Source organism: Pseudomonas sp. YuFO8 (genome assembly GCF_035065025.1).
GTDB classification, from domain to species: Bacteria; Pseudomonadota; Gammaproteobacteria; order Pseudomonadales; family Pseudomonadaceae; genus Aquipseudomonas; species Aquipseudomonas putida_AE.
In genome coordinates this window covers 1-54,497 of sequence record NZ_JAXDEQ010000043.1, presented here as the reverse complement: position 1 = coordinate 54,497, position 54,497 = coordinate 1, and the positions used below count along the sequence as shown (strand labels likewise).

Annotated in this window: 46 protein-coding genes and 1 pseudogene; 17 read left to right on the top strand and 30 right to left on the bottom strand. The window is 62.9% G+C overall.

Features of this window, described 5'->3' with window-relative positions; genetic code table 11:
* Positions 1–121: 121 nt before the first annotated feature.
* Complete coding sequence (locus tag SOP95_RS26695; protein WP_323608870.1) at positions 122–1,954, top strand: sigma-54-dependent Fis family transcriptional regulator; 1,833 nt, start codon at positions 122–124, stop codon at positions 1,952–1,954.
* A 199-nt stretch (positions 1,955–2,153) separates the two neighbouring features.
* Here the strand turns inward: SOP95_RS26695 and cysS are convergent, their stop codons facing one another.
* The gene (cysS, locus tag SOP95_RS26690) at positions 2,154–3,536 is read right to left on the bottom strand and encodes a cysteine--tRNA ligase (RefSeq protein ID WP_077185927.1); all 1,383 of its coding nucleotides are present in this window, start codon (positions 3,534–3,536) and stop codon (positions 2,154–2,156) included.
* A 14-nt stretch (positions 3,537–3,550) separates the two neighbouring features.
* Positions 3,551–5,248 (bottom strand): glutamine--tRNA ligase/YqeY domain fusion protein, encoded by a 1,698-nt coding sequence (locus tag SOP95_RS26685; RefSeq protein ID WP_323608868.1) that lies wholly within the window; start codon positions 5,246–5,248, stop codon positions 3,551–3,553.
* A gap of 252 nt (positions 5,249–5,500) precedes the next feature.
* Between SOP95_RS26685 and SOP95_RS26680 the strand changes: the two genes are divergently transcribed.
* The gene (locus tag SOP95_RS26680) at positions 5,501–6,004 is read left to right on the top strand and encodes a peptidylprolyl isomerase (protein ID WP_323608867.1); all 504 of its coding nucleotides are present in this window, start codon (positions 5,501–5,503) and stop codon (positions 6,002–6,004) included.
* Entirely contained in the window at positions 6,001–6,729 is a 729-nt protein-coding gene (gene lpxH / locus SOP95_RS26675; protein WP_323608866.1) for a UDP-2,3-diacylglucosamine diphosphatase, read from the top strand. Before SOP95_RS26680 ends, lpxH begins: the two co-directional genes overlap by 4 nt.
* An 86-nt stretch (positions 6,730–6,815) precedes the next feature.
* On the opposite strand, the gene SOP95_RS26670 is transcribed toward lpxH, so the two are convergent.
* The 4 genes from SOP95_RS26670 to SOP95_RS26655 form a co-directional block, all read right to left on the bottom strand.
* Positions 6,816–8,345 carry a DHA2 family efflux MFS transporter permease subunit gene (locus SOP95_RS26670; RefSeq protein ID WP_274074742.1) on the bottom strand — a complete coding sequence of 510 codons (1,530 nt, stop codon included), beginning with the start codon at positions 8,343–8,345 and terminating at the stop codon, positions 6,816–6,818.
* Positions 8,346–8,506: 161 nt separating this feature from the next.
* Positions 8,507–9,709: an HlyD family secretion protein gene (locus SOP95_RS26665; RefSeq protein ID WP_274074741.1), complete on the bottom strand. Its 1,203-nt coding sequence runs from the start codon at positions 9,707–9,709 to the stop codon at positions 8,507–8,509.
* A gap of 15 nt (positions 9,710–9,724) precedes the next feature.
* On the bottom strand, positions 9,725–11,194 hold the full coding sequence (locus tag SOP95_RS26660) for an efflux transporter outer membrane subunit (protein WP_323608865.1): 1,470 nt from the start codon (positions 11,192–11,194) through the stop codon (positions 9,725–9,727).
* Complete coding sequence (locus SOP95_RS26655) at positions 11,191–11,664, bottom strand: MarR family winged helix-turn-helix transcriptional regulator (RefSeq protein ID WP_323608863.1); 474 nt, start codon at positions 11,662–11,664, stop codon at positions 11,191–11,193. Before SOP95_RS26655 ends, SOP95_RS26660 begins: the two co-directional genes overlap by 4 nt.
* Positions 11,665–11,900: 236 nt before the next feature.
* Between SOP95_RS26655 and zapE the strand changes: the two genes are divergently transcribed.
* Positions 11,901–13,031, top strand: a complete 1,131-nt coding sequence (gene zapE, locus SOP95_RS26650) for a cell division protein ZapE (RefSeq protein ID WP_323608862.1) — start codon at positions 11,901–11,903, stop codon at positions 13,029–13,031.
* Between the two features lie 116 nt (positions 13,032–13,147).
* On the opposite strand, the gene SOP95_RS26645 is transcribed toward zapE, so the two are convergent.
* On the bottom strand, positions 13,148–13,852 hold the full coding sequence (locus SOP95_RS26645; RefSeq protein ID WP_008063883.1) for a YebC/PmpR family DNA-binding transcriptional regulator: 705 nt from the start codon (positions 13,850–13,852) through the stop codon (positions 13,148–13,150).
* Between the two features lie 219 nt (positions 13,853–14,071).
* Here SOP95_RS26645 and SOP95_RS26640 point away from each other — a divergent pair, with 219 nt between their 5' ends.
* Positions 14,072–15,469, top strand: a complete 1,398-nt coding sequence (locus tag SOP95_RS26640; protein ID WP_323608861.1) for a type VI secretion system Vgr family protein — start codon at positions 14,072–14,074, stop codon at positions 15,467–15,469.
* Between the two features lie 3 nt (positions 15,470–15,472).
* Here SOP95_RS26640 and SOP95_RS26635 read toward each other — a convergent pair whose 3' ends face one another.
* Positions 15,473–16,864 (bottom strand): FAD-dependent oxidoreductase, encoded by a 1,392-nt coding sequence (locus tag SOP95_RS26635; protein WP_274074737.1) that lies wholly within the window; start codon positions 16,862–16,864, stop codon positions 15,473–15,475.
* Between the two features lie 69 nt (positions 16,865–16,933).
* The gene (locus SOP95_RS26630; protein WP_323608860.1) at positions 16,934–18,259 is read right to left on the bottom strand and encodes an MFS transporter; all 1,326 of its coding nucleotides are present in this window, start codon (positions 18,257–18,259) and stop codon (positions 16,934–16,936) included.
* A 267-nt stretch (positions 18,260–18,526) separates the two neighbouring features.
* Here SOP95_RS26630 and SOP95_RS26625 point away from each other — a divergent pair, with 267 nt between their 5' ends.
* Positions 18,527–19,399: a LysR family transcriptional regulator gene (locus SOP95_RS26625; protein ID WP_274074735.1), complete on the top strand. Its 873-nt coding sequence runs from the start codon at positions 18,527–18,529 to the stop codon at positions 19,397–19,399.
* Between the two features lie 119 nt (positions 19,400–19,518).
* Here SOP95_RS26625 and SOP95_RS26620 read toward each other — a convergent pair whose 3' ends face one another.
* Positions 19,519–20,382: a LysR substrate-binding domain-containing protein gene (locus SOP95_RS26620; RefSeq protein WP_274074734.1), complete on the bottom strand. Its 864-nt coding sequence runs from the start codon at positions 20,380–20,382 to the stop codon at positions 19,519–19,521.
* A 109-nt stretch (positions 20,383–20,491) separates the two neighbouring features.
* On the opposite strand from SOP95_RS26620, the gene SOP95_RS26615 reads away from it, so the two are divergent.
* From SOP95_RS26615 to SOP95_RS26605, 3 genes are all read left to right on the top strand, one after another.
* A complete protein-coding gene (locus SOP95_RS26615) occupies positions 20,492–21,601 on the top strand; it encodes a 2-aminoethylphosphonate--pyruvate transaminase (RefSeq protein WP_323608859.1) in 1,110 nt (369 codons plus the stop codon).
* A 152-nt stretch (positions 21,602–21,753) separates the two neighbouring features.
* Entirely contained in the window at positions 21,754–22,581 is an 828-nt protein-coding gene (phnX, locus tag SOP95_RS26610) for a phosphonoacetaldehyde hydrolase (RefSeq protein WP_274074732.1), read from the top strand.
* A 210-nt stretch (positions 22,582–22,791) separates the two neighbouring features.
* Positions 22,792–23,358 (top strand): cytochrome b, encoded by a 567-nt coding sequence (locus tag SOP95_RS26605; protein WP_323608857.1) that lies wholly within the window; start codon positions 22,792–22,794, stop codon positions 23,356–23,358.
* 118 nt (positions 23,359–23,476) lie between these two features.
* On the opposite strand, the gene SOP95_RS26600 is transcribed toward SOP95_RS26605, so the two are convergent.
* From SOP95_RS26600 to pedF, 15 genes and pseudogenes are all read right to left on the bottom strand, one after another.
* Positions 23,477–24,400: a 1-aminocyclopropane-1-carboxylate deaminase/D-cysteine desulfhydrase gene (locus tag SOP95_RS26600; RefSeq protein ID WP_442967773.1), complete on the bottom strand. Its 924-nt coding sequence runs from the start codon at positions 24,398–24,400 to the stop codon at positions 23,477–23,479.
* 132 nt (positions 24,401–24,532) lie between these two features.
* Positions 24,533–26,572: an NADPH-dependent 2,4-dienoyl-CoA reductase gene (locus SOP95_RS26595; protein ID WP_274074730.1), complete on the bottom strand. Its 2,040-nt coding sequence runs from the start codon at positions 26,570–26,572 to the stop codon at positions 24,533–24,535.
* 140 nt (positions 26,573–26,712) lie between these two features.
* Entirely contained in the window at positions 26,713–28,449 is a 1,737-nt protein-coding gene (locus SOP95_RS26590) for a PAS domain-containing hybrid sensor histidine kinase/response regulator (RefSeq protein WP_274074729.1), read from the bottom strand.
* Positions 28,433–29,596, bottom strand: coding sequence for an alcohol dehydrogenase-like regulatory protein ErcA (gene ercA, locus SOP95_RS26585; protein WP_274074728.1), 1,164 nt, complete (start codon positions 29,594–29,596; stop codon positions 28,433–28,435). Before ercA ends, SOP95_RS26590 begins: the two co-directional genes overlap by 17 nt.
* Before the next feature lie 218 nt (positions 29,597–29,814).
* On the bottom strand, positions 29,815–30,957 hold the full coding sequence (gene pqqE / locus SOP95_RS26575; protein ID WP_274074727.1) for a pyrroloquinoline quinone biosynthesis protein PqqE: 1,143 nt from the start codon (positions 30,955–30,957) through the stop codon (positions 29,815–29,817).
* Positions 30,935–31,207 (bottom strand): pyrroloquinoline quinone biosynthesis peptide chaperone PqqD, encoded by a 273-nt coding sequence (gene pqqD, locus SOP95_RS26570; protein ID WP_274074726.1) that lies wholly within the window; start codon positions 31,205–31,207, stop codon positions 30,935–30,937. Before pqqD ends, pqqE begins: the two co-directional genes overlap by 23 nt.
* Positions 31,204–31,956: a pyrroloquinoline-quinone synthase PqqC gene (gene pqqC, locus SOP95_RS26565; protein ID WP_323608855.1), complete on the bottom strand. Its 753-nt coding sequence runs from the start codon at positions 31,954–31,956 to the stop codon at positions 31,204–31,206. The genes pqqD and pqqC overlap by 4 nt, the downstream gene beginning before the upstream one ends.
* Positions 31,957–32,070: 114 nt before the next feature.
* Positions 32,071–32,985 carry a pyrroloquinoline quinone biosynthesis protein PqqB gene (gene pqqB / locus SOP95_RS26560; protein ID WP_323608853.1) on the bottom strand — a complete coding sequence of 305 codons (915 nt, stop codon included), beginning with the start codon at positions 32,983–32,985 and terminating at the stop codon, positions 32,071–32,073.
* A 55-nt stretch (positions 32,986–33,040) separates the two neighbouring features.
* Positions 33,041–33,112 (bottom strand): pyrroloquinoline quinone precursor peptide PqqA, encoded by a 72-nt coding sequence (gene pqqA, locus SOP95_RS26555; RefSeq protein WP_003253598.1) that lies wholly within the window; start codon positions 33,110–33,112, stop codon positions 33,041–33,043.
* Between the two features lie 262 nt (positions 33,113–33,374).
* Entirely contained in the window at positions 33,375–34,895 is a 1,521-nt protein-coding gene (gene exaC, locus SOP95_RS26550; RefSeq protein ID WP_274074723.1) for an acetaldehyde dehydrogenase ExaC, read from the bottom strand.
* Positions 34,896–35,062: 167 nt separating this feature from the next.
* Positions 35,063–36,838, bottom strand: a complete 1,776-nt coding sequence (locus SOP95_RS26545; protein ID WP_274074722.1) for a PQQ-dependent methanol/ethanol family dehydrogenase — start codon at positions 36,836–36,838, stop codon at positions 35,063–35,065.
* 253 nt (positions 36,839–37,091) lie between these two features.
* Positions 37,092–38,030, bottom strand: coding sequence for a quinoprotein relay system zinc metallohydrolase 1 (locus SOP95_RS26540; protein ID WP_323608852.1), 939 nt, complete (start codon positions 38,028–38,030; stop codon positions 37,092–37,094).
* Positions 38,031–38,046: 16 nt separating this feature from the next.
* A complete protein-coding gene (locus SOP95_RS26535) occupies positions 38,047–38,814 on the bottom strand; it encodes a quinoprotein dehydrogenase-associated SoxYZ-like carrier (protein ID WP_274074720.1) in 768 nt (255 codons plus the stop codon).
* Positions 38,815–38,823: 9 nt separating this feature from the next.
* Positions 38,824–39,699 (bottom strand): annotated as a pseudogene (locus SOP95_RS26530) (substrate-binding periplasmic protein).
* A 3-nt stretch (positions 39,700–39,702) separates the two neighbouring features.
* Positions 39,703–40,164, bottom strand: coding sequence for a cytochrome c-550 PedF (gene pedF, locus SOP95_RS26525; protein WP_274074718.1), 462 nt, complete (start codon positions 40,162–40,164; stop codon positions 39,703–39,705).
* 253 nt (positions 40,165–40,417) lie between these two features.
* On the opposite strand from pedF, the gene exaA reads away from it, so the two are divergent.
* Together exaA and SOP95_RS26515 are read left to right on the top strand one after the other, a co-directional pair.
* Positions 40,418–42,310 (top strand): quinoprotein ethanol dehydrogenase, encoded by a 1,893-nt coding sequence (exaA, locus tag SOP95_RS26520; protein ID WP_274074717.1) that lies wholly within the window; start codon positions 40,418–40,420, stop codon positions 42,308–42,310.
* Positions 42,311–42,401: 91 nt separating this feature from the next.
* Positions 42,402–43,049 carry a pentapeptide repeat-containing protein gene (locus SOP95_RS26515; RefSeq protein WP_274074716.1) on the top strand — a complete coding sequence of 216 codons (648 nt, stop codon included), beginning with the start codon at positions 42,402–42,404 and terminating at the stop codon, positions 43,047–43,049.
* 139 nt (positions 43,050–43,188) lie between these two features.
* Here SOP95_RS26515 and SOP95_RS26510 read toward each other — a convergent pair whose 3' ends face one another.
* The 3 genes from SOP95_RS26510 to SOP95_RS26500 are packed head-to-tail and all read right to left on the bottom strand — an operon-like array spanning position 43,189 to position 45,211.
* Positions 43,189–43,827, bottom strand: a complete 639-nt coding sequence (locus tag SOP95_RS26510) for a response regulator (RefSeq protein ID WP_274074715.1) — start codon at positions 43,825–43,827, stop codon at positions 43,189–43,191.
* Positions 43,824–45,086 (bottom strand): HAMP domain-containing sensor histidine kinase, encoded by a 1,263-nt coding sequence (locus SOP95_RS26505; RefSeq protein WP_323608851.1) that lies wholly within the window; start codon positions 45,084–45,086, stop codon positions 43,824–43,826. The genes SOP95_RS26510 and SOP95_RS26505 overlap by 4 nt, the downstream gene beginning before the upstream one ends.
* Before the next feature lie 2 nt (positions 45,087–45,088).
* The gene (locus SOP95_RS26500) at positions 45,089–45,211 is read right to left on the bottom strand and encodes a hypothetical protein (RefSeq protein ID WP_274074713.1); all 123 of its coding nucleotides are present in this window, start codon (positions 45,209–45,211) and stop codon (positions 45,089–45,091) included.
* Positions 45,212–45,368: 157 nt separating this feature from the next.
* Here SOP95_RS26500 and SOP95_RS26495 point away from each other — a divergent pair, with 157 nt between their 5' ends.
* The 6 genes from SOP95_RS26495 to SOP95_RS26470 all read left to right on the top strand — a co-directional run bounded on the left by SOP95_RS26495 (position 45,369) and on the right by SOP95_RS26470 (position 50,455).
* Positions 45,369–46,553 (top strand): ABC transporter substrate-binding protein, encoded by a 1,185-nt coding sequence (locus tag SOP95_RS26495; RefSeq protein WP_323608850.1) that lies wholly within the window; start codon positions 45,369–45,371, stop codon positions 46,551–46,553.
* Positions 46,554–46,581: 28 nt separating this feature from the next.
* Positions 46,582–47,541 carry a YVTN family beta-propeller repeat protein gene (locus SOP95_RS26490; protein WP_274074711.1) on the top strand — a complete coding sequence of 320 codons (960 nt, stop codon included), beginning with the start codon at positions 46,582–46,584 and terminating at the stop codon, positions 47,539–47,541.
* A complete protein-coding gene (locus SOP95_RS26485) occupies positions 47,538–48,269 on the top strand; it encodes an ABC transporter ATP-binding protein (RefSeq protein WP_323608848.1) in 732 nt (243 codons plus the stop codon). The genes SOP95_RS26490 and SOP95_RS26485 overlap by 4 nt, the downstream gene beginning before the upstream one ends.
* Positions 48,266–49,057, top strand: coding sequence for an ABC transporter permease (locus SOP95_RS26480; protein WP_274074709.1), 792 nt, complete (start codon positions 48,266–48,268; stop codon positions 49,055–49,057). The genes SOP95_RS26485 and SOP95_RS26480 overlap by 4 nt, the downstream gene beginning before the upstream one ends.
* 118 nt (positions 49,058–49,175) lie before the next feature.
* Positions 49,176–49,733, top strand: a complete 558-nt coding sequence (locus tag SOP95_RS26475; protein WP_323608847.1) for a PQQ-dependent catabolism-associated CXXCW motif protein — start codon at positions 49,176–49,178, stop codon at positions 49,731–49,733.
* Positions 49,734–49,789: 56 nt separating this feature from the next.
* Positions 49,790–50,455, top strand: coding sequence for a response regulator transcription factor (locus SOP95_RS26470; RefSeq protein WP_046817100.1), 666 nt, complete (start codon positions 49,790–49,792; stop codon positions 50,453–50,455).
* Between the two features lie 121 nt (positions 50,456–50,576).
* Here SOP95_RS26470 and nahK read toward each other — a convergent pair whose 3' ends face one another.
* Entirely contained in the window at positions 50,577–53,171 is a 2,595-nt protein-coding gene (nahK, locus tag SOP95_RS26465; RefSeq protein WP_274074800.1) for a hybrid sensor histidine kinase/response regulator NahK/ErcS', read from the bottom strand.
* On the bottom strand, positions 53,140–54,303 hold the full coding sequence (nosP, locus tag SOP95_RS26460) for a nitric oxide-sensing protein NosP (protein ID WP_323608846.1): 1,164 nt from the start codon (positions 54,301–54,303) through the stop codon (positions 53,140–53,142). Before nosP ends, nahK begins: the two co-directional genes overlap by 32 nt.
* Positions 54,304–54,497 lie beyond the last annotated feature (194 nt).

Sequence of the window (54,497 nt, the reverse complement as noted above, 5' to 3'; positions counted from 1 at the left end):
GCAGGCTGCGATCTTTTGATTTTGTTTTTCAAGATCAAAAGATCGCAGCCTGCGGCAGCTCCTACAGGGGATCGCATGCACCATAAAAACAATAAAAATGCTGATTCAGAGGCTGACTGTCATGGCCGTACCTGCCACCGCGCTATCCCACGACGCCATCATCCAGGACTCCTGGTCCCGCTGCCGCGCGTTCGGCCTCGATCACCAGAGCACCCCGGCGTTCGACCAGCTGCCGGCTGAAGGCATCGCGCAGTTGCTGGAGAGCCAGCATTCGTTGGTGCAGACCACCCATCAGGAAGTGCTGCCGTATTACGAAAACATCCTCAGCAACTCCAACTGCCTGATCATGCTCGCCGACAATCAGGGCCAGGTGCTGACGTCCTGGGGCACCCAACGGTTTATCCAGCCGAGCCTGACCCGTGGCTTCAGCGCGGGCGCCAGCTGGATGGAGCGCTGCAGCGGGACCAACGCGATCGGTACCGCCCTGGCCTGCGAGCAGGCGGTGCACATCGAGCACGATGAGCACTTCCTCAAGGCCAACCGCTTCATGACCGGTTCCGCCGCGCCGATTTTCGATGCCGAGCGCAAGGTCATCGCCGTGCTGGATGTATCCAGCGACAGCTACCTGCCGCCCTCCCATACCCTGGGCATGGTCAAGATGATGAGCCAGACCGTGGAAAACCGGCTGATCCTCAACCTGTTCCACGGCCAGCATTTTCAACTGACTTTCAACACCGGCCTGAACAACCTCGACAGCCAGTGGGCCGGCTTGCTGATTTTCGATGAGAGCGGCCAGGTGCTGTCCGCCAACCGCCGCGCCGACAACCTGCTTGGCGTGCGCCTGTCGCGGGTCAGTGTCGAGAGCCTGTTCAAGGTCTCGCTGCTGGAGCTGCTGAACCAACCCGAAGGCCTGCCCTTCTCGCTCCAGGCCTCCGGACGCAATCGTTTCCAATGCTTGCTCAAACGTCCGACACAGGTGCCGATCCAGGCCAGAGTGTTCGTTGAACCTGCCGTACAAGCACCGGCAGCAATCAGCCTCAATACTTTGCATTTTGGCGACAGCCGTGTAGAAAAAGCCGTACGCCAGGCCGAGCGCTTGCTGGAAAAAGACATTCCGTTGTTGATTCATGGCGAAACCGGGGTCGGCAAGGAAGTGTTCGTCAAAGCCCTGCACCAGGCCAGCTCGCGCAGCAAACAGGCGTTCATCGCCGTGAACTGCGCCGCGATCCCCGCAGAACTGGTGGAGTCAGAACTGTTCGGCTATGAAAAAGGCGCGTTCACCGGGGCCAACCAGAAAGGCAGTATCGGCCTGATTCGCAAGGCCGACAAAGGCACGCTGTTCCTCGATGAAATCGGCGACATGCCGCTGCCGACCCAGGCCCGTTTGCTTCGTGTGTTGCAGGAGCGATGCGTGCAGCCGGTGGGCAGCAGTGAGTTATTCCCGGTGGACATCCGCATCATTTCCGCGACCAACCGTTCTTTGCGTGAGCAGGTGCAACTGGGGCGTTTTCGCGAGGATTTGTACTACCGAATCGGCGGCCTGACCCTGGAACTGCCGCCGTTGAGAGAGCGCAGTGACAAGGAGGCGCTGTTCAAACGCTTGTGGGAACAGCACCGCGAGCCTTCGCAATGGGCGGGATTGAGCCGCGAAGTGCTGGAATTGTTCAGCCGTCATCCGTGGCCGGGGAATCTAAGGCAGGTCAGCAGCGTAATGCAGGTGGCGCTGGCCATGGCCGAGGAACAACAGGTGCGGCCGGAGCATTTGCCGGATGATTTTTTTGTCGATCTGGAGATGGAGCCGGTGGAGACGGCGGAGCCATTGGCGGTGGATCTTGATGATGCCGAGGCGTTGAATCGGCAGTTGCAGGCGGTGGGGGGGAATATTTCGCATTTGGCCCGGCGGTTGGGGGTTAGTCGCAATACCCTTTACAAGCGGTTGCGCCAGGCTGAGTGATGAGTTGGTCGGACGGGCCTCTTCGCTGGCAAGCCAGCTCCTACAGTGTCCGTGGTGTACGAAATGTTGGCGAACGACGCGACCCTGTAGGAGCTGGCTTGCCAGCGAAGGCGCCAGATCAAACACCACTGGAACCCGCCAATCTGCCCAAAAACAAAAACCCGCACAAGGCGGGTTTTGTCTGTAACGCAAGCAGCAATCAGTCAGCCAAACGCCAGGTCGTCCCGCCCTTGCCGTCTTCCAGCACCACGCCCATGGCGGTGAGCTGGTCGCGGATGCGGTCGGATTCGGCCCAGTCCTTGCCGGCACGTGCCGCCAGGCGCGCAGCGATCAGCGCTTCGACTTCAGCCGCATCCACACGCCCTTCGGCGCCGGCTTGCAGGAAGTCATCGGCTTCGAGCTGCAATACGCCCAACACGCTGGCCAGTTCTTTCAATCGGGCAGCCAGGCCGGCCGCTGCGTTGAGATCGCTCTCGCGCAGGCGGTTGATCTCGCGGACCATCTCGAACAGCACCGCGCAGGCTTCCGGCGTGCCGAAGTCGTCGTTCATCACCTGGGTGAATCGCTCGACGAAGGCTTCTCCACCAGCAGGAGCAACAGTCGGCAGGCCTTTCAACGCGTGGTAGAAACGCTCCAGGGCGCCCTTGGCGTCCTTGAGGTTGTCTTCCGAATAGTTGATGGCGCTGCGGTAGTGGCTCGACACCAGCAGGTAACGCACGACTTCCGGGTGGTACTTGTCGAGCACATCGCGAATGGTGAAGAAGTTGTTCAAGGACTTGGACATCTTCTCGCCATTGATGCGAATCATGCCGCAATGCATCCACGCGTTGGCGTAGGTCTTGCCAGTGGCCGCTTCGCTCTGGGCGATTTCGTTTTCGTGGTGCGGGAACTCCAGGTCGCTGCCGCCGCCATGGATGTCGAAGGTCTCGCCCAGGCAGCAGGTGGACATCACCGAGCACTCGATGTGCCAGCCCGGACGCCCGGCGCCCCATGGCGATTCCCAGCTTGGCTCGCCCGGCTTGGCGGCTTTCCACAGCACGAAGTCCAGCGGGTCCTGCTTGGACTCGTCGACTTCGATGCGCGCGCCGATGCGCAGGTCTTCGATTTTCTTGCGCGACAGCTTGCCGTAGCCCATGAACTTGCCGACGCGGTAGTACACGTCGCCATTGCCCGGGGCGTAGGCGTAGCCCTTGTCGATCAGGGTCTGGATCATCGCGTGCATGCCAGGGATGTGGTCCGTGGCGCGCGGCTCCATGTCCGGCTTCTTGATGTTCAGGCGCGCTTCGTCTTCGTGCATCGCCGCGATCATGCGCTCGGTCAAGGCTTCGAACGACTCGCCGTTCTCATTGGCCCGGTTGATGATCTTGTCGTCGATGTCGGTGATGTTGCGCACGTAGGTCAGGTCGTAACCACTGAAGCGCAACCAGCGGGTCACCAGGTCGAACGCGACCATGCTGCGACCGTGCCCCAGGTGGCAGTAGTCGTACACGGTCATGCCGCACACGTACATGCGCACCTTGTTGCCATCGAGCGGCTTGAAGACTTCTTTGCTCTTGGTGAGCGTGTTGTAGATCGTAAGCACGTTATTTCCTTGAATCACTGGCCCCAGGAGTCACGCAGGGTCACGGTACGGTTGAACACCGGAGCGCCCGGTTTCGAGTCCTTGATATCCGCGACGAAGTAACCTTCGCGCTCGAACTGGAAACGGTCTTCCGGCTGTGCATTGCCCAGCGAGGGTTCAGCACGACAACCGGTGAGTACCTGCAGCGAGTCAGGGTTGATGTTGTCCAGGAAACTGGCGCTGTCTTCGGCCTTCTCAGGGTTGGCCGAACGGAAGAGACGATCGTACAGGCGCACTTCGCACTCGACGCTGGCAGCGGCCGGCACCCAGTGCACCACGCCCTTGACCTTGCGGCCTTCAGGGTTCTTGCCCAGGGTGTCCGGATCGTAGGAGCAACGCAGTTCGACGATGTTGCCATCGGCGTCCTTGATCGCTTCGTCGGCGCGGATCACGTAGCTGCCGCGCAGGCGCACTTCGCCGTTCGGTTCCAGGCGCTTGTAGCCCTTTGGCGGCTCTTCCATGAAGTCTTCACGGTCGATGTAGATTTCCCGGGCGAACGGCAGGACGCGCACGCCCATGTCTTCTTTCGGGTGGCATGGCAGTTCGAGGTTCTCGACCTGGCTTTCCGGATAGTTGGTGATCACGACTTTCAGCGGACGCAGCACGCACATGGCGCGCGGGGCGCTGTGGTCGAGGTCGTCACGGATGCTGAATTCGAGCATGCCGAAGTCGACCACGCCGTCGGAACGGTTGGTGCCGATCATTTCGCAGAAGTTGCGGATCGACTTCGGCGTGTAGCCACGGCGGCGGAAGCCCGACAGCGTGGACATGCGCGGGTCGTCCCAACCGTTGACGTGCTTTTCATCGACCAGCTGCTTGAGCTTGCGCTTGCTGGTGATGGTGTAGTTCAGGTTCAGGCGGCTGAACTCGTACTGGCGCGGGTTGGCCGGTACTGGCAGGTTGTCGAGGAACCACTCGTACAGCGGACGGTGGCTTTCGAATTCCAGGGTGCAGATCGAGTGGGTGATGCCTTCGATGGCGTCCGACTGACCATGGGTGAAGTCGTAGTTCGGGTAGATGCACCACTTGTCACCGGTCTGGTGGTGATGCGCGTGACGGATGCGATACATGATCGGGTCACGCAGGTTCATGTTCGGCGAGGCCATGTCGATCTTGGCCCGCAGCACACGTGCACCGTCCGGGAACTCACCGGCGCGCATGCGGGCGAACCAGTCGAGGTTCTCTTCAACCGAACGATCGCGGAACGGGCTGTTCTTGCCCGGCTCGGTCAGGCTGCCGCGGTATTCCTTGGCTTGTTCAGGGGTCAGGTCGTCGACATAGGCCTTGCCGGACTTGATCAACTCCACCGCCCAGTCGTGCAACTGGTCGAAATACTGCGAGGCGTAGCGCACTTCACCGGACCATTCGAAGCCCAGCCACTTGACGTCGCTTTCGATCGCGTCGATGTATTCCTGGTCTTCCTTGGCCGGGTTGGTGTCGTCGAAACGCAGGTGCGTGACGCCGCCGAACTCCTGGGCCAGGCCGAAGTTCACGCAGATCGACTTGGCATGGCCGATGTGCAGGTAGCCGTTGGGCTCAGGCGGAAAACGGGTGACGATCTGCGTGTGCTTGCCCGAGTCCAGGTCTGCCTGGATGATCGGCCGCAGGAAGTTGACCGGCACGGCAGGGCCGGTCTTGGCATTCGAGGTAGGGTCGACAGTGGGCTTGCTCATAGGATCCTTGAACGTACTGGTGCGTGGCCGTAATGAAGGCCGGACAAAACAAAGCCGCTATCATAGCCGATGCCGTCAAGTACCTGACAGAGCGCACCCTGTAAACCGTCGTATTTAATAGGCCGTAAATGAAAAAACAGCCTCGAAATTCGCGCCTGTCACGCTAAACTGCGCACCTTGGCCGAGACTGGCTGAACCGGTTGCGGGACCTAATGTCCCAACACCACGAATTCCTCTTGATGAGTAACGATCATGACCCAAGTCAAACTGACTACCAACTTCGGCGACATCGTCCTCGAACTGAACGCCGACAAAGCCCCGATCACCGTGGCCAACTTCGTCGAGTACGTTAAAGCCGGTCACTACGAAAACACCGTTTTCCACCGTGTCATCGGTAACTTCATGATCCAGGGCGGCGGTTTCGAGCCAGGCATGAAAGAAAAGAAAGACAAGCGCCCAAGCATCCAGAACGAAGCCGACAACGGTCTTTCCAACGACAAGTACACCGTCGCCATGGCCCGCACCATGGAGCCGCATTCGGCTTCCGCGCAGTTCTTCATCAACGTGGCTGACAACAGCTTCCTCAACCACAGCGGCAAGAACGTGCAAGGCTGGGGCTACGCGGTATTCGGCAAAGTGACCGCAGGCCAGGACGTTGTCGACAAGATCAAAGGCGTGGCCACCACTTCCAAGTCCGGCCACCAGGACGTACCGGCAGACGACGTGATCATCGAGAAAGCCGAGATCATTGAGTGATACTGCTGATTTCAGACTTGCATCTGGAAGAGGAGCGCCCGGACATTACCCGGGCGTTTCTGGATTTGCTCGCCGGACGCGCCCGTTCGGCGAGTGCTCTCTACATTCTGGGCGACTTTTTCGAGGCGTGGATTGGCGACGATGCCATGACGCCGTTCCAGCGTTCCATCTGCCAGGCCCTGCGCGAGTTGAGCGACAGCGGCACGGCGATTTTTCTGATGCACGGCAACCGCGACTTCATGCTGGGCAAGGCGTTCTGCAAACAGGCCGGCTGCACCCTGCTCAAGGATCCGAGTGTCGTGCAGTTCAATGGCGAACCCGTGCTGTTGATGCACGGCGACAGCCTCTGCACCCGCGACGAAGCCTACATGAAGCTGCGTCGCTACCTGCGCAACCCGATCACCCTGTTTATCCTGCGGCACCTGCCGCTGCGTACCCGCCATAAGCTGGCGCGCAAGCTGCGTAGCGAAAGCCGCGCGCAGACGCGGATGAAGGCCAATGACATCGTCGATGTCACGCCCCTGGAGATTCCGCGGATCATGCAGCAATACGGCGTGAAAACCCTGATCCACGGCCATACCCACCGCCCCGCCATCCACAAGCTGCAGCTTGGCGAACAGGCGGCCCGGCGCATTGTGTTGGGGGATTGGGACAAGCAGGGTTGGGCGTTGCAGGTGGATGAGCAAGGGTTTGCGTTGGCGCCGTTTGATTTCGTAACACCGTAAAGATCAAAAGATCGCAGCCTTCGGCAGCTCCTACAGGTGTACACATAACCCTGTAGGAGCTGCCGAAGGCTGCGATCTTTTAGCAGTCAATGTCCTGCAGAAGCAGGCCCCGCCTTCGCCGCAAACGGCGGTTTCGCCAGCCAGACGATCACGATCAACCCCATGAACGCCCACCCCAGCAACGTGAAGTAATCCACGGTGGAGAGCATGTACGCCTGGCTGGTCAGCACATGATCGAGCTGCGCGTACGCCTGGCTGCTCGCCCCACCCAATGAATGCAGGGCCTCGCGGGTTGCGGGCTCATAGGTGCTGATGCTCTCGCTCATGTATGCATGGTGCTGGTCGGCCCGGCGGATCCAGATCCACGTGGTCAACGACGCCGCGAAGCTGCCGCCCAGGGTCCGCAGGAAGGTCGCAAGGCCCGCGCCATCGGCGATCTGGTTCGGCGGCAAGTCCGACATCAGGATGCTCAGGGTGGGCATGAAGAACAACGCCACGCCAATCCCCATGAACAACTGCACCAGGGCAATGTGCTGGTAGTCCACTTCGTTGGTAAACCCGGCGCGCATGAAACAGCTCAAGCCGATGGCCAGGAACGCAACGCCCGCCAACAAGCGCAGGTCGAACTTGTGCGCGTACTTGCCGACAAACGGCGACATCAAGACCGGCAGGATCCCGATCGGCGCCACCGCCAGGCCGGCCCAGGTGGCCGTATAGCCCATCTGGGTTTGCAGCCATTGCGGCAGGATCAGGTTGATCCCGAAGAACCCGGCGTAGCCCAACACCAGCACCAGTGTGCCGATGCGGAAGTTGCGGTAGGCGAACAGCCGCAGGTTGACCACCGGGTGGCGGTCGGTCATTTCCCAGATCACGAACACCGCCAGGGCAATCAGCGAAATGGCCGCGCCAATGAGGATGAAGTTCGATTCGAACCAGTCGAGGTCGTTACCCTTGTCGAGGATGATCTGCAACGCCCCGACGCCGATGACCAGGCTGATCAAGCCGACGTAATCCATCGGCTGATAACTGGTCACCACCGGCCGCGCCTTGAGCTGCGAACGCACGACCATGACCGCGAAGATGCCGATCGGCACGTTAATGAAGAAGATCCACGGCCAGCTGTAGCTGTCGGTGATCCAGCCGCCGAGGATCGGGCCTGCAATCGGCGCGACCACCGTGACCATCGCCAGCAACGCCAGGGCCATGCCGCGCCTGGCCGGTGGATAGACGGCGATCAGCAGCGTCTGGGTCATCGGGTACAACGGCCCGGCCACCAGGCCTTGCAGCACCCGGAAGCCGATCAGCTCCGGCATCGAGGTGGAAATACCGCAGAGAAACGAGGCCAGCACAAACAGCACGGTCGCCCACAGGAACAGCTTCACCTCACCGAACCGCCGGCTGAGCCAGCCGGTCAGCGGCAACGCGATGGCGTTGCTCACCGCAAAGGAGGTGATGACCCAGGTGCCCTGCTCCGAACTGACACCCAGGCTGCCGGAAATCGTCGGCAGCGCCACGTTGGCGATGGTGGTGTCGAGCACCTGCATGAAGGTCGCCAGCGACAGGCCGATGGTGCTCAGCACGAGGCTTGGGGGCGTGAAAGACGCGTTATTGCTCATCGCGAATCCTTTGAAACCTGTTGGGCGCTGCGCCTTTTACAGACGCAGCTGACCTTTGTGGGAGCGAGCCTGCTCGCGATGGAGTGTCAGTCGACGGTGATGTAGCTGAACCACCATCGCGAGCAAGCTCGCTCCTACAGGGGGGGCGGTGTGATGGCGAATCAGCGATGCACGGTCTTGCTGACCGCAGCGCTGTTGTCGTGGATCAACTGGGTGATCATGGCGTCGGCCTCGGTCAACTGGCGGTCATAGATGCCGGTGCTGAACGACGCCTTTTGCGGCGGCTGTTGCGCCAGCACCGGGCCGCTCTGGTCCCGCAGGTTCACATCGACCAGGGTCGACAGGCCAACGCGCAACGGATGCTCGGCCAGCTGCTGGGCGTTGATATGAATGCGCACCGGTACCCGCTGCACGATCTTGATCCAGTTGCCGGTGGCGTTCTGCGCCGGCAGCAAGGCAAAGGCGCTACCCGTGCCGGCACCGAGGCTGTCGACGGTGCCGCTGTATTTCACGCTGCTGCCATAGAGATCGGCTTCGATGTCCACCGGTTGGCCGATACGCATGTCACGCAGCTGGGTTTCCTTGAAGTTGGCGTCGATCCACAGTTGATCCAGCGGGATCACCGCCATCAGCGCCTCGCCCGGTTGCACCCGTTGCCCAAGCTGCACGCTACGCTTGGCCACATAGCCGGTGACCGGCGCGATCAGGGTGCTGCGGGCGTTGTTCAGGTAGGCCTGGCGCAATTGCGCCGCAGCGGCCATCACGTCCGGGTGCGAGGAAACCACGGTGTCATCCACCAGCGCGCTGGAAGTCTTGAGCTTCTGTTGCGCATTGGCCAGGGCGTTCTGTGCCGAGGTCAGGTCGTCACGGGCGTGGGACAGTTCCTCCTGGGAAATCGCCCCGCCGACCGCGAGATTTTTCCGCCGGTTGAAGTTGTCCTGGGCTTTTTGCACTTCGGCCTGTTGCGCGTTGACCTGGGCTTTCATGCCGTCGACGTCGCTGTACAGGCCGCGAACCTGACGCACGGTGCGGGCCAGGTTGGCCTGGGCACTTTGCAGGCCGACTTCGGCGTCATTCGGGTCGAAGTTCACCAGCACCTGGCCTTCGTGGACCAGATCGCCATCGTCGGCGCCGATGCTGACGACCGTACCGGTTACCAACGGGGTGATTTCCACCACGTTGCCGTTCACATAGGCGTCGTCGGTGCTTTCGCTCCAGCGCCCGTAGAACTCGTGGTAAGCCCAGACGCCCGCGCCGCCCAATACGACCACCGCGGCCAGGACCAGCAGCATGAACTTGCGCTTGCCCGAATCGGGATTGGCAGGTTGGGTTTCAGGGGTTGAAGTTGTATCGGCAGTGGCCATGACAAATACCTTGAATTAGTGGGTCAGCGTGGCTGGCGCGGCGTTGGCCGAGGCAATGGCCTCAGGCTGGAAACCGCCACCCAGCGCCTGTATCAGCTGGATCGACAGGTCGATCTGCTCGGCATTCAGGTTGGCCAGCTGACGCTGGGCCTGAAGCAACTGCTGCTCGATGCTGAGCACGTCCAGGTAGTTACCGATGCCGGAACCGTAGCGCTGGACCACGGTGTTGTAGGAATCCTGGGCGATGTCGGTGGCGTGCTGCTGGGCAGCGATCTGCCGACCGATATCACGCAACTGGTTGATGCTGTCGCTGACGTCGCCCAGCGCCCTGACCAGGCTTTTGTTGTACTGCGCCACCGCCAGGTCGTAGTCGGCGTCGCGGGAATCGAGGTCGGCGCGCAGGCGGCCACCGTCGAAAATCGGCACGGAAATCGTTGGTGCGACATTGAAGAAGCGGCTGGCCGAACCAAACATCGCATCCCCCAACAGGGATTCGGCACCGGCCGCGGCGCTGAGGTTCAAGTTCGGATAAAACTGCGTCTTGCCGGCGTCGATATTCTTGCTCGCCGCCTCTACCCGCCAGCGCGCGGCCACCAGGTCCGGACGCCGTCCGAGCAGTTCGGCCGGCAGTACCGACGGCAAGGCCACGGCACCGGGCTTGAGAATGTTCGGCCGGGCGATTTCATTGCCGCGATCCGGGCCTTTGCCCAGCAGTACGGCTAGCGCTATCTTGGCGCTTTGCAGGCGTTTTTCGGCGTCGATCAGATTGGCCTGGGAGGTGGCTTCCAGGCTTTCGGTCTGCTGGAACTGATACTGGCTGTCGATCCCGGAGCTCAGGCGACGCTGGCTCAGGTCGAGCATTTGCCGGGTGCGCTTGAGGTCTTCGGCGGACAGGTCATGGACGATGTGCGCCTGGCCCAAATCGCTGTAGGCGCGGGCCACGTCGGCGGACAGGGTCAACTGCGCGGCCTGCTGATCGACTTCGGCGGCACGGGCCTGGCCCAGCGCGGCTTCCCAGGCATCACGCTGACCGCCCCAGAGGTCGAAGTTGTAATTGAAGGTGGCGCTGACGTTGCGCACGGTGGCGTAGTTGTCGCCCTGCCCCAGCGGGTCCTGGTCTCGGGCCAGACGCGAACGGCTGACGCCGGCGCTGGCATCCAGGGTCGGCATCCGCGCGGCGTCGGCGGCGTAGGCCGCGGCGCTGGCCTGGTGGGCGCGGGCGTCGGCGATCTGCATGTCGGGGCTGTCGCGCAGGGCTTCGCGGATCAGGCCGTCGAGCTGCGGATCGCCGAGACTGGTCCACCAGTTGCTTTTCGGCCAGGCCGCTGGCGACAGCGTCACGCCGCTGAGGGATTGCCCCGCCTTGAGGTTTTTCGCGTCGAGGCTGACGCCTTCGGTGGTCAGGCCACTGTAGCTGGCACAACCGGCCAGGCTCATGGCCAACAGCACCAGGCTCAGGCCGGTGCGCAAGGTTTTACTGTTCATTGGTCACCTACCCGCAGCAGGGTGATCGAGTCACCGGCCGCTATCAGGATTTTCTTGAGGATCGACTCCAGGGTTTTCAGTTCTTCCGGCGTGATGGCGCCGGCCAGTTCATTCATGGCCTGGGCGCCGATGTGCGGCAGACGATCAGCCAGTTTCTGGCCTTCGTCGGTCAGCACCAGCTGAACCTGACGACGGTCTGCTTCAGAGCGTTGGCGGGCGAGGAAACCTTTCTGTTCCAGACGATCGAGCATGCGGGTCATCGAACCGCTGTCCAGGGACAGGTGCCGGCACAGCTCGCCAGGCGAATCGACGCCGTACTGGGCGATGATGATCAACACCTTGAACTGCGCGGCGGTGATGCCGTGGGGTTCCATGTGCGTGTCGATGATGCGGTCCTTGAGCAGCGCGGCGCGCCCCAGCAGCAGGCCGAGGTGGCAATTATGGAAATCGTCTGGCGTGAAATGTTTCATCTGAACACCAATTAGCTGCCTAGGCAGTGAATGTATGTCGAGATATTACTGCCTAGGCAGTCAATGTCAACGTAATAGTTAGGTTGCTTTGTAATTAGTTGACCAATGGCGTAGGGTATTGCGCCATATAAAGGGACGTCGTCGCCCTGAAACCCGCTGGAAGCAAAACTACCTATCTGGTTAAACTACGCCGCCGCGGCTCCCGGAGCCCGCCTGAAGATCACGGGGACATCACAGTGGCCGTTAGACCGCCCAAGCATTCGCGACTCACACCGCGCTGGCCATCGTTGCGCCGCCTGTTCGACAAGGGATCAGCCGGGGCTGACCGTCACTGCGCGAATGCCCGGGTCATTCACGACTACTTCCACCACAAGGCCGGTTCCCAGGGCTACACCCTCAACCACAGCCAGCAACGGGTGATCGACTGCATGGCGCAGCACGCCTCGACGCTGTTGGGCACCTCGGGCAAGGCGCTGCCCGGGCTTTACCTGCATGGCGCCGTCGGGCGTGGCAAGAGCTGGCTGCTCGACGGCTTTTTCCAGGCGATCCCCCTCGCCCAGAAGCAGCGACTGCACTTCCACGGTTTTTTCGCCCGCCTGCACCAGGGCATGTTCAGCCATCGCGAGCAACCGGATGCGCTGGCGACCACGCTGGATGAGTTGCTGAGCGATTGCCGGGTGCTGTGTTTCGACGAGTTTCACGTCCACGACATCGGCGATGCGATGCTGATCACGCGGCTGTTCAAGGCGCTGTTCCAGCGCGGGATCCTGCTGCTGGTCACCTCCAACTACCCGCCGGAAGGCCTGCTGCCCAACCCGCTTTACCATGCGCGCTTCAAACCGGTGATCGACCTGATCAATGCGCGCATGCAGGTCATGGAAGTCGGCGGGCCGCACGACTATCGCAGTCAGGCCAGAACCCATGCGCATCAACTGTTCACCCAGGGCCGATACGTCTGGCCCGCGACGCTGGCGCAACGCCAGGCAGCGAACCTGCCAGCGCCGAACGGGCCGGCCATTGCCCTGCCGGTCGGCGCTCGCCATCTCTCGGCCCGCTACTGCGAAGGACGTACCGTCGGCTTCACCTTCGGCGACCTGTGCGATCACCCAACAGCGGTCATGGATTATCTGGAACTGTGCCGGCGCTTCGATCACTGGATCATCGACGACCTGCCCGACCTCGCCGACTGCACGATTGCCGCGCAGCAGCGTTTCATCAATCTGGTCGACGTGTTGTATGACCAGGACAAGCACCTGACTTTGCTGGGCCAACGTTCCCTGCGCGAAAGTTTGGGTGGTGACGCGATTGACCTGGCGCGTACGCGTAGCCGGTTGGGGCAGTTGGTGGAGGTGCGGGAGGGGGTTTGACTGGGGGAAACACACATCTGTAGGAGCCGGCTTGCTGGCGATGCGATGGTGGCCGTTATGCCGCCTTCGCTGGTCAGCCAGCTCCTACAGGTGATCGGGTTAGCTGCGAGAGATGTTTAGCCGGCCAGGCCGACAAACATATCCTGCACGTCGTCATGGTTATCGAGGCCTTCAAGGAAAGCTTCGACTTCAGCCATCTGCTCATCGCTCAAGCCGCTGACCGGGTTCTTCGGCTGGTAGCCCAGCTTGGCCGACAACACGGTGAAACCTTGCTCAGGCAGGGCTTTTTGCACGGCGTCCAGGTCCGTAGGTTCGGTCAGGAACAGCGTCGCGCCGTCTTCGCCCGGCTCGAAATCCTGGGCACCGGCTTCGATGGCGGCCATCTCCGGATCGGCGTCCGGGGTGTCCGGCGAGGCTTCGATCATGCCCACGTGGTTGAAGTCCCAGGCCACCGAACCGGAAGCGCCCAGTTGGCCCTTGCGGAAGGCCACGCGGATTTCAGCGACGGTACGGTTGATGTTGTCCGTCACGCACTCGACGATCAGCGGCACCTGGTGCGGCGCGAAGCCTTCATAGGTCACGCGATGGTATTGCACGGTCTCGCCCAACAGACCCGCACCCTTCTTGATGGCACGATCCAGTGTTTCCTTGGGCATCGAAGCTTTCTTGGCCTGTTCGACCACCAGACGCAGGTGTGCGTTGGTGGCGGTATCGGCACCGTTGCGCGCAGCAATGGTGATTTCCTTCACCAGTTTGCCGAAGATCTTGCCCTTGGCGTTGGCTGCCGCTTCTTTGTGTTTAACCTTCCACTGTGCGCCCATTACTCACTCTCTTGTCTATGGCGCCGAAACATCTATTGGCCGACGCATGCCGCCAAGTTTATACGGCCTAAAGTTGGCAATCGACCAAAAAATCTCATCCACGGATCGACATTTTTACCGATGGTTGTAGGGCGATTCTGAAATTTCGCTTAGCCATGTCCACAAGGCCTGCAGGTTTCGTACCCTCGCAGTCCCTACTCCATGGTAGAAGCGCGATCGATGCACAACGACAAGGAAAGTCCCTTCACCCTGACACTCCTCGACGACCACCTCAGTTTGCAAGTGGTGCAGTTCAGCGGTCGCGAGGCCCTCAACCAACCCTATCGATTCGATATCGAAGTGATCGGCCTGGCACCGGCCCTCAACCTTGAACGGCTGCTGCAACAACCGGCGCTGCTCGACCTTGGGCAAGGCCAGGGCATTCATGGCGTGCTGCATAGCGCCAGCTGCGAACATCGAGGACGTGGCCGGATAGGCTATAAACTGGTGCTGGTGCCGACCCTTCAAGCGCTGGACCGAATCCGATCGCGGCGGGTCTTCCAGCGTCTCAGCGTGCCCATGATCCTGGGCCAGCTGCTGGAGGAGCATGGCTTGTGCGCAGACAGCTATCGCCTGGACCTGGCAGACGGGCACTATCCCCTGCGGCCGTTTTGCATTCAGTACGAGGAAACCGACCTGGCCTTGCTGCAGCGCCTGTGCGAGGAAGAAGGCATTCACTACCACTTCGAACATTCCGCTCAGAGCCATGTGCTGGTGTTGGCCGACGACAACATGAGCTTTCCCCAGGAGCCGCTGCTGATGCCGTTCCAGGGTGATGACAGTGCTCAACCGGCGATCAGCGAGCTGTATCAGCGCCACGCTGCACAAGCCGTTTTCCCACGAACGAATGCGAAAAATCGCGGTGCTTCGCAGGTCGGTGAAGGCGCAGCCAATCACGCTTTCACCCACACGAGCGCGCCCCGCTCCACTCAGGAGCAACGTCATCACGATCAACTCGACCGCCGCGATCTGCAGCGCATGCGTTGCCAGCAGTTGCAGCTTCACGGCCAAAGCAATCAGCCCCTGTTACGCAGCGCCTGCATCGTGCAAGTGGCAGATCACCCCGTGCCGGGGTTCAACGATCAATGGCTGGTCTGCGAGGCGCGACACCAGGGACAGCAGGGTTCGATCCTGGCTGAGGACAGCAGGCCCCGGCGCTATCACAATCAGTTCACGGCCATCCCCTGGTCGACGGTATTTCGTCCCCCTCTGGACCAGGCCAGGCCGCGCATCCCCGGCTTTCAGCCTGCACGGGTCTGTGGTCCGGCCGGACAGCACGCGGCACAGGATGATCAAGGTCGTTTGCAGGTAAGTTTGTGGCCCGACACGGATGTCGATCCCGCAGAGGGCCTCTGGCTACCTGCCGCACTGACAGTGTCCCAAGCCCCAACGGAACCGATCCAGCTGCCCATGGCCGGCAGCGATGGCTGGGTCAGTTTCCTCGACAGCGACCCCGACCGTCCGGTGTTCTGCGCCAGCACCGGACAGCGCCGCAGCCCGCCAGCGGTGCGCGCCGACACCCGCCACAGTGACACCCGCCTGCTGCTCGACTGGCTGATCAATCGTCCGGACGACTGAGCCTCAGCCCTTGTCCGCCTTGCCGGCCGCGGCGGCGAATTTCGCCAGGCGCACGTCCAGGTGCCGTGGCCGACGCCCGTGGTCCTCGGCGCGCTCCTTGCGGCGGATGGCGTTGCGCACCATCAACGAGCCGAGATAACGAATCGGTTCCGGCGGGAAAAAGCCCAGCGGTCCGCTTACCAGCGGCGAGCGGGTCCAGGGGTTGTCCAGGCCCTGGACCATCGAAGCGAGGATCTGCCCGCCCATGTGGCAGGGCCCGACCCCGCTGCCCGAATAACCAAAGCCGTAGAACACGTTGCCACTGGCGCTCATCTGCCCGAAGAACGGCAGCCCGGTCACCGAGCGGTCCGAGGGACCGTTCCAGGTCGCTTCGACCTTGACCTCGGCAAAGGCCGGGAAAAAATCCGCCAGGCTGTGCCGCAACAGGCCGGCATAGGGCGACGGTTGATCGAACACCGGCAGCATGCGCCCACCATAGGCGAAGGTGTTGCCGCCCTTGCCGAGCATGATCCGGCCGTCCGGGGTGTTGTGGTAGTAGTGCACGAAAATCCGCGAATCGAGCACCGTGACGCCGCTGGTCAAACCGATTTCGCTGAGCAGGTCGGGCCGCGGCTCGGTGATCAGCATGTCACTGGAAACGATCGCCACGCTGCGTTCGAACTGCGGGAAGGCCCGGGCCATCCAGGCGTTCATCGCCAGCACCACCCGGTCGGCGCGAATGGTCCCGTGCGGGGTCTGGATCCCTGCCGGCTTGCCCTCCTCCAACCCGGTCATGGCGGTGTTTTCGTGAATCCTCACGCCCAGTTGCAAGGCGACCCGGCGCAAGCCACGCACCAGCTTGCCCGGCTGCACACTGGCGGCCGCCGGGGAAAACCAGCCTTCCAGGTGCTTGGCCGAACCGGCCATGCGCTGCACATCGGCCACGGGGCGCTGGGTGAACGAGTTGATGCCGTGGCGTTCCAGCGCCGCAATCACCGCGTCGGTCGAGCCGCATTGCGCGCGATTGGTGGCGGTATAGAGGGTGCCGTCAAGACGATAATCGGCATCCACTCCATACTGCTCGCAGAAGGCGCCGATGGCATGGATGCTGCGTTCGGACTCCTTGACCAGCCGCACCGCCTCGTCAACGCCGAACAGTCGCTCGAGGGTGAAGTACTTTGCCGACCACGACAGCGCACATCCACCGTTGCGCCCACTGGCACCGGCGCCGCAGATGTCCGCTTCGATCAGCACGATGTCCAGTTCCGGGTCCTGTTCCTTGAGCATGATCGCGGTCCACAAGCCGGTATAACCGCCGCCGACGATGCACACGTCCGCGCGGCTGTCGCCTTGCAGTGGCGGACAGGTTTCCGATGCATCCGCCTTCAAGGCCTGGTCCAGCCAAAAGGGTCTCATGGGTCAATCTCCAGTCAATTGTCCACACGCCAGCCTGCCGCAAGCGCAGCAGGCGACGCGGGAGAGGATTCAGGTACGCAGGGGTTTGATGGTCATCGCCCGGTTGGGCACGTAGGCAAAGTGAGTCCCCAGGCCCCCGGGGCGGCTGTTCCAGTGTGGGACCAGCACCAGCGCCGAGAACAGCGCGCAGCCAGCGAAGACAATGAACACGGTGACGGTATCGAAGTAGCCTGGCAGCAATCCGCCGAGAATCGCCCCCACCGAGCCGCATCCATTGACGAACCCGGCGGCCGTGGCGCCAGCCTTGGCGGTGCCGAAATCGATGGCGGCCGCGCCGCTGATCATCGAGTCAGGTCCGTAGAGCGTCAGGCCCATGACGAACAACAGCGCCACCACCAGCATCACGCTGCCGGTTTGCAGGGCGCCCATGAAGAAGGCGAGCGAGACGGTCAGCGCCAACAGGCTGATGACGCAGGCCGGCATGCGCCGGGCGCCAAACAGCTTGTCCGAGGCCAGGCCAATCATGATCGGCCCGAGCAACCCGGCCAGTTCGAACGCGGTCGGAATGATCGCCGCGCCGACCTTGCCCACCGAGGGCATCTGTTCGAACACGATCACCGGGCCCCAGAGCAGAATCGCGTAGCGCGCCGGTTTCAACATGAAGTACGCCAGGCCAAGGATCAGCACGGTGCGGTTGCGCAGGATTTCCTTCAGCGGCTCCAGCACGCTGATCTTGCTTTGGGCATAAGCCTCTTCAGCGCTCAGTTCGGGCTCCGGCTCCACGGCCGGCAAGCCCACATCTTCAGGTTTGTTGCGTTGGAAAATAAAAAACAGCACGGCGACCAGCCCAACCACCGCCGCACTGGAAATGAACGCTGCGTGCCAGGAGCCGATCAGCGTGTAGGCCCACCATCCGGCGAATGGCGATGCCACCAGTCCGCCAAAGGCGTAGCAGGAACTCCATAGACCCAGCACCCGCCCGCGCTGCTCGGAAGGAAAGAAACTGCCGAGGTTCTTGCACAGCCCCGACCAACCGGTGGACTGGGCCAGGCCTTGAATCAGCATGCAGGTGGCGAAGATCGGCAAGGTGGCGAAACTGCCCATCACCAGCGCGGCCGCTGCCGATATCAGCAAACCGCCAAGGACCACCACCCGCGGCCCGAAGCGGTCGGCCAGGATGCCCCAGGTGAATTGGCCGATGGCGTAGGCGGTCAGGTAAATCGCGTCGAGGTTGGCCATGGCCATCTTGTCGAGCATGAACGTCGGGTCTTCGCCGATGCCGAGCTTGGCAACGGAAAACGCTTTGCGGGTGAAGTAGAAAGCGGCGTAGGCGAGCCAGGTGATCGCGAAGATCTGCACGCGCCAACGCTTGATGGTGCCGATGTGCTTGTTCATTGTGGTTCTGACCTCAGGGTGTGAGTGTGCCGGCAGAATTGGAAGAAAACGCCTGTGTTTTTATTGTTGAGCACTGCGAAATCACCTTGTCCCTGTGGGCGATTCCGGTCAGATGAGTCCTGTTGTTGCACGCACAGGCTCATGGCACCCGCGCTGTTCGACTGAGCAGTCACCGGGGCTGAGGTCGATCAAAACAATTACTGATTAATAAGTGAAATCGATTTATCGTATTTCCAAAATAAGCTCAGCTTGTTACTGGAGATTCCCATGTCGGTTTCCCACGCCCAGCTCAAAGCCTTCCATGCCGTGGCCGTGCATGGAAGCTTCACTAAAGCCGCCGAGCGTTTGTTTCTCACCCAGCCGGCGATTTCCGACCAGGTGCGCAAACTCGAAGAACGCTACGGCGTGTTGCTGTTCCACCGCAACAAACGCTCGGTACGCCTCACCGACCTGGGCGAGCGTTTGCTGAGCGTCACCCAGAAATTGTTCGTGATCGAAGCCGAGGCCCAGGAGCTGTTGCAGGATTCCCAGGCGTTGCAGACCGGCAGCCTGATCCTGGCGGTGGATGCGCCGGTGCATGTGCTGCCACAGATCGCCCGGTTCTGCGAGCGCTACCCCGGTATCAGCGTGAAGATCGAAACCGGCAACACCGATGAATCGCTGTTCCGCCTGTTCAACTATCAGGCCGACCTGGCATTGCTCGGCCGCGAGGTGAGTGACGAGCGATTGATCTCGCTGCCGCTGCGCAATGACCCGATGGTGGCGTTCGTGTCGCGCAATCATCCGTGGGCGGATCGCGAGTCCATCACCCTCGCCGACCTCGACGATACGCCGCTGGTGCTGCGGGAAATCGGTTCGGTGACCCGCCAGACCCTGGAAGAAGAAATGGCCGGCGCGGGGTTTCGCATTCGCCCTGCGATTCAGGTCGAAGGTCGGGAAGCTGCGCGGGAGGCGGTGGTGGTGGGGATTGGTGTGGGCGTGGTGTCGGCGGCGGAGTTCGGTGCGGATTCGCGGGTGTGCGCGTTGCCGATTATCGATTGCAAACGGCGATTGACCGAGACGCTGGTGTGCTTGCGCGAGCAGAGTTCGCGGCGGGTGGTGGCGACGTTTTTGCAGATGGTTCGCGAGAGTCTTGTGTAGGCAGGTCTGGCCCTATCGCCAGCAGGCTGGCTCCCACAGGGATTTATGCTATTCACCCATCTTGTGTACGACGCAATACTCTGTGGGAGCCAGCCTGCTGGCGATGCAGGCAACGCGGTCTAACTGGCAGGCGCCAAGCCGAAAAACGCCTGAATCAAGCGCAAATCCCGCCGCCGCTCCATGCACCCCATCATGTGCCGATTGACCAACCCCTCGCCAATGATCGGCACCGCCGCCACCCGCGGGTCATGGCTGACTTCCACCGACGACACCACCCCCACCCCCAATTCGGCAGCGACCGCCTCGGTCACCGCTTCCCGGCTGTCCAGCTCCAGCAACACCCGCGGATTGACCTGTGCCTGGAGGCAGGCTTCATCGAAGGTGCGTCGGGTGATCGAACTCGGCTCACGCAGCACCATGATCACCTGGTCCAGTTCCTTGAGCGGCACGCCTTGAGTGCGCCGCGCCCAGGGATGACCTTCGGGCACCAGGGCGCAGATCCGCGATTCGCTCAGGGCTTGCAAATGCAGGCCCTTGCGCGGCTCGACTTCGGTCAATACCGCCACGTCGGCATGCTCGGACAACAGCGCCGCCAGGGTTTCCTGGGCATTGCCCAGGCGCAGGTTGACGGTGATCCCCGGATAACGCGCGCGCAGGCTCGCGAGCATCGGCATGACCATGTGCGGGCCGTCCGCCGCCACTTCCAGGCGCCCGGTGAGCAACTGCCGGTTGGCCTCCAGCATCGCTTGCGCCTCCTCGGCCAGGCCGAACATCGCCCGGGTGATCGCCGCCAGCTTGGTGCCCTCCTCCGTCAACTCCACCCGTCGTGCGGTGCGGCGCAGCAGGGTGATCTGGTAGTGCTCCTCAAGCGCCTTGATGTGCCCGGTGACCGCCGGCTGGCTGATGAACAGCCGCGCGGCGGCGCGGGTAAAGCTGCCCTCCCGGGCCACGGCATCGAACGCGCGGAGCTGAAACAGGTTCATGAATAACTCTCACTGATGGCTGGCATAACAACAAACAATTTGATTGATAACTCGGCAAATTGCAATTTAAGCCCCGTAGCTTCATCCCATCGATTGCGAGGACACGAGAATGAGTACTGCCGCACCCATCCTGCTCACCCCCGGCCCGTTGACCACGTCGCCCCGCACCCGTCAGGCGATGATGGTTGACTGGGGTTCATGGGATGACCGCTTCAACCAGCTGACCGCCAGCCTCTGCGAACAACTGCTGGCGATCATCAACGGCGCCGCCAGCCACCACTGCGTGCCACTGCAAGGCAGCGGCACCTTCGCCGTCGAAGCGGCGATCGGCACCCTGGTGCCCCGTGACGGCAAGATCCTGGTGCTGATCAATGGCGCCTACGGCAAACGCCTGGCGAAGATCTGCGAAGTACTCGGGCGCTCGTTCAGCACCTTCGAAACCGCCGAAGACGAACCGACCACCGCCGCCGACGTCGACCGCCTCCTGCGCGCCGATACCGGCATCACCCACGTTGCCCTGATTCACTGCGAAACCAGCACCGGCATCCTCAACCCGCTGCCGGAAATCGCCCAGGTGGTCGAGCAGCACGGCAAGCGCCTGATCATCGATGCCATGAGCTCCTTCGGCGCGCTGCCGGTAGACGCTCAACAGGTGCCGTTCGATGCGCTGATCGCCGCTTCCGGCAAATGCCTGGAAGGCGTGCCGGGCATGGGTTTCGTGTTCGCTCGCAAAGAATCCCTGGCCAACGCCGCCGGCAACTCGCACTCCCTGGCGATGGACTTGTACGACCAGCACACCTACATGGCCAAGACCGGGCAATGGCGCTTCACCCCGCCGACCCACGTGGTTGCCGCGCTGCACGAAGCCCTGCTGCAATACAACGAAGAAGGCGGCCTGCCCGCCCGGCACCAGCGCTACGCCGCCAACTGCCAGGCCCTGATGAAAGAGATGGCCGGGCTGGGCCTGCGCAGCTTCCTGCCGGCCGCCATCCAGGCGCCGATCATCGCCACCTTCCATGCGCCGAAAGATCCGCGTTATCAGTTCAAGGAATTCTACGAACGAGTCAAGGCCAAGGGTTACATCCTCTACCCGGGCAAACTGACTCAGGTCGAGACGTTCCGTGTGGGCTGCATTGGTCATGTGCAACCTTCAGAAATGCGCGAAGCCGTCGCTGCTATCGGCGAAGTACTTCGCGAGATGGAAGTGCTCGAAATCTAAACCGCACCTCATTCCCCTGTGGGAGTGAGCCTGCTCGCGATAGCGGACTGTCAGCCAACACATGTGCTGAATGTCAGGGCCTCATCGCCAGCAGGCTGGCTCCCACAGTAAAAGCAGCCCCAATTAGCCAGTTGCCACAGGATCTGATCACCATGAACTACACCAACCCAACCAAGCTGCAAGCCGCCATCCTCGACTGGGCCGGCACCGTGGTCGACTTCGGCTCGTTCGCGCCGACGCAGATTTTCGTCGAGGCCTTCGCCGAGTTCGACGTCCAGGTCTCCATCGAAGAGGCCCGTGGCCCGATGGGCATGGGCAAGTGGGACCACATCCGCACCCTGTGCGACCAGCCGCAAGTCGCCGAGCGCTATCGCAATGTGTTCGGCCGTACGCCGACCGACGATGACGTCACCGCCATCTACCAGCGTTTCATGCCCCTGCAGATCGAGAAAATCGCCGAACACTCGGCGCTGATTCCCGGCGCCCTGGACACCATTGCCGGCTTGCGTGAACAGGGGATCAAGATCGGTTCCTGCTCCGGTTATCCGAAACAGGTCATGGACAAGGTCGTCGAACTGGCCGCCACCAACGGTTACGTGGCCGACCACGTGGTCGCCACCGACGAAGTGCCGAACGGCCGCCCATGGCCCGCCCAGGCATTGGCTAACGTGATCGCGCTGGGCATCGACGACGTCGCCGCGTGCGTGAAGATCGACGACACCGTGCCGGGCATCCTCGAAGGTCGTCGTGCCGGCATGTGGACCGTCGCGCTGATCTGCTCGGGCAACGCGCTGGGCCTGGACTATGAAGGCTACCGTGCCCTGGGCAGCGATGAACTGGCCAGCGAGCGCAAGCGCATCCACGCCCTGTTCGAAGGCTCGCGCCCGCACTACATGATCGACACCATCAGCGATTTGCCTGAAGTGATTGCCGATATCAACAAGCGCCTGGCCAAGGGCGAGATGCCGCAAACCAACTGACCAAACGCGTATCGCCCCCTGTAGGAGCTGCCGCAGGCTGCGATCTTTTGATCTTGTTTTCAAGATCAAAAGATCGCAGCCTGCGGCAGCTCCTACAGGGCATTCAGCGTCAGAGAGCCTTCAAGCAAACCCGGTGAAACAGGATTACAGTTAAAGCACACCGTCGATCAAGAACGGGTGGCTGCAAACCGGACCTGTGAGGAACACCGTATGCCGTGGAAAAACTCCGACTCGCGCTACAGCACCGTCTCGATCGCACTGCATTGGTTGATGCTGGTCCTGCTGGCGCTGGTTTACGCCTGTATCGAACTGCGCGGCCTGTTTCCCAAGGGCAGCGGTGGTCGAACACTGATCGTCGAATCGCACTTCATGCTCGGCCTGACCGTCTTCGTGCTGGTCTGGCTACGCCTGTTCGCCCGCAACCTTGGCCCGGCACCGCAGATCTTTCCGGCGTCACCCAAGTGGCAAACGCTGCTGGCCAGGTTGATGCACTGGGCGCTGTACCTCTTCATGATCGCCATGCCGATCCTGGGCTGGCTGGTCACCAGCGCCAAAGGTAACCAGGTGATGTTCTACGGCTTCGACCTGCCCATGCTGGTCGCGCAAAACAAGGACCTGGCCAAGCAGATCCAGGGCTGGCACGAACTCGGTGGCACCCTCGGTTACTGGCTGATCGGCCTGCACGCCGTCGCCGGGCTGTATCACCACTATGTGGTGGGCGACAACACCCTGCTGCGAATGATGCCCAAGCGGGTCAACAGCAATACCGGAAGCTGACGCATATCAAATGTGGGAGCGGGCTTGCTCGCGAAGGCAGTGTGTCAGTCAATCAATGATGCGACTGATGCACCGTCTTCGCGAGCAAGCCCGCTCCCACAATGGATTGCGGTGCTTTTCAGGTTTTGGAGCTGAAACCCCGGCGGCCTTGCAAACCACCGGTGTGGATAAAGATCAGCCGCGTGCCCGGGGCAAACTTCCCTGCCTCGACCTGCTGCTTTAGCGCCAGCAATGCCTTGCCGGTGTACAGCGGTTCCAGTGGAATGCCGCTGGCCTGTTCGGTCTGCTCGATGAATTCAAGCAATAGCGAATCGACCTTGGCAAAACCACCGCGGCTGGCGTCGAACAGTTCATAAGACGGATGATTCACCCCCGCCTGCGCCAGGATGCGCTCGACCTGCTGTGCCACCCCATGATCGTCGGGCACCGCCAGCGCGCCGTAGACCGGGTGCTCGCCCGCTTCGGCCATCACCAGGCCGGCCAGGGTCGTGCCGGTGCCGCAGGCCAGCCACCAGCCGTCGTAGTCGTTCCAGCCCAGGTCATTCAGTTGCCGGCAGGCCAATGCCTTGAGCGGCAGGCAGCCCTGTGCACCCGGCAACCCGCCGCCGCCTTCAGGCACCGCCAGTAAGTCGGGATACTGCGCCTGCCATGGCTCCCAGAAACCCGCCTCATGCCGCGCCCGATAGCCGGCAAAACCGAGCCAGTGCAGGTGCATGCCGAACGCCTGCAAATCGTTCACCGTCGGTGTTTGCTGAGGGTGCCCGCGCAACAGGCCGACCGTGGTAAAACCGAAGCGTTTGCCGGCAGCGGCCAGGGCATGCAGGTGATTGGAATGGGCGCCGCCGAGGCTGATGATGCCCTTGGCGCCTGCCTGGTCAGCGGCTTTGAGGTGTTCGGTGAGCTTGAACCATTTGTTGCCGCTGATCAGCGGGTCGATCTGGTCCAGGCGCAGGATGGCGAGTTCGATGTTGGCTGCGGTGAGCCAATCAAGGTGGAGGCGATCGAGTGGGGCTTGGGGTAGCCAGTCGGAAGGAACAAGCATCAGCGCTGGGCGACCTGAAAAACCCCATTCTACCAGCCGATAAAAAACCCTGTAGGAGCTGTCGAGTGAAACGAGGCTGCGATCTTTTGATTTTTACAAGCAAGATCAAAAGATCGCAGCCTTCGGCAGCTCCTACAGTTCAGCAGCCAGTCGCGAACCCTGGTTGATCGCCCGCTTGGCATCCAGTTCCGCCGCGACATCCGCGCCGCCGATCAGATGCACGTTCTGCCCCGCCGCCACCAGGCCTTCCTGCAACTCGCGCAGCGGGTCCTGCCCGGCGCAGATCACAATGTTGTCCACCGGCAGCACCTGCGACTCACCGGTTTCGCCGATGCGGATGTGCAGGCCTTCGTCGTCGATCTTCAGGTACTCGACGCTGTTGAGCATCTGCACCTGCTTGTTCTTCAGACCGGTGCGGTGAATCCAGCCGGTGGTCTTGCCCAGGCCGTCGCCGACCTTGGATTTCTTGCGCTGCAGCAGGAACACTTCGCGGGCCGGTGCATGGGGCGCCGCCTTGATGCCGGCGACACCGCCGCGGGCTTCCAGGTGAGTGTCGATGCCCCACTCCTTCCAGAATTCATCGCGGTTCAGGCTGGTGGCCTGGCCCTGGTGAACCAGGAATTCCGAGACGTCGAAGCCGATACCGCCAGCGCCGATCACCGCGACTCGCTTGCCCACCGGTTTGCGCTCGAGCAGCACGTCCAGGTAGCTCAGCACCTTGGCATTTTCCACCCCCGGAATCGCCGGCAAGCGCGGCGCAATACCGGTCGCCAGGATGATCTCGTCGTAGCCGCCCTCGACCAGTTTCGCCACATCGACGCGGGTGTTCAGGCACACCTCGACGTTAGTGGTCTGCAGCTTGCGACCGAAGTAACGCAGGGTCTCGAAGAACTCTTCCTTGCCCGGTACCCGCTTGGCCACGTTGAACTGACCGCCGATTTCGCTGGCCGAATCGAACAGCGTCACCGCATGGCCACGCTCGGCCGCCACGGTGGCGACGGACAACCCCGCAGGCCCGGCACCGACCACGGCGATTTTCTTGATCTGCTGCACCGGCACATAGTTGAGTTCGGTTTCGTGGCAGGCGCGCGGGTTGACCAGGCAACTGGTCAGCTTGCCGCCGAAGGTGTGGTCCAGGCACGCCTGGTTGCAGCCGATGCAGGTATTGATTTCATCGGCGCGGCCTTCGGCGGCCTTGTTGACGAAGTCCGGGTCGGCGAGGAACGGCCGCGCCATGGAGACCATGTCGGCATCGCCCTCGGCAAGGATCTGCTCGGCGACTTCCGGGGTGTTGATGCGGTTGGTGGTGATCAGCGGAATGTTCACCGAGCCGCGCAGTTTGGCCGTGACCTTGCTGAAGGCCGCGCGCGGCACCTTGGTGGCAATGGTCGGGATTCGCGCTTCGTGCCAGCCGATGCCGGTGTTGATGATCGTCGCACCAGCCTGCTCGATGGCCTTGGCCAACAGCACGATTTCGTCCCAGGTGCTGCCGCCCTCGACCAGGTCGAGCATCGACAGACGGAAAATGATGATGAAGTTCGGGCCAACCGCCTCACGCACGCGACGCACGATTTCCACCGGCAGGCGCATGCGGTTTTCGTAGCTGCCGCCCCAGCGGTCGGTGCGGTGGTTGGTGTGGGCGGCGAGGAACTGGTTAATGAAATAACCTTCGGAACCCATGATCTCGACGCCGTCGTACTCGGCCTGCTGGGCCAGGGTCGAGCAGGTGACGAAATCGCTGATCTGCTTCTCGATGCCTTCCTCGTCCAGCTCCTTGGGCTTGAACGGGTTGATCGGCGCCTGGATCGCGCTCGGCGCAACCTGTTTCGGGCTGTAGGCATAACGACCGGCGTGGAGGATCTGCATGCAGATCTTGCCGCCCGCCTCGTGCACCGCGCGGGTGACGATGCGGTGCTTGAGCGCTTCTTCTTCGGTGGTCAGCTTGGCCGCGCCGGAATACACGCCGCCCTCGTCGTTCGGGCCGATACCGCCGGTGACCATCAGGCCGACACCGCCACGGGCACGCTCGGCGAAGTACGCCGCCATGCGCTCGAAACCGCCGGGCTTTTCCTCAAGGCCGGTGTGCATCGAACCCATCAGGGTGCGGTTGCGCAACGTGGTGAATCCCAGGTCCAGCGGGGCCAACAGGTGCGGGTAATGGGCGGCGGTCATCGGTAACTCCACAGCGAGCGATCACGGAAAAAGCGGAAGCTCTACGGCCCCCGTCAGTCATGTTCGACAGACTAAGAGCCGCGCAGCTGCGGCTCAATGACCGAAACTGACAACTTAATGATCGAAATGTGCAGCGACGCTCAAGCCGGTGCTCCCAGCAACTGGCTCAGCACGGCGCGCAACTTGCCGGGTTTCACCGGTTTGTTCAGCAGCGGCGCTTCGAGCCGTTGCAACGAGCGCCGGCACTGGTCCGTACGGTCCGCTGTGATGATCACCGCAGGAATGGCCTGGCGGTAATGCTCGCGCAAATGCCTGACCACATCACAGCCCACCACGCCGTGGTCCAGGTGATAATCGGCCAGGATCAGTTCCGGCGCCTGACCGGCCAGGGCCGCCAGCGCCGAGTGTTCATCGGTGGCGGTGACCACGTCGCAGCCCCACTGCCCGAGCAACGCACTCATGCTTTCGAGGATGCTCACTTCATTGTCCAGCACCAGCAATCGCCGGCCCGGCAGCGGATTACCCGTGCCCGGTTGCGGTGCCGCGAGGCTGATGGGCAAAGGCACCTCGCGGGATATCGGTACCTCGATGCTGAACATCGATCCGCGGCCCGGAAGCGAGTGCACCTGGATGCGGTAGTCGAGGATTTTCGCGATGCGCTCGACGATCGCCAGCCCCAGCCCCACGCCCTTGCGGTCGGCGGCGCGGCCCACGTCCAGCTGATTGAATTCGAGGAAGATGGAGTCCAGGCGATCGGCGGGAATGCCGCGTCCGGTGTCCCACACTTCCAGGCGCAGCTTGTCGCCCCGGCAACGGGCCCCCAGCAGGATGCTGCCTTCGTCGGTGTAGCGACAGGCGTTACTGAGGAAGTTGCGCAGGATCCGGGTCATCAGGCGCAAGTCGGTGCGAATGGCGTAATCGCCCATGTGCACGCGCAACCGCAAGCCGGCGGCCTGGGCCACGGACTGGAACTCCGAGACCAGCGGCCCGAGCAATTCGTCGAGGCGGTACAGCGCGACATCCGGCTTGACCGCCGCTTGATCGAGGCGGGAGATGTCCAGCAAGTCGGTGAGCAGGTCCTCGGCGCCTTCCAGCGCCTGATGGGTACGTTCAACCAGCACCTGCTCGACCTCGGGCAGCTTGCGCTCACGCAAGGTCGAGATCAGCAACCGCGCGGCGTTGAGCGGTTGCAACAGGTCATGACTCGCCGCAGCGAGGTATTTGTCCTTGCTGCGGTTGGCGGCCTGCGCGGCGTCCCGTGCATCGCGCAGGGCTTCGGCGATCTGTTTACGCTGGGTGATCTGTTGTTGCAGGTTGCGGTTGGCTTCCAGCAGTTCGTCGGTGCGCGCGGTCACGCGCTGTTCCAGTTGGTCGTTGAGTTGCTGCAGGCGTTCCTGGGCAAGCTTGCGTTCGGTGATGTCGGCGACGAAACCTTCCACCAGCCCTTCCTGGTCGGGCTTGAGCAGCAGGTTCATCAGCACGTCGAGATGGCTGCCGTCCTTGCGCCGCAACTGGGTTTCATAGCCGTGCAGGCTGCCCTGGTGGGTGAGGATTTCGCCGATGTCTTCCAGCTCCTGGGCACCGCCGACAAACAGGTTGCTCGCCAGGTCCGCCAGGGAGAACAGCACCTCCTGCGGGTCCTGATAACCAAGCATGCGCGCCAGGGCCGGGTTGGCGGCGCGCATGCCGTCGTGCAGGCTGGCCTGGAAAATCCCGTGGACCGCGTTTTCGAACAACCATTTGTAGCGGTTGCGCTCGGCTTCCAGTTCGTCGAGGCGCGCGGCCAGTTCCGGGTAATGGCTCTTGCGCGCCGAATGACTGCCTAATCCGAGTAATCCGGCCAGCGCCCGTTGTTGCTCGTCAGAGGGCTTCGCCATAGACGACCTCGACATCACGCTGACTGGATTCGCGCGGGTTGGTGAGGATGCACGGGTCATCCATGGCGTGTTGCGACAGGAATGGAATGTCCGAGGTCCTGACCCCATGCAGCCCGAGGGTTTCGTGGAAACCGATGGCATGCTTGAGCGCGATCAGGTGCTCGACCAGGCGCCCGCAGATCTGCCGGTGATTGAGGCCGCGGCAGTCGATGCCGAACGTCTCGGCGATGACCTTGAAGCGGTCCGGTGCCGAGTCATAGTTGAACGCCACGACGTGCTCCACCAGCACCGCGTTGCACAGGCCATGGGGCAGGTCGAGAAAGCCGCCGAGGCTGTGGGACATGGCATGCACCGCGCCAAGGATCGCGTTGGAGAACGCCAGCCCGGCCTGCATGCTGCCGAGCATGATTTTCTCGCGCAGGGCGATGTCCGTCGGGTTGGCGATCATCTGCACCAGGTTGCCGTTGATCAGGCGCATGGCTTCCAGCGCATGGGGATCGGTCAGCGGCCCGTGCCCGGTCGACACGAAGGCTTCGATGGCATGCACCAGCGCGTCGATGCCGGTACAGGCCGACAGGAACGGGTCCATGCTCAGGGTGGTTTCCGGGTCGATCAGCGACACGTCCGGCACCACCGCCTTGCTGACGATGGAGAACTTCATGCGTTCCTGCTGATTGGAAATGATCACGAACTGCGAGACGTCGGCCGAGGTGCCGGCGGTGGTCGGAATCAGGATCAGCGGCGGGCTGGGCACGCGGATGGTGTCCACGCCTTCGAACTCGAGGATGCTGCGGCCATGGGCGACGACAATGCCGATGCCTTTACCGCAATCCATCGGGCTGCCGCCGCCGACGGCAACGATCACATCGCAGTGGTTTTCCCGATACAGCTCGGCACCGAGCATCACCTCTTCCACTCGCGGGTTGGGCGAGACGCCGCTGTACAGGCAGTATTCGATGCCCAGGGCTTGCAGGCTGGCTTCGACATCCGCCACCCATCCGGCGGCAATCACCCCCGGGTCGCTGACCACCAGCACCTTGCGCGCGCCAAAGGTCTTGGCATAGTTGCCGACGTTGTGCCGGCAACCGGCACCGAAGATGATTTCAGGCGAAACGAATTTACGCAGCTGACTGAGACTCTGGCTCATTGGAAAGCCTGTTTTTATTGTTTTGGAAGGTAAGGTCCACACTAAAGCATCCGGCTGCGAATGCAATCAGACCAATGGCTGGGTTCACTGCAGGTCCCCTGTAGGAGCGAGCTTGCTCGCGATGGTCGTCAACGATAACGCTGGGAGCCTGACACTCAGCGGCGCTCTCGGGTTCTTCGCGAGCAAGCTCGCTCCTACAGGGGGGGGTGTTGCCAGGGTCATCCGCGGTAGATCAGCTGCGAAGCCTTCGCGTTGCGCAACGTCAGGTGCTCCATGCCCTGCCCCGGCGCCTCTGCTTCTTCGCGGGCCTTGAGGATCACCCCGTGATGGGGCGACTTGCTGCACACAGGGTCGGCATTGGCCGCGTCGCCGGTGAGCATGAACGCCTGGCAGCGGCAGCCCCCCAGGTCCTTGTGTTTTTCATCGCAGGAACGACACGGCTCCTTCATCCAGTCATCGCCACGAAAACGGTTGAAACCCAACGATTGGTTCCAGATGTGCTCGATGCTGTGCTCGCGCACGTTGGGAAACTGCACCGGCAATTGCCGGGCGCTGTGGCAAGGCAGCGCCGTGCCGTCCGGGGTGATGTCGAGAAACAGGTTGGCCCAGCCGTTCATGCAGGTCTTGGGACGTTCTTCGTAGTAATCGGGGGTGACGAAAATCAGCTTGCAGGGATGCCCCTGGGCCTCAAGACGCTCGCGATATTCATTGGTGATGCGCTCGGCCCGTTGCAGTTGCTCCCGGGTCGGCAGCAGGCCGACGCGGTTGAGCTCGGCCCAGCCATAGAACTGGCAGGTGGCCAATTCGACGAAATCCGCTTCCAGCTCCAGGCACAGATCAATGATCCTGGCGATGTCATCGATGTTGTGCCGATGGGTGACGAAGTTCAGCACCATCGGATAACCCTGGGCTTTCACCGCCCGGGCCATCGCCAGCTTCTGCGCAAAGGCCTTGCGCGAGCCGGCGAGCATGTTGTTCACCGCTTCGTCGGCGGCCTGGAAACTGATCTGGATGTGATCGAGCCCGGCGACCTTGAAGTCACGCACCTTCTGCTCGGTCAGGCCGATGCCCGAGGTGATCAGGTTGGTGTAGTAACCCATGTCCCGCGCGGCCTTGATCAACTCGGCCAGGTCGGGCCGCACCAACGGTTCGCCACCGGAAAAGCCCAATTGCGCGGCGCCCATTTCGCGCGCCTCACGGAACACGCGAATCCATTCCTCGGTGTCCAGTTCCTCGCCGTGGCGGGCGAAATCCAGGGGATTGGAGCAATACGGACACTGCAACGGACAGCGATAGGTCAGCTCCGCCAGCAGCCACAACGGCGGCCCCGGCAGCGCGTCACTCGATCCAGAATTGCGCATGGGCCACCTCCAGGAAAGCCAGCACGTCCTCGTCGATGCCCGGCACCTCAGGAAAACTCGCGGTCAGCCGGTCGATGATCGCCGCGACGCTGCGCTGGCCGTCCAGCAGCTCGAGAATCTGCCCCGCACTGGCGTTGAGCTTGATCATGCCTTCGGGGTAGAGCAACACGTGGCAGTCCTGGCGCGGTTCCCACTGCAAGCGAAAACCCGGGCGCAGCGTCGGTGAATGCGCGCGTTTGACCAGGCTCACAGCGCGATCCCCCGATGCCAGACGCGCTCGGTTGTCACCGTGTGATACGGCGGGCGCTCCAGCTCATAGGCCATGCTCATGGCGTCGAGCATGCTCCACAGCACGTCGAGCTTGAATTGCAGGATCTGCAGCATGCGTTGCTGGGCCTCGAGGGTGACGTAGTGGGCCAGGGTGATGCGCAAGCCGTGTTCGACATCCCGTCGGGCCTGGCTCAGGCGCGTGCGGAAGTAGTCGTAGCCGGCGGGGTCGATCCACGGGTAATGGGTCGGCCAGGCATCGAGTCGCGACTGATGGATCTGCGGCGCGAACAGCTCGGTCAACGAGCTGCTGGCCGCTTCCTGCCAGCAGGCACGCCGGGCGAAATTGACGTAGGCATCCACGGCAAAACGTACGCCGGGGAGCACCAGTTCCTGGGAGAGGATCTGCTCGCGGTCGAGTCCCACCGCCTCGCCCAGGCGCAGCCAGGCTTCGATACCGCCCTCGCTGCCAGGCGTACCGTCATGATCGATGATCCGTTGCAGCCATTCCCGGCGCACTTCGCGGTCCGGGCAGTTGGCCAGGATCGCCGCGTCCTTGAGCGGGATGTTGAGCTGGTAGTAGAAGCGATTGGCGACCCAGCCCTGGATCTGTGCGCGGCTGGCGCGGCCGGCGTACATGGCTTGGTGGAAGGGGTGATGGATGTGGTAGCAGGCGCCCTTGGCGCGCAGGGCGGCTTCGAATTCGCTGGGGGGCATGGGGGTGTCGGTCATTGCCGGTCTCCGGATTTGGCGGTGTCTGAACTGACGCCTTCGCGAGCAAGCCCGCTCCCACAGGGGGAATGCGTTTCATTGTGGGAGCGGGCTTGCTCGCGAAGGGGCCATTAGCTACAACACAATGCTCATGCCGTCATAAGCCACTTCAATCCCCCGCCGCTCCAGCAGGGCCCGCTCGGCCGAGTCTTCATCGAGGATCGGATTGGTGTTGTTGATGTGGATCAGCACCTTGCGCTGGCCGGGGAAACCCTCCAGCACTTCCAGCATACCGCCGGGCCCACTTTGCGCCAGGTGGCCCATTTCGCTGCCCAGGTTCTGCCCGACTTCGCAAATACGCATCTCGTCGTCGCGCCACAGGGTGCCGTCGAGCAACAGGCAATCGGCGCGCTGCATCCAGGCCAGCACCTCATCGTCGATCTGTCCAAGGCCCGGCGCGTAGAACAGCGAGGCGCCGCTAAGCGGGTCTTCGATGAACAAACCGATGGTGTCGCCCGGTTGCGGGTTGCCGCGATTGGGTGAATACGGCGGCGCGTTACTGACCAATGGAATCGCGCGAAACTGCAACTGCGGGCAGGCCGCGATCTGGAAGGGCTCGCGGTCCAGTCCGACCGGTTGCCACTGCAAGCCGCCGTTCCAGTGACCGAGCATGGTGAACAACGGGAAGCCGCTGCTGAGGTCCTGATGAACCCGCTCGGTGCACCACACGTCATGCGGGCAGCCTTCGCGCAGGCTCAGCAGCCCGGTGCAGTGATCGATCTGGCTGTCCAGCAGCACCACACCGGCGATGGCGCTGTCGCGCAAACGTCGCGCCGGCTGCAGCGGCGCAAAACTGTCGAGTTGTGCGCGGATGTCCGGTGAAGCATTGCACAGCACCCAGTCCACACCGTTGTCGCTCAGGGCGATCGACGACTGCGTGCGACGCTGGGCCCGCACACTGCCATTGCGCACACCGGCGCACTGGCGGCAGTTGCAGTTCCACTGCGGGAAACCACCGCCGGCGGCGGAACCGAGAACGCGGATGTGCATGGGCAATGCTCCAGAAGGCAGGCCCGGCCAACGCCACGGCTGGCCGGGTGATCAATCAACGGTTGGCGAAATACATCGTCACTTCGAAGCCAATGCGCAGATCGGTAAACGCGGGTTTAGTCCACATGGGTCATTCCTCTTCTTGTGCCGGGCGATTCCGGTAGAGCCATTAATGCACGGTGGGCCAGGGGGTCGAATGCTACTTTCGAAGGAGGTTTGGGGGTGATTTGGTAGGGGGGGGGTGACACAAATTTCCAATACCCCACATACCCATGTGGGAGCGGGCTTGCTCGCGAAGGCGGCGTCACATTCAACAAGATGGTTGACTGACACTCCGCTTTCGCGAGCAAGCCCGCTCCCACATTTTGTTTCGCGGTGAATTCAAGGGATCAGAAGAACCCCAACGGATTGATGTCGTAGCTCACCAGCAGGTTCTTGGTCTGCTGGTAATGGTCGAGCATCATCTTGTGGTTCTCCCGGCCGACGCCGGACTTCTTGTACCCGCCGAACGCCGCATGCGCCGGGTACAGGTGGTAGCAGTTGGTCCACACGCGCCCGGCCTTGATCGCCCGGCCCATGCGGTAGGCGCGGTTGATGTCGCGGGTCCACAGGCCGGCACCGAGGCCGAACTCGCTGTCGTTGGCGATGGCCAGTGCCTCGGCTTCGTCCTTGAACGTGGTGACGCCCACCACCGGCCCGAAGATTTCCTCCTGGAACACGCGCATCTTGTTGTGGCCCTTGAGCAGCGTCGGCTGGATGTAATAGCCGCTGGACAGGTCGCCCTCCAGACGCTCGGCCGCGCCGCCGGTGAGCAGTTCGGCGCCCTCCTCCTGGGCGATGGCCAGGTACGAGAGGATCTTGTCGTATTGCTGTTCGGAAGCCTGGGCGCCAACCATGGTCTCGGTGTCCAGCGGGTTGCCGCGCTTGATCTTGACGATCTTCTTCATGACTTCGGCCATGAAGGGTTCGTAGATCGACTCCTGCACCAGGGCCCGGGACGGACAGGTGCACACTTCGCCCTGGTTGAAGAACGCCAGCACCAGGCCTTCGGCGGCTTTTTCGATGAACGCAGGTTCCGCGTTCATGATGTCTTCGAAGAAGATGTTCGGCGACTTGCCGCCCAGCTCAACGGTGCTCGGAATGATGTTCTCGGCGGCGCAATGCATGATGTGCGCGCCCACAGGGGTCGAGCCGGTGAAGGCGATCTTGGCGATGCGCTTGCTGGTGGCGAGGGCCTCCCCGGCTTCGCGACCGAAACCCTGGACGATGTTCAGCACGCCGGCCGGCAGCAGGTCGGCGATCAGTTCGGCGAAGACCATGATCGACAGCGGCGTTTGTTCTGCGGGCTTGAGCACGATGCAGTTGCCTGCAGCCAATGCTGGCGCGAGTTTCCAGGCAGCCATCAGCAGCGGGAAGTTCCACGGAATGATCTGCCCCACCACGCCCAGGGGTTCGTGGAAGTGATAGGCGGTGGTCAGTTCGTTGATCTCGGCGGCGCCGCCTTCCTGGGCGCGGATGCAGCCGGCGAAGTAACGGAAATGGTCGGCGGCCAGGGGCACGTCGGCGTTGAGGGTTTCGCGCACGGCCTTGCCGTTGTCCCAGGTTTCGGTGACGGCGAGGATTTCCAGGTTCTGCTCGATGCGGTCGGCGATTTTCAACAGCACCAGGGAGCGGTCCTGGGCCGAGGTCTTGCCCCAGGCATCGGCGGCGGCATGGGCGGCGTCCAGGGCCTTGTCGATGTCGGCGGCGCTTGAGCGCGGGAATTCGGCGATCACTTCGCCGTTGACCGGCGAGGTGTTGGTGAAGTACTCGCCATTGACCGGCGCGACGAATTCGCCACCGATGAAGTTGCCGTAGCGTGGCTTGAACGTCACGACGGCGCCAGGTGTTCCGGGTTGGGCGTAGATCATGGTGGGCCTCTGTCTGGGTCGATGCCTGTCGTGCCGACAGGCGATGCACCGATACTAGTGAGCCCCGCACGCCAGACGAATGCATCGTTGGCAGGAGGAGCTCTCGTCATTTGGTCGTAGGCGTTGCACACACCCAAATGTGGGGGGGTTATGCGGTGGACTGGGGATTAGTGTTTGGCAACGAGGTCTTTGGGCAACTTGAAGGTCCAGAGCATGCCGCCCTGGTTGAAGTCCTTGACCCGCTTGGCCACTTCGCCGCCCCACAGCGGCACGGCGCCGCCCCAGCCGGAGAGCACCGAGACGTACTGTTCGCCGTCCATTTCCCAGGTCACGGGCGAGCCGAGCACGCCGGAGCCGGTCTGGAATTCCCAGACCTTCTCGCCGGTCTTGGCATTGAACGCCTGCAGGAATCCTTCCGGCGTGCCGGTGAACACCAGGTTGCCCTTGGTGGTCAGCACACCGCCCCACAGCGGCGCGAAGTTCTTGTGGCGCCAGACTTCCTTGCCGGTTTTCGGGTCGATCGCCCGCAGCACGCCGATGTAGTCTTCATTCAACGGCTTGATGGTGAAACCGGCACCGAGGAACGCCGCGCCTTTCTTGTAGGCGATGCCTTCGTTCCAGATGTCCATGCCCCATTCGTTGGACGGCACGTAGAACAAGCCGGTGTCGCGGTTGTAGGCCATCGGCATCCAGTTTTTCGCGCCGAGGAAGGCCGGCGCGACGAACACCGAGCTGCCCTTGGCTTCCGTGCCCGGTGCGCCAGGACGGCTGGCTTCGTTGTAGATCGGCCGACCGGTCTTATCCAGGCCGGTGGCCCAGGTGATCTTGTCCACGAACGGGAAGCCGCGGATGAATTTGCCGTTGGTGCGGTCCAGCACGTAGAAGAAACCGTTGCGGTCAGCGGTGGCCGCCGCCTTGATTTCCTTGCCGCCCTCGGTGTAGTTGAACGACACCAACTCGTTGACGCCGTCATAGTCCCAGCCGTCGTGGGGCGTGCTCTGGAAGTGCCACTTGATGGTGCCGTCGTCCGGGTTGAGCGCCAGGCGCGACGACGAGTAGAGGTTGTCGCCAGGGCGCAGGTGCGAGTTCCAGGGCGCCGGGTTGCCGGTGCCGAACAACAGCAGGTTGGTTTCCGGGTCGTAATAACCGCCCAGCCAAGGCGCGGCGCCGCCGGTCTTCCACAGGTCGCCCGGCCAGGTCTTGCCCGCTTCGCCGCCGGAGATGCCGTTTTCCACGGCCTTGCCGTCCTTGTAGACGTAACCCATGTGGCCTTCCACCGTTGGCCGGCTCCACAGCAAAGTACCGTTCTTCGGGTCGTAGGCTTCGATCTTGCCGACCACGCCGAATTCGCCACCGGCCACGCCGGTGATCAGCTTGCCGTTGATTACCAGCGGCGCGGCGCTGATCGAGTAGCCTTCCTTGTGGTCGGCGACTTTCTTGCTCCAGACCACCTTGCCGGTGTCCTTGTTCAGCGCCACGAGCTTGGCGTCGAGGGTGCCGAAGATCACCAGGTCGCCGTACAGCGCGACGCCACGGTTGATCACGTCGCAGCAGGGGCGGATGTCATCCGGCAGGCGCGCATCGTATTGCCAGAGCTTCTTGCCGGTACGCGCATCCACGGCGAACACCCGCGAATAGGAGCCGGTCATGTACATCACGCCGTCCTTGATCATCGGCTGCGCCTGCTGGCCGCGCTGCTTTTCCCCGCCGAAGGAGAACGCCCACACCGGTCGCAGCTCCTTGACGTTGTCGACGTTGAGGATCTCCAGCGGGCTGTAGCGCTGACCCTGTACGCCGAGGCCGTTGGTGACGATCTGCTCGGGGTTCTTGGGATCCTGGAGAATGTCCTGGTCGGAAACCCCGGCCAAGGCCTGGCCGGACAACAGCATGGCACTGAGCAGCAGGCTCAAGACGAAGGGCTGGCGACGTGCGGGTTGAGTCATGACGGCTTCCTCTGCAGTTTTTTGTTATTTCCGGGAAATTTTCCCGGTCTGGTGCAGATTCTTGGGCGCCGCCGCCCGGACAACAATTGCCCGCAATGTGGAGTTTTCTAGTTCCTTGGTACAGGGTCGGATGCCGACCAACACCCCCTGTGGGAGCGGGCTTGCTCGCGAAGAGGCCTTTACATTCAACGTATGTATTGCCTGGCACACCGCTTTCGCGAGCAAGCCCGCTCCCACAGGGGATTTGGGTGGGTCAGTTGTTTGAGTTGGAGTCGACTCGGGTCATCTGCACTCGCTCGTAACGCGGGTACAAATGACTGACGCTGCGGATCAATTCGTAGCGGCTGAGGTTGATCCCGGCAAAGCGCTCGGGAATCGGGCTGCGGATCATCTCGCTCATGTCGCTGCCGTTGGCCGCGCCGTCGCGCATCAACTGATCGAGCCAGCCCAGGTAGTCGCGCATTTGCGCGAAGGGCTGTGGATCGCTGGCGACCGCGCCGTGGCCGGGCACGATCAGTGTCCAGGGTAAAGCCTGCAGGGTCGCGATGTCGGCCAGCCACACCGCCAGCCCCGGACTGTTGGGCGTGGTCAGCGCCCGCTGATAAAACACCAGGTCCCCGGCGAATAGCACGCCGGTTTTCTGGTCGAGAATAGCCAGATCCGCACCCGTATGCCCACCCAGGCTCAGCAGGCGCAAATCGTGATTCCCAAAACTTTCCACACCCGGCGTCAGCGCCTGCGTCGGCAACACCACTTCGGTGCCGCGCATCCAGTCGCCCACCAGCCGGTACATGTTCTCGGCCATGGCATCGCCCTGCTTTTGCAGCAGCTCGCTGGTGCCGGCCAGTGCGCCAATCGGCACGTCGGTAAACGCCTGGTTGCCCAGCACATGGTCGGGGTGATGATGGGTCAACAGCACCTGGATCACCGGCTTGTCGGTGGTCGCCGCGATGGCCCGGCGCATGGCCTCGCCATAACGCCTGGACGGTCCGGTATCGATCACCACCACGCCCCGCTCGGTCACGATGAACGCCGTGTTGACGATGTTGCCACCGTTATCCCTGGCGAAATTGTCGGTGCTGCCTTCGAGCAGCCAGGTGTCTTCGGCGATCTGCCTGGGCTTGAGCGAGTACTCGAGTTCGGCCATGGCCGGCAGGCCCAGGCCGATCAACAACAGCAGCATCCAGCGCATGACAGACTCCTTGGATTCAGGGGATCGACGCATCGAACCGATTGCCGCTGTTATCGCGCAACAACAGGCGCGTCGGCCCTGCCCCTTCGATATCAAAGGCCAGGCTGGGGTTTTCGCTGACGGCGGGGAACAGCTCGAGGCGGGCCAAAAGCTGATCGTGCTGATTGCGCAACTCGGCATGGTTGAGGAAAAATTCCGGGATGCCGCTGACCATGCCGTTGTCCATTGGATGCGCCACCTGCAGGCGCACGCGGCTGAATGCCTCCCGCGGGTAACGGCCGCCCAGCACTTCGCCGATGTGTTCTTCCCAGCCCGCCTGGGTGCGTACCACGCTGGGCGCGGTGCAACCGCCGCCTGCCGCGTCGATCAGGGTCGAACCGACATGCCACACCCCGTCACGGGTCAACACCGCCGCGCGCAAGGGCGTGGCCTGTTCGACGCGGATGCGGATCGACAGCCACGGCAACACACCATCCAGCGGTTCGAAATCGACGATTTTCGGCAGGGGATTGAGTTCCGCCCAGGCAAGGATTTTCACCACCTCGCCCTTGAACGCCCGGGCGTCGATTTCCAGGGGCACTTGCCGGGCATCTTCGGCGAATGGCGGCGCCAGCAGCTTGACCCGCTGGTCGAACACGAACGGCGCATCGCCCAGCATCTGCTTGTGATAGAAGGCCCACATCACCGACGGTACCGGATCCTGGCCCGGATCGATGTCCACCGCCCGGGCAGCCGGGCTCAGGATCAGCCACACGACCAACAGACAACTCCCTCGCCAGATCATCCCTTGCTCCTATTGGTACATCTCGGGCACGTCGTAACGCAGGCCGTAATGGCCATAGATGGTTTTCACCGAGCCTTCGCGGATCAGGCCTTCCAGCGCCTCCTCCACGGCATAGGCCAATTGCCGGTTGCTTTCGTGCACCGCCATGCCGATCTCCCAGAGCTGCTTGCCCATGTTCGGGTAGGCGTTTTCCGCCAGGGTCAACTGCGGGTCGGCCGCTTCATGCACTTGCCAGTCGATCTCGCCGCGCATGGCCATGACCGCGTCGACCTCGCCGGCCTTCATCGCCGCAAACGCCTGGGGCACGCCCGGGTAGTGACGGGTCTTGCCGGCGAGCATGCCGTTGAACACCGAGGTCAGGTAGAACGAGGGCACGCTGTCGACCTCGACGCCGATCGGGTGTTGCTCGAACACCGCGACGCTGGCCACCTTGTCCAGCCGTCGACGGTCGTAGGCGACCTGCCACTGCTCGTTCTGGTATGGGCCGAACATCACCACATGGCCGTTTTCCATCTCGCCGAATTCGTTGCGTTTCTGCGCGTAATCGCGGTCGTACGGCACCCGCATCATCAGGTCGGCCAGTTGCTGGTTGTGCAGCGGGCTGGCCCGCCAGATGTAATCGCGCAGGTCGTCGTCGAGCTTTTACCCGGCGGGCGCCCAGATCAGCGTCAGGCGCACGCCCAGCGCCTTGGCCAGCGCCTGGGCCAGTTCGACATCGACACCCCGGGGCTGACCGGCGTCTTCAAAACTGTAGGGGGCAAAATCCTTGTAGACCGCCACTTTCAGCTCCCCGGCGGCGATCATTTCGTCATAGTTGCGAACCTGCGCCTGCACCGACTGGCAGCACAGCCACACAGCGCCGATCAACACCGCGAGCAGGCGCATGGGTCACTCCTCGACGTGGACGCTGTCCAGGTAACTGCGCACCGCCCACAGGGCTTCCTGGCTCAGGTAGTCGGCCATCTTCGGCATATACACGCGGCCGTCACGCACCGCGCCATGGCGCACCCGCTCAACGAACCATTCATCGCCCGCCTCGCCGACATCGAGCATGCGCAGGTCCGGCGCGATACCACCGGACTTGGCTTCCAGGCCATGGCAGGCCGCACAGTTCTGGTTGTAGGCCGACGAGCCGATTTCCACTGCCTTGTCGTGCTCCGGGGAACTGCGGTAAGGGTTCACGGCGGCCCAGCCGTCGCCATCCACCTGGACGCCGGCATCCTTGATCGGGGTCAGGCCTTTGGTCTCAACGGCTTGTGGCACCACATTGCCGTGGGCCCATACGGAACCTGCACTGATAAAGCCGGCCAGCAGTCCGGCAACGAGCAAGGCGTTGCGTTTTGTTGTCATTGTTATGCCCTCTGGATTGCACGCAAGACCTCTTGGCAGAGGCTATGGCAACCATCTTAGGAACCCCGACGCGCTGACCCCATGCTGCTTTGGTGGCCGCCGTCTAGTCCCTTGGTAGTAAGGCCTTGGAGGGACGCCCAAATCAGGTGGCCCCTGGGAATTTTTCCCGGCAACGGCGGGACATTTTCCGTATCCGCCACACGGCGGGCGCCCCACCCTGTGCAGGCCAAAACCTCCACTGGGAACTGCCACCATGACAATAAGATCGCTACCCGCCCTTTCCCCCCTGACCGTCGCCGTGCAGACATTTTTGCTGGCCGCCAGCCTGTCCCTGAGTGCTACTGGTCATGCCGAGTCCACCCCGGCCACCGCTGGCAAAAACGTCAGTTGGGAAGACATTGCCAACGACCACCTGACGACGAAAGACGTGCTGCAATACGGCATGGGCACCAATGCCCAGCGCTGGAGTCCCCTGGCCCAGGTCAACGACAAGAACGTGTTCAAGCTGACCCCGGCCTGGTCCTATTCCTTCGGTGACGAGAAGCAGCGCGGCCAGGAATCCCAGGCCATCGTCAGGGACGGCGTGGTCTATGTCACCGGCTCGTATTCGCGGGTATTCGCCCTGGATGCCAAGACCGGCAAACGCCTGTGGACCTACAACCACCGCCTGCCGGACAACATTCGTCCGTGCTGCGACGTGGTCAACCGCGGCGCGGCGATCTATGGCGACAAGATCTACTTCGGCACCCTCGATGCGCGGCTGATCGCCCTGGACAAGAACACCGGAAAAGTGGTGTGGAACAAGAAGTTCGGCGACCACGCCGCGGGCTACACCATGACTGGCGCCCCGGTGCTGATCAAGGACAAGACCAGCGGCAAGGTGCTGCTGATCCACGGCAGTTCCGGTGATGAGTTCGGCGTGGTCGGCCAGCTCTACGCCCGCGACCCGGACACCGGCGAAGAAGTCTGGATGCGGCCTTTCGTCGAAGGCCACATGGGCCGCCTGAACGGCAAGGACAGCACCCCCACCGGCGACGTCAAGGCGCCGTCGTGGCCGAACGATCCGACCACCGAGACCGGAAAGGTCGAAGCCTGGAGCCATGGCGGCGGCGCACCCTGGCAGAGCGCCAGTTTCGATGCCGACACCAACACCATCATCGTCGGCGCCGGCAATCCGGGCCCCTGGAACACCTGGGCGCGCACCTCGAAGGACGGCAACCCGCACGATTACGACAGCCTCTACACCTCCGGCCAGGTGGGCGTCGACCCGAGCACCGGCGAGGTCAAATGGTTCTACCAGCACACGCCGAACGATGCCTGGGACTTCTCCGGCAACAACGAGCTGGTGCTGTTCGACTACAAAGACAAGGACGGCAAGACGGTCAAGGCCACCGGCCACGCCGACCGCAACGGTTTCTTCTACGTGGTCGACCGCAACAACGGCAAATTGCAGAACGCCTTCCCCTTCGTCGACAACATCACCTGGGCCAGCCACATCGACCTCAAGACCGGCCGCCCGGTGGAGAACGAAGGCCAGCGCCCGGTCAAGCCATTGCCGGGGGAGACAAAGGGCAAGCCGGTGGAAGTCTCGCCGCCGTTCCTCGGCGGCAAGAACTGGAACCCCATGGCCTACAGCCAGGACACCGGGCTGTTCTACATTCCGGGCAACCAATGGAAAGAGGAATACTGGACCGAAGAGGTCAACTACAAGAAAGGCTCGGCCTACCTGGGCATGGGGTTTCGCATCAAGCGCATGTACGACGATCACGTCGGCACCCTGCGGGCGATGAACCCGACCACCGGCAAGGTGGTCTGGGAGCACAAGGAACACCTGCCGCTGTGGGCCGGCGTGCTGGCGACCAAGGGCAACCTGGTGTTCACCGGTACCGGCGACGGTTTCTTCAAGGCCTTCGATGCGAAAACCGGCAAGGAGCTGTGGAAATTCCAGACCGGTAGCGGCATCGTCTCGCCGCCGATCACCTGGGAACAGGACGGCGAGCAGTACATCGGCGTGACCGTCGGCTACGGCGGCGCGGTGCCGTTGTGGGGCGGCGACATGGCGGAGTTGACCAAGCCGGTGGCCCAGGGCGGCTCGTTCTGGGTGTTCAAGATCCCGAGCTGGGATAACCAGACGGCGAAACGCTGATCCCCACCGCCAGCAACCTGCGCCTACAACGCGAACCTGTAGGAGCCGGCTTGCTGGCGATTGCGCCCCTCCTCACAACGAGACGCCCGCCATGAAGTACCTTCCCCTGCTGCTATTGCTAAGCGCCCTCCCGACCCACGCCGACAACGGCGACGAGACCCCCCTGATCATCAACGGCTGCACCATCGCCGAACACAGCCAGTGCCCCGGCGCCAACCTCAAGGGCGCCAACCTGAGCAACCAGGACCTGCGCAACATGAACCTCAGCGGCGCCGACCTGCGCGAGGCCGACCTGCGCCACGCCCGCCTCGACCTCGCCAACCTGGAAAAGGCCCGCCTACAGGGTGCTAATCTGACCCGCGCGAGCCTGCAGCAAAGCAATGCGCGCCTGGCGGATTTCACCGGCGCCACGCTGGTGGCGATCCAGGGCTGGGGGATGTTCGCCCAGGGCGCGCAATTCGCCAACGCCGACCTCAGCGCCGCCTACCTGCAATTCGCCCGCCTCTCCGGCGCCAGATTGCACAACAGCAACCTGCGCGCCGCCGACCTGGAGATGACCTGGCTGAGCAAGGCCGACCTCAAGGATGCCAACCTGAGCGACGCCAACCTGCAGGAGGCCAAGTTGGGTGAAAGCAACCTGGAGCACGCCAACCTCAGCGGCTCGCGCCAGCACTATGCGAATTTTCAGGATGCGAACATGGAGGGCTGTACGGGGTGCCCGACGACATGGGACAAATGACCTGAATGCAACACACCCCCCCTGTGGGAGCGGGCTTGCTCGCGAAAGCGGAGTGTCATTGAGCATTTTCGTGACTGACACACCGTCTTCGCGAGCAAGCCCGCTCCCACAGGGGATGGGTGTTGAATGGACGAGCGAGTCACCCCGCCTTGCGCACCACCCCCATATCAATCCCCAGATGCACCAGCTCGGCATGGGAGCTCACCTGCAACTTGCTCTTGAGCAACGTCAGGTGATTGGAAACCGTCTTGCTGCTGATGCTCAGTTGCTCGGCTATCTGCCGCGCCGGGGTGCCCTTGGCGAGCATCACGAAAATCTCCAGCTCGCGCTGGGTCATGCTCTGCAGGCGCGGGTCGCTGGCGTCCTGTTGCGCATGGCAAGCCAGTTGCGTAGCCAGCGGCTGTTCGATGTAGGCGTGCCCGGCAAGCACGCGCCGCACCGCCTCGATCAACACTTCTGGCGCCGAGCTTTTGGTCAGGTAACCCGCGGCCCCGGCGTCCAGTGCCTGGCGCACCAGCGGCAGTTCATCGTGCATGCTGAAAAACAGCACCCGCAGTTGCGGCAAGCGCTGGCGCAAGCGCCGGGTGGTTTCCAGGCCGCTGATGCCGGGCAAGCCGAAATCCATGATCACCAGCTGCGGCACGCTCTCCTGAACGCGCAGCAACGCTTCCTCCCCCGTTGCCGCCTCACGCACCTGCAGCGCCGGCAACAGGGCGCGCAACAGGCTGGCGTAGCCCTGGCGGACTACCGCATGGTCATCGACCAGCAAAATACTCATGAAACCTCCAGGGGCATGCTCAAGGCCAGCGCCCAACCGGCGCCGGGGTGACTGATGATGCGCAACTCGGCGCCCAGGCTACGGGCGCGTTCGCGCATCGAATACAAGCCGACGCCGGGGCGCTGGGGTTGCGCGGCGCCGCGACCGTTATCGCGCACCAGCAGGCGCAGGCGCGCGCCCTGATGTTGCAGGCGCACCCGCACCTGGCTGGCGTCGGCATGCCGGGCGATGTTGGTCAGGGCTTCCTGCAGCAAGCGGTACAGATGGGTCTTGTCTGGCGCCGACAGCGTTGGTAACTGCGCACTGAGGCGCAGTCGACAATCGATGCCCTGGCGGCCCTGCCATTGCTCCACCAGCAAGCGGATGGCGTCGGCCAGCGACAGGTGTTGCAGGACCACCGGATAGAGGTTGTGCACCAATGCCCGAAAGCCCTGTTGCAGGTGTTCGCAGTTGTGCTCCAGTTCCACCATGGTGCGCTCGACGGTTGCCGGCTGATCGGCCACCAGGCGCAGCAGACAAGCCTGGGCACGGATGCCGGCCAGGTACTGACCGAGATCGTCGTGCAGGGTCTGGGCCAGTTGGGTGCGCTCCTGTTCCTGTACGGCCAGCAAGGCCTGGGTCAGCCGGGCGTTGTCGCTGCCGGCCTGTTCCAGCGCCGCGGTCATGCGGTTGAAATGCACCGCCAGTTGGCGAGCCTCGGGCCCCCCTTGGGTGCGCAGGCGCACCTTGAGCTGGCCGGCGCACACCTGCTGCAGCGCCCGCAGCAACTCATCGAGCAAGCCCATGCCGCGGCGCACGGCCCAGCGGATGGTCAACAGACTGACCAGCAGGGCCATCGCGCACAGGCTGAGCAGCTGTTGCAGGGAATCCCGGACTTCGTCGATTTCATCCCGCGGGTCGACTGCGATCTGCACCCGTCGGCCATCGGCCAGATCGAGAACGCTTGCGCCGTGTCGGCCCTCAGTGAACAACAAGCGTGCGAGCCAGGCATCGAGCCCGTCCTGCACGGCTGGCCGGGGTTGTTCATCCGCCACCAGCCAGTGCACACGCACATGGCGCAGGCCTTGGGTCAGCCGTGGTTGCAGGCTGACCGGGTCACGGGCGGCGGTTTCGCTCAGGTACTCGACCACCGCTTCGGCCGATTGCAGTTCACGCTCCACATCCGCCAGCGCCTGATGCACCAGCAACGCCGTGCACGCCAGGGTGACCAGCGCGAAAAAGCCGCAGACCCACAGGTTGATCCGCCACAGGGCCGACATGCCTAGCGCCCCGGTGTCGCGGGCATCACCTGCATAGGTGCGGGACGCGGGCCATGGAGCCGGTCGACGCCGATCAGGGTGAGAATCAGCAGGAGCGGCAACAGCAGTGCCTTGACGATACGCATGCCCAGTCCCCTCCAGAGTCGTGGCCTTTATTGCCCATGCTAAAACCGCGCCGCCCGGTACGGGCTACTACCTTGGTACTGGCTGGTTGGTACTTTCTGCATATTTCCACGCCTGCCCGGGCTTCCTATGCTGGCGCTACCTGTAATGGAGTGCCCTATGCGCCAGCTTGCCCCTTACGCCTTGATCTACCTGCTGGCGATTGCCTGCGCCGCCGGGTTGGTCACCCAGAGCCAGGCGGCGGACGCGCCCTTGCAGGTGCGCATCGGCTACCTGGGTTATCGCCCGGACCCTGGCCCGCTGCTGTCGAACGTCATTGCCGAACCCACCGATGCCGGGCTGCGCGGCGCCGAACTGGCGATCACCGACAGCAACAGCACTGGGCGCTTTCTCAATCACGCCTACAGTCTGGTCAGCGCCAGTGTCGACAACCCGCAAGCCTTGCTCGAAGCGGCAAAATCCCAGCATGAACAAGGCCTGCGCCTGTTCGTGGTGAACGCACCGGCCAGCAGCCTGCGCCAACTCAGTGCTGCGCTGCCCGACAGCCTGCTGTTCAACGCCGGCAGCCCCGACGACAGCCTGCGCAGCACCGATTGCCTGCCCAACGTGCTGCACAGCCTGCCGAGCCGGGCGATGCTCGCCGATGCGCTGGCGCAATTTCTGGTAGTGCGCAAATGGCAACGAGCGCTGCTGATCGTCGGCCCGACCACCGACGATCAAGCCTACGCCGCCGCCCTGCGCCGAGCGGCCAAGCGCTTCGGCCTGCAACTGGTGGCGGAGAAAGCCTGGAGTTTCGACAACGATCAACGGCGCAGCGCCCAGGCCGACATGCCGCTGTTCACCCAGACCGCCGAATACGATGTGGTGCTGGTGGCCGATGAGCGCGGCGATTTCGGCGAATACGTGCCCTACCAGACCTGGTACCCGCGCCCGGTCGCCGGGACTCAGGGCCTGACCCCGGTGGGTTGGCACAAGACCGTGGAAACCTACGGCGCCGCCCAGCTGCAGAAGCGCTTCGAAGCCCTGGCCGGCCGCTGGATGAACGACCGCGACTTCGCCGCGTGGATGGCCGTGCGCAGCATCGCCAGCGCCGTGAGCAAATCCCGGAAGACCGAACCGATGGCGATCCGCGACCTGGAAATCAGCGACCAGTTGCCGCTGGACGGTTTCAAGGGCCGCAAGCTCAGCTACCGCCCCTGGAACGGCCAGTTGCGCCAACCGATTCCGATCGTGCAGCCGCGGGCGCTGGTCAGCACCTCGCCCCAGGACGGTTTCCTGCACCCGTTCAACGAGATGGACAGCCTGGGTTACGACAAGCCCGAGGTCAGCTGCCGCTTTCCCTGAATACGACAACTACAACAAGGAAACTGCCATGCGCCGCACTCTTCTTTCCTGCGCCCTGCTGCTCGCCGCCAGCCACGCCGTCGCCAGCACCGCCTGGGTCTCCAATGAAAAGGACAACAGCCTCAGCCTGATCGACATGCAGACCCTGCAAGTCACCGACACCCTGCCCGTCGGCCAACGCCCCCGTGGTCTGCTGCTGTCCCACGACAACAAGCTGCTGTACATCTGCGCCAGCGACTCGGACCGGGTCCAGGTGATGGACGTGGCCACCCGCAAGATCATCAAGGAACTGCCCTCGGGCAAGGACCCCGAGCAATTCGCCCTGCACCCCAACAATCGCTGGCTGTATGTCTCCAACGAAGACGATGCGCTGGTCACGGTGATCGACACCGAGACGTCCAAAGTCCTCGGCCAGATCAACGTCGGCGTCGAGCCCGAAGGCATGGCCGTCAGCCCCGACGGCAAGTGGGCGGTGAACACCAGCGAAACCACCAACATGCTGCACTGGATCGACACCAGCACCCAGACCTTGGCCGACAGCACGCTGGTGGATCAGCGCCCGCGCTTCGTCGAGTTCTCGCCGGACGGTTCACAGCTGTGGGCTTCAGCGGAAATCGGCGGCACCGTGACCATCCTCGACGTCGCCAGCCGCAAGATCCTCAAGACCCTGAACTTCCAGATCAAGGGCGTGCATCCGGACAAGGTCCAACCCGTGGGCGTCAAGCTCAGTGCCGACGGCAAGTACGGCTTCGTCGCGCTCGGCCCGGCCAATCATGTGGCGGTGATCGATGCCAAAACTTTCGAGATTCTCGACTACCTGTTGGTGGGTCGACGGGTCTGGCAGATGGCATTCACCCCGGATCAAAAGCAGCTGCTGGCCACCAACGGCGTCAGCGGTGACGTTTCGGTGATCGATGTCGACAGCCTCAAGGTCAGCAAATCGGTGAAGGTCGGACGATATCCGTGGGGCGTGGTGGTGACCCCATGAACGCCCTGGAGGTCAGCGACCTGAGCTTTGCCTACGGCCCTCGGGAGGCCCTGCGCCAGGTGAACTTCAGCTTGGCGCCCGGGCGTTTCGCCGCGCTGCTGGGGCCCAACGGCGCCGGCAAATCCACCCTGATCGCGCTGCTGACAAGGCTCTATGACCTGCAGCACGGGGATATCCGGGTCGGCGGCTGTTCATTGCGCAGCGCCCCGCGCCCGGCGCTGAAACAACTGGGCGTGGTGTTCCAGCAAAGCACCCTGGACCTGGACCTCAGCGTCGAGCAGAACCTGCGTTATCACGCCGCGCTGCATGGCTTGTCCCGGCGCCAGACGCGCCTGCGGGTCGACGCGGAACTGGCCCGCCAGGCCCTTTGCGAGCGCCGTGGCGAACGGGTGCGCGAACTCAATGGCGGCCATCGCCGCCGGGTGGAAATCGCCCGTGCACTGCTGCACGAGCCGCGCCTGTTGCTGCTCGACGAAGCCAGCGCCGGCCTCGACCCGGCCAGTCGCCTGGCGCTCAACCAGCACATTCGCAAGCTGTGCCACGAGCAGCACATCAGCGTGCTCTGGACCACCCACCTGCTCGACGAAGTACAGGCCAGCGACGACCTGTTGATCCTCCATCAGGGCCGCCTGGTGGCCAGCGGACAGGCCGACGCACTGAGCCTGGAGCACGGCGGCAACCTCGACTCGGCCTTCACCCGACTGACCACCTCAGGAGCTGCCCAATGAACGCGTACTGGCAATGTTTGCGCGGCATCGTCCTGCGCGAATGGCTGCGTTTCGTGCTGCAACGCACGCGGTTTCTCAGCGCCCTGGTGCGGCCATTGCTATGGCTGTTGGTGTTCGCCGCGGGCTTTCGCGCCGCGCTGGGCATCGCCATCATCGAACCCTACGACACCTACATCCCGTACGAGGTCTACATCATCCCCGGGCTGGCCTGCATGATCCTGCTGTTCAACGGCATGCAGGGGTCACTGTCGATGGTCTACGACCGCGAGATGGGCAGCATGCGCGTGCTGCTCACCAGCCCCCTGCCCCGCACCTTCCTGCTGTGCAGCAAGCTGTTGGCCACATCGCTGATTTCGCTGCTGCAGGTGTACGCCTTCCTGGCGATTGCCTGGCTCTACGGCGTGCAGCCGCCGGTCATGGGGTTGCTGCTGGCCCTGCCAGTGTTGCTGCTGGTGGCCTTGATGCTCAGCGCCCTGGGCCTGTTGCTGTCGAACGCGATCCGCCAGCTGGAGAACTTCGCCGGGGTGATGAACTTCGTGATCTTCCCGCTGTTTTTCCTGTCATCGGCGCTTTATCCGCTGTGGAAAATGCGCGAGGCGAGCGAGTGGCTGTACTGGTTGTGCGCGCTGAACCCGTTTTCCCATGCGGTCGAGCTGGTGCGTTTTGCCTTGTATGAGCGGTTCAATCCGCTGGCGTTGGCGGTGTGCGTGGGCCTGACCCTGCTGTTTTCGCTACTGGCCGTACTCACCTTCAACCCGCAACACGCCGCCCTGCGCAAATCCACCTGACCACGAAATTGAGCATGGAAAATTAATACTTTAGTACTGGTCCTACCTGTCTATCGTCGCATTCCCAACGCCTCGCGACTGGCATGTAATGGCTGCATAACTATAAGGACCAGACCCCATGCCGCGTGCCCGACGTCACCTGCTGCGTCCCACTCTCGCTGCGCTGTCGCTGGGCCTGTGGCTGGGCGGTGCACAGGCGCAAGCCCCGCTGTTTTCCCCCGATGGCTATCGCATCGACCTGTACCGCAGCCCCACGCCGGAACAACTGCCAGGCGCGACCATCATCGACACCCCAGCCCTGCAAGCGCTGCTCGGGCAAAAGCCGCGCCCGCTGCTGATCGACGTCTACCGTCGCCAATGGCTGCAAGGCCGCTTCATCGAAGACCAGCCCCACGAAAACCTGCCCGGCAGCCACTGGCTGGCGAACACCGGCGACGGAGAGCTGACGGCGCAATGGCAGGCCTACTTCGCCGACCACCTGAAAAAGCTGACCGCCGGCGACCCGGGGCAACCGTTGGTCTTTTACTGCCGGGCCGACTGCTGGTTGAGCTGGAACGCCGTCAAGCGCGCAGCCTCTTTGGGCTATAAGACACTGTATTGGTACCGCGATGGCCTCGACGCCTGGCAAGCCGCCAGCCTGCCGGTCGCACCCGCTTTGCCCGAACCCTTTCCCTGAGCTTTACGCGTGCCTGTAGTTGCCACACCATAATCAAAATAATGAGGTGAAAGGCCATGTACAAAATTCTGATTGCCGACGATCACCCGCTGTTTCGCGAAGCCATACACAACGTCATCAGCGATGGTTTTGCCGGTAGCGAGGTGATGGAAACCGCCGACCTGGACAGCGCCCTGGCGTTGACCCAGGAGCACGATGACCTGGACCTGATCCTGCTCGACCTGAACATGCCCGGCATGCACGGGCTCAATGGCCTGATCAACCTGCGCAACGAAGCGCCGACCATTCCGGTGGTGATCGTCTCCGCCGAGCAGGACAAGCAGATCGTCCTGCAGGCCATCACCTACGGCGCGGTGGGTTTCATCACCAAGTCCTCGCCCCGTGCCCAGATGACCGAGGCCATCCAGCAGATTCTCAATGGCAATGTCTACCTGCCCCCGGACATTATCCGCACCACCAAAAGCAGCACCCACCGGCGCATGAACGATGCCCCGAGCTTCCCGCCGGAACTGTTGCAGGCCCTGACCCGCAAGCAGCTGCAGGTGCTGGAGCGGATGACCAAGGGTGAATCGAACAAGCAGATCGCCTACACCCTGGAAATCGCCGAAACCACGGTCAAGGCCCACGTCTCGGCAATCCTTCGCAAGCTCAACGTGCACAACCGGGTGCAGGCGATCCTGAGTGCCGGAGATATTGATTTCGGGTCTTATTTGCGGCGTTGAAACAGAAGACCGCGTCGTTCCCATCGCCGGCAGGCCGGCTCCCACAGGGGATTTGTGTACGACGCAGATCCCTGTAGGAGCGGGCTTGCTCGCGAAGAGGCCCTCACAAACACCAAATAACTCATGGCCTGGCGAGCAAATGACTCATCGCCGTCTTCAGCTTCATCGGCCGCACCGGCTTGTGCATCAGGGTATGCCCCAGTTCGCGGATCTGCTGCTTGAGCTCGTTGCTGTAATTGGCGGTGATCATCATGGCCGGGATCGCGCAGGCGCGGCGGGCGTTGATCCGCGCGACAGCATCGACGCCGTTCTGGTCGTTGTCCAGGTGATAGTCGGCAATCAACAGGTCGGCGCCAGCATGGTAGTTGTCCACTTGCCGCGCCAGGTCATCTTCCGACAGCGCCGTCACCACCCGGCAGCCCCATCCCTCCAGCAACGTACGCATGCCGGCGCAAATGGTCGCATCGTTGTCCAGCACCCAGACCCGCGCCCCGCGCAGCCGTTCGAGCATCGGTTCGCTCATCGGCAGGCTCGGCAATGGCTTGGGCGCGGTGGCGCTGATCGGCACCTCCACTGCGAACATCGAGCCCCGGCCAGGCCACGAGCGCACGTGGATGCGGTGCCCGAGGATGCCGGCGATTTTCTCGACAATCGCCAGCCCCAGGCCCAACCCACGATCCTGATCCGGACGTTGCACGTCGCCGCGCTTGAACTCCTGGAAGATTTCTTCCAGGCGATTCTCGGCAATGCCCATGCCGCTGTCCCAGACCTCGATCGACAGGCTGCTTTGATGCCGCCGACAACCCAGCACCACACGACCGCTGTAGGTGTAGCGAATGGCGTTGCTCAACAGATTGCGCAGGATGCGCGCCAGTAACTGGATGTCGCTGCGCACCAGTGCCGAACAGGGGATGAAATGCAGTTGCAGGCCCTCGCTGCGCGCCACCTCGGTGTATTCGGCGGCGAGATTTTCCAGCAGTTCGCTCAAGGCGAACGGCGCCACATCGGCCTTGATCACGCCGGCATCGAGCTTGGAAATATCCACCAGGGTGCCCAGCAGACTCTCCACATCTTCCAGGGAATTGCTGACATTGCGCACCAGATGCTCGTTGGCGATCGGCTCGCGGCGCTCCAGCAAGGCGCTGGTGAACAACCGCGCGGCGTTCAGCGGTTGCAGCAGGTCGTGACTGACCGCGGCGAGGAACTTGGTCTTCGACAGGTTGGCCTGTTCCGCCTCCAGTTTGGCCTCACGCAAGCGTGACTCGACCCGCCGGCGCTCGTCGATTTCACGCAGCAACTGGTCGTTGAGCTGGGTCAGTTCGGCGGTGCGTTCGCGCACCCGCAGTTCGAGGTTCTGATAGGCCTGGTGCAGCGCTTCGGCGGTACGCCGGCGTTCGGTGATGTCGCGGATCAACACGAAGATCCCCACCACCTCGCCACTGGCCAGGCGATTGGGCACGTAGGAGCGCAACATGTAGCGCTCCTGGTTGTTGACGTTGGTCTCGGCGAATTCGAAGGTCACGCTCTCCCCGGCCAGCGCCCTGGCCACGTAGGACTCCAGGCGCTGGTAATGCTGCTCGCTATGCACCTGGCGCAGGCTCTGGCCGAGCATCACGCCGCGCGGCCAGCAGTACCATTCTTCGTAGACCTTGTTGGTGAACTCGTAGACCAGGTCGGCATTGAGGTAGGCGATCAGCGCGGGCACATGGTCGGTGATCAGGCGAATCCAGCGCTCGCTTTCGCTCAGGGCCTGGGCGTGCTGGTAGCGCTCAGTGATGTCGGTGAAGGTGTTGACGAAACCACCGGCCGGCAGTGGATGGGTGCGAATTTCCAGGACCCGGCCATCGTACAGGCGCTGTTCGCAATCCTGCACGGGACGCCCGTTCGCGCCACGACTGGCCGGGGTCAGCAGGGTCAACTCGCTGTCGGCGATGACTTCGGCAAAGGGCCGATGGGCCGCCACCGGCGCCAGGCCGCTGAGTTCCAGGAACCGCCGGTTCCACAGCTCCAGGATGCCCTCGGCGTTGACCATGGCCACGCCTTGGGACAGGTTGTCCACCGCCCGTTGCAGCAAGTGCGACTTCTGCGCCACCGCCTGCTCGCGGCGCATGGTTTCGCTCTGCTTGACGTCGGTGATGTCGGTGAACAGGATCACCCGCCCGCCCTCCTGGGTCGGCCGCTCGCTGACCTGCAGCCAGCGCCCGTCCTGCAGGCGATACAGCAGGTTCTCATCGGCGTGCCCGCGCGGCTCCTCGGTAAACGGCCCGTTGTTCATCATCAGGCGCTTGACCTCGCCCAGGCGCATGCCGGCGTTGATCCGCACCCGGCTGTGGGTCCAGAACGCCCTGAAGCGGCTGTTAAACAGGACAATGCGTTGATCGGCATCGAACAGCACGAAGGCATCGGAAATGCTCTCGATGGCGTCGATCAGGTGTTGATGGGCGGTTTCGGCACGCAGGCGGGCTTCGCTGAGCAGGTGGTTGCCCGCCTTGAGCTCGGCCATGGCCTGGTTCAAGGCATCGGTGCGTTCACGCACCTGCTCGGCCAGCACCACCGAATGCTGGAACGCGGCATAGGGATCGTTGCCGCGGGTGATGCCGGACTCGATGCGCTCGATCAGCGCCGCGTTGATGCGCTGCAGTTTCTGATTGTCGTGCTGCAGGACGGCGATTTGCGCCCGCAGTTCAGCGCTGTCCAAGGGAGCGGCCGCGGGCAATGGCAACGCCGGTGAAGGTCTGGTTGATGTGCATGCCATTGAACTGTTCTCCGTAGGTGTTGAAGCCCATCACCCGCTGTTCGCGCAGGAAACTGCCGATCTGCTCCAGGCTGCCGGAGTCTTCCAGCTCCAGGCGCCTGAGGAAACAGTCACAACCGATGGTCAACAACAGGTCGCCGAGGCGCTCCTGCAAGCCGTCGAACAGGCGTTGCAGGTTCGGCAGCATCGGCCCCGGGGTCATGGCGGTGAGGACGATGCCGTTCTCTACGGCGCAATAAAAACTCAGGCTCAGGTCCGGATGCACCTGCTGGATGGCGCGAACGTAGTATTGATCGTTGATGCGCACCGCCAGGGGGTGTGCGGCGAAGATCCGGTGGTCGAGCTCGGCCACCGGCACGCCGATGTGCCGGGCGTACTCGGCGGCGGCCGGCTCGGCGTTGAGTTCGAAGACTCGCCGCGTGGTGCTGTCGGCGCCGGTGACCACCAGCTTCTCCGCGCGCGGCAGGATGTGATGGGTGGTGAACACTTCGAAGTCCAGCCAGGTATTGACCAGCACCACCACCGCCGCACCGCTGCGAAAGCCGCCGTCGAAGTAGACATGGGTGTGGGTCAGGTAGTTGTCGTCACCGGCCGAGCCGCCGAAATGCGGAATGTCGCCCAACGCCGCACTCAAGGCGGCGAGGACCATTTCCTCGCGGCTGGACAGGCCATCGAGCAAGGTCAGGGCAAAGCTGTTGCCCTTGATCGGAGCCAGGGTATTGCTGCGACAGCCGTTGACCAGGCGCTCGACCATCTGCTGCGCGTCGATCAGGCTGAAGTGCTCCATTTCGTCGATCAGTTCCAGGGCGATGGAAAAGTAACGATGATCGAAGCCCACCGCCGTCACGCAATTGCGCCCGTAACCCTGCGGGGTGATTTCCCCGGCGCTGGTGCACCCCGCCAGGCGTATCCCGCCGAACCCTTGCTGCAAGGCGCCACCCAGTGCCTGCAAGTCGTATTCGGCGGAACAGAAGAACAACACGAACCCCAGGTGCGGGTGCAGCAACTGCCGCGCCAGCTCCTGCGCCACCTGTTGGGGATCGGTGGCCTGGGACATCGCACTGACGATCCCTTCGTTCTGGACCTGCTGCATGGTCGCCCCTCGCAGGTGCGTGTGTATGAGGCACGAGTGTACGAAGCCTGCGAAGGGTCACGAATGCTACTTGGGTAGCAGGCAGGCGCTTCAATGGGATGAGAGCTGTGTCGCAGATCCCGCGAACACCACCCCCCTGTAGGAGCCCGGCTTGCCGGCGAAGGCGTCATAGAAATCGCCTTCGCCGGCAAGCC

Bases quoted from the DNA above. Each gene is read 5' to 3' on its own strand.
- SOP95_RS26630 (WP_323608860.1), bottom strand. From the start codon at position 18,259: ATGAACAAGCACATCGGCACCATCAAGCGTTGGCGCGTGCAGATCTTC.
- SOP95_RS26640 (WP_323608861.1), top strand. From the start codon at position 14,072: ATGCACAACGACAAGGAAAGTCCCTTCACCCTGACACTCCTCGACGAC.
- SOP95_RS26545 (WP_274074722.1), bottom strand. From the start codon at position 36,838: ATGACTCAACCCGCACGTCGCCAGCCCTTCGTCTTGAGCCTGCTGCTC.
- ercA (WP_274074728.1), bottom strand. From the start codon at position 29,596: ATGAGCCAGAGTCTCAGTCAGCTGCGTAAATTCGTTTCGCCTGAAATC.
- pqqE (WP_274074727.1), bottom strand. From the start codon at position 30,957: ATGCGCAATTCTGGATCGAGTGACGCGCTGCCGGGGCCGCCGTTGTGG.
- SOP95_RS26475 (WP_323608847.1), top strand. From the start codon at position 49,176: ATGCCGCGTGCCCGACGTCACCTGCTGCGTCCCACTCTCGCTGCGCTG.
- SOP95_RS26620 (WP_274074734.1), bottom strand. From the start codon at position 20,382: ATGAACCTGTTTCAGCTCCGCGCGTTCGATGCCGTGGCCCGGGAGGGC.
- exaC (WP_274074723.1), bottom strand. From the start codon at position 34,895: ATGATCTACGCCCAACCCGGAACACCTGGCGCCGTCGTGACGTTCAAG.
- SOP95_RS26665 (WP_274074741.1), bottom strand. From the start codon at position 9,709: ATGGCCACTGCCGATACAACTTCAACCCCTGAAACCCAACCTGCCAAT.
- SOP95_RS26670 (WP_274074742.1), bottom strand. From the start codon at position 8,345: ATGAGCAATAACGCGTCTTTCACGCCCCCAAGCCTCGTGCTGAGCACC.
- SOP95_RS26510 (WP_274074715.1), bottom strand. From the start codon at position 43,827: ATGAGTATTTTGCTGGTCGATGACCATGCGGTAGTCCGCCAGGGCTAC.
- pqqB (WP_323608853.1), bottom strand. From the start codon at position 32,985: ATGCACATCCGCGTTCTCGGTTCCGCCGCCGGCGGTGGTTTCCCGCAG.
- SOP95_RS26685 (WP_323608868.1), bottom strand. From the start codon at position 5,248: ATGAGCAAGCCCACTGTCGACCCTACCTCGAATGCCAAGACCGGCCCT.
- pqqC (WP_323608855.1), bottom strand. From the start codon at position 31,956: ATGACCGACACCCCCATGCCCCCCAGCGAATTCGAAGCCGCCCTGCGC.
- SOP95_RS26660 (WP_323608865.1), bottom strand. From the start codon at position 11,194: ATGAACAGTAAAACCTTGCGCACCGGCCTGAGCCTGGTGCTGTTGGCC.
- SOP95_RS26490 (WP_274074711.1), top strand. From the start codon at position 46,582: ATGCGCCGCACTCTTCTTTCCTGCGCCCTGCTGCTCGCCGCCAGCCAC.
- SOP95_RS26485 (WP_323608848.1), top strand. From the start codon at position 47,538: ATGAACGCCCTGGAGGTCAGCGACCTGAGCTTTGCCTACGGCCCTCGG.
- SOP95_RS26470 (WP_046817100.1), top strand. From the start codon at position 49,790: ATGTACAAAATTCTGATTGCCGACGATCACCCGCTGTTTCGCGAAGCC.
- SOP95_RS26645 (WP_008063883.1), bottom strand. From the start codon at position 13,852: ATGGGCGCACAGTGGAAGGTTAAACACAAAGAAGCGGCAGCCAACGCC.
- SOP95_RS26590 (WP_274074729.1), bottom strand. From the start codon at position 28,449: ATGGCGAAGCCCTCTGACGAGCAACAACGGGCGCTGGCCGGATTACTC.
- SOP95_RS26535 (WP_274074720.1), bottom strand. From the start codon at position 38,814: ATGATCTGGCGAGGGAGTTGTCTGTTGGTCGTGTGGCTGATCCTGAGC.
- SOP95_RS26495 (WP_323608850.1), top strand. From the start codon at position 45,369: ATGCGCCAGCTTGCCCCTTACGCCTTGATCTACCTGCTGGCGATTGCC.
- SOP95_RS26615 (WP_323608859.1), top strand. From the start codon at position 20,492: ATGAGTACTGCCGCACCCATCCTGCTCACCCCCGGCCCGTTGACCACG.
- SOP95_RS26695 (WP_323608870.1), top strand. From the start codon at position 122: ATGGCCGTACCTGCCACCGCGCTATCCCACGACGCCATCATCCAGGAC.
- SOP95_RS26480 (WP_274074709.1), top strand. From the start codon at position 48,266: ATGAACGCGTACTGGCAATGTTTGCGCGGCATCGTCCTGCGCGAATGG.
- SOP95_RS26605 (WP_323608857.1), top strand. From the start codon at position 22,792: ATGCCGTGGAAAAACTCCGACTCGCGCTACAGCACCGTCTCGATCGCA.
- pedF (WP_274074718.1), bottom strand. From the start codon at position 40,164: ATGACAACAAAACGCAACGCCTTGCTCGTTGCCGGACTGCTGGCCGGC.
- SOP95_RS26500 (WP_274074713.1), bottom strand. From the start codon at position 45,211: ATGCGTATCGTCAAGGCACTGCTGTTGCCGCTCCTGCTGATTCTCACC.
- SOP95_RS26680 (WP_323608867.1), top strand. From the start codon at position 5,501: ATGACCCAAGTCAAACTGACTACCAACTTCGGCGACATCGTCCTCGAA.
- SOP95_RS26625 (WP_274074735.1), top strand. From the start codon at position 18,527: ATGTCGGTTTCCCACGCCCAGCTCAAAGCCTTCCATGCCGTGGCCGTG.
- SOP95_RS26540 (WP_323608852.1), bottom strand. From the start codon at position 38,030: ATGCGCTGGATGCTGCTGTTGTTGATCGGCCTGGGCCTGCCGGCCATG.
- phnX (WP_274074732.1), top strand. From the start codon at position 21,754: ATGAACTACACCAACCCAACCAAGCTGCAAGCCGCCATCCTCGACTGG.
- exaA (WP_274074717.1), top strand. From the start codon at position 40,418: ATGACAATAAGATCGCTACCCGCCCTTTCCCCCCTGACCGTCGCCGTG.
- SOP95_RS26595 (WP_274074730.1), bottom strand. From the start codon at position 26,572: ATGACCGCCGCCCATTACCCGCACCTGTTGGCCCCGCTGGACCTGGGA.
- SOP95_RS26635 (WP_274074737.1), bottom strand. From the start codon at position 16,864: ATGAGACCCTTTTGGCTGGACCAGGCCTTGAAGGCGGATGCATCGGAA.
- SOP95_RS26515 (WP_274074716.1), top strand. From the start codon at position 42,402: ATGAAGTACCTTCCCCTGCTGCTATTGCTAAGCGCCCTCCCGACCCAC.
- SOP95_RS26655 (WP_323608863.1), bottom strand. From the start codon at position 11,664: ATGAAACATTTCACGCCAGACGATTTCCATAATTGCCACCTCGGCCTG.
- nosP (WP_323608846.1), bottom strand. From the start codon at position 54,303: ATGCAGCAGGTCCAGAACGAAGGGATCGTCAGTGCGATGTCCCAGGCC.
- SOP95_RS26600 (WP_442967773.1), bottom strand. From the start codon at position 24,400: ATGCTTGTTCCTTCCGACTGGCTACCCCAAGCCCCACTCGATCGCCTC.
- SOP95_RS26505 (WP_323608851.1), bottom strand. From the start codon at position 45,086: ATGTCGGCCCTGTGGCGGATCAACCTGTGGGTCTGCGGCTTTTTCGCG.